Annotated in this window: 53 protein-coding genes and 1 tRNA gene (2 of these 54 only partly in view); 38 read left to right on the top strand and 16 right to left on the bottom strand. The window is 65.5% G+C overall.

Annotated elements, in window-relative coordinates; genetic code table 11:
- From LQ954_RS10505 to LQ954_RS10485, 5 genes are all read left to right on the top strand, one after another.
- Nucleotides 1-69: the 3' end of a COQ9 family protein gene (locus LQ954_RS10505; protein WP_443026615.1), read on the top strand. It extends 600 nt beyond the left edge of the window; 69 of the gene's 669 nt are visible here — the last part of the coding sequence; its start codon lies off the left edge, out of view; its stop codon occupies nt 67-69.
- A gap of 73 nt (nt 70-142) precedes the next feature.
- The gene (locus LQ954_RS10500; protein WP_227771647.1) at nt 143-397 is read left to right on the top strand and encodes a FeoA family protein; all 255 of its coding nucleotides are present in this window, start codon (nt 143-145) and stop codon (nt 395-397) included.
- A gap of 1 nt (nt 398) precedes the next feature.
- Nucleotides 399-2,255 carry a ferrous iron transporter B gene (gene feoB, locus LQ954_RS10495; protein ID WP_227771648.1) on the top strand — a complete coding sequence of 619 codons (1,857 nt, stop codon included), beginning with the start codon at nt 399-401 and terminating at the stop codon, nt 2,253-2,255.
- A gap of 9 nt (nt 2,256-2,264) precedes the next feature.
- On the top strand, nt 2,265-2,813 hold the full coding sequence (ssb, locus tag LQ954_RS10490; protein WP_231022998.1) for a single-stranded DNA-binding protein: 549 nt from the start codon (nt 2,265-2,267) through the stop codon (nt 2,811-2,813).
- A gap of 274 nt (nt 2,814-3,087) precedes the next feature.
- Nucleotides 3,088-4,578, top strand: a complete 1,491-nt coding sequence (locus LQ954_RS10485; protein ID WP_231023039.1) for a sensor histidine kinase — start codon at nt 3,088-3,090, stop codon at nt 4,576-4,578.
- Here LQ954_RS10485 and LQ954_RS10480 read toward each other — a convergent pair.
- From LQ954_RS10480 to metX, 3 genes are read right to left on the bottom strand one after another with little or no spacing between them, the layout of a single operon-like run.
- On the bottom strand, nt 4,556-4,951 hold the full coding sequence (locus tag LQ954_RS10480; protein ID WP_227771650.1) for a response regulator: 396 nt from the start codon (nt 4,949-4,951) through the stop codon (nt 4,556-4,558). The genes LQ954_RS10485 and LQ954_RS10480 overlap by 23 nt on opposite strands.
- 23 nt (nt 4,952-4,974) lie before the next feature.
- The gene (gene metW / locus LQ954_RS10475; RefSeq protein ID WP_231022997.1) at nt 4,975-5,574 is read right to left on the bottom strand and encodes a methionine biosynthesis protein MetW; all 600 of its coding nucleotides are present in this window, start codon (nt 5,572-5,574) and stop codon (nt 4,975-4,977) included.
- Nucleotides 5,571-6,689 carry a homoserine O-acetyltransferase MetX gene (gene metX, locus LQ954_RS10470; protein ID WP_227771652.1) on the bottom strand — a complete coding sequence of 373 codons (1,119 nt, stop codon included), beginning with the start codon at nt 6,687-6,689 and terminating at the stop codon, nt 5,571-5,573. The genes metW and metX overlap by 4 nt, the downstream gene beginning before the upstream one ends.
- Before the next feature lie 163 nt (nt 6,690-6,852).
- On the opposite strand from metX, the gene hisC reads away from it, so the two are divergent.
- Both hisC and LQ954_RS10460 read left to right on the top strand, forming a co-directional pair.
- Nucleotides 6,853-7,950 (top strand): histidinol-phosphate transaminase, encoded by a 1,098-nt coding sequence (hisC, locus tag LQ954_RS10465; RefSeq protein ID WP_231022996.1) that lies wholly within the window; start codon nt 6,853-6,855, stop codon nt 7,948-7,950.
- 56 nt (nt 7,951-8,006) lie between these two features.
- Entirely contained in the window at nt 8,007-8,915 is a 909-nt protein-coding gene (locus tag LQ954_RS10460; RefSeq protein ID WP_231022995.1) for a prephenate/arogenate dehydrogenase family protein, read from the top strand.
- A gap of 51 nt (nt 8,916-8,966) precedes the next feature.
- Here the strand turns inward: LQ954_RS10460 and LQ954_RS10455 are convergent, their stop codons facing one another.
- Genes LQ954_RS10455 through ftsE form a run of 4 tightly spaced genes read right to left on the bottom strand, consistent with a single transcriptional unit; the run spans nt 8,967 to nt 11,795 of the window.
- Nucleotides 8,967-9,665 (bottom strand): lysophospholipid acyltransferase family protein, encoded by a 699-nt coding sequence (locus LQ954_RS10455; protein WP_321576553.1) that lies wholly within the window; start codon nt 9,663-9,665, stop codon nt 8,967-8,969.
- Nucleotides 9,665-10,198 carry a YdcF family protein gene (locus tag LQ954_RS10450; RefSeq protein ID WP_227771655.1) on the bottom strand — a complete coding sequence of 178 codons (534 nt, stop codon included), beginning with the start codon at nt 10,196-10,198 and terminating at the stop codon, nt 9,665-9,667. Before LQ954_RS10450 ends, LQ954_RS10455 begins: the two co-directional genes overlap by 1 nt.
- The gene (locus LQ954_RS10445; protein ID WP_231022994.1) at nt 10,195-11,091 is read right to left on the bottom strand and encodes a cell division protein FtsX; all 897 of its coding nucleotides are present in this window, start codon (nt 11,089-11,091) and stop codon (nt 10,195-10,197) included. Before LQ954_RS10445 ends, LQ954_RS10450 begins: the two co-directional genes overlap by 4 nt.
- Nucleotides 11,088-11,795, bottom strand: a complete 708-nt coding sequence (ftsE, locus tag LQ954_RS10440) for a cell division ATP-binding protein FtsE (protein WP_227771657.1) — start codon at nt 11,793-11,795, stop codon at nt 11,088-11,090. The genes LQ954_RS10445 and ftsE overlap by 4 nt, the downstream gene beginning before the upstream one ends.
- Nucleotides 11,796-11,950: 155 nt before the next feature.
- On the opposite strand from ftsE, the gene LQ954_RS10435 reads away from it, so the two are divergent.
- From LQ954_RS10435 to trhO, 3 genes are all read left to right on the top strand, one after another.
- A complete protein-coding gene (locus LQ954_RS10435; protein WP_231022993.1) occupies nt 11,951-12,811 on the top strand; it encodes a zinc-ribbon domain-containing protein in 861 nt (286 codons plus the stop codon).
- A gap of 172 nt (nt 12,812-12,983) precedes the next feature.
- Nucleotides 12,984-13,070 (top strand) — tRNA-Leu (locus tag LQ954_RS10430).
- 65 nt (nt 13,071-13,135) lie between these two features.
- Nucleotides 13,136-14,089, top strand: coding sequence for an oxygen-dependent tRNA uridine(34) hydroxylase TrhO (trhO, locus tag LQ954_RS10425; RefSeq protein WP_231022992.1), 954 nt, complete (start codon nt 13,136-13,138; stop codon nt 14,087-14,089).
- 226 nt (nt 14,090-14,315) lie between these two features.
- On the opposite strand, the gene LQ954_RS10420 is transcribed toward trhO, so the two are convergent.
- A complete protein-coding gene (locus LQ954_RS10420) occupies nt 14,316-15,647 on the bottom strand; it encodes an MFS transporter (protein WP_227771660.1) in 1,332 nt (443 codons plus the stop codon).
- A 151-nt stretch (nt 15,648-15,798) separates the two neighbouring features.
- On the opposite strand from LQ954_RS10420, the gene cyoA reads away from it, so the two are divergent.
- Genes cyoA through LQ954_RS10380 form a run of 8 tightly spaced genes read left to right on the top strand, consistent with a single transcriptional unit; the run spans nt 15,799 to nt 24,188 of the window.
- Complete coding sequence (gene cyoA, locus LQ954_RS10415) at nt 15,799-16,971, top strand: ubiquinol oxidase subunit II (RefSeq protein WP_231022991.1); 1,173 nt, start codon at nt 15,799-15,801, stop codon at nt 16,969-16,971.
- 17 nt (nt 16,972-16,988) lie between these two features.
- Entirely contained in the window at nt 16,989-18,977 is a 1,989-nt protein-coding gene (gene cyoB / locus LQ954_RS10410; protein WP_231022990.1) for a cytochrome o ubiquinol oxidase subunit I, read from the top strand.
- Nucleotide 18,978: 1 nt separating this feature from the next.
- On the top strand, nt 18,979-19,638 hold the full coding sequence (gene cyoC / locus LQ954_RS10405; RefSeq protein ID WP_231022989.1) for a cytochrome o ubiquinol oxidase subunit III: 660 nt from the start codon (nt 18,979-18,981) through the stop codon (nt 19,636-19,638).
- Nucleotides 19,635-20,048 carry a cytochrome o ubiquinol oxidase subunit IV gene (gene cyoD / locus LQ954_RS10400; RefSeq protein WP_231022988.1) on the top strand — a complete coding sequence of 138 codons (414 nt, stop codon included), beginning with the start codon at nt 19,635-19,637 and terminating at the stop codon, nt 20,046-20,048. Before cyoC ends, cyoD begins: the two co-directional genes overlap by 4 nt.
- Nucleotides 20,048-20,770 (top strand): SURF1 family protein, encoded by a 723-nt coding sequence (locus tag LQ954_RS10395; RefSeq protein WP_231022987.1) that lies wholly within the window; start codon nt 20,048-20,050, stop codon nt 20,768-20,770. The genes cyoD and LQ954_RS10395 overlap by 1 nt, the downstream gene beginning before the upstream one ends.
- A complete protein-coding gene (locus tag LQ954_RS10390; RefSeq protein WP_227771666.1) occupies nt 20,770-22,074 on the top strand; it encodes an ATP-binding protein in 1,305 nt (434 codons plus the stop codon). Before LQ954_RS10395 ends, LQ954_RS10390 begins: the two co-directional genes overlap by 1 nt.
- A gap of 31 nt (nt 22,075-22,105) precedes the next feature.
- On the top strand, nt 22,106-22,642 hold the full coding sequence (locus LQ954_RS10385; RefSeq protein WP_227771667.1) for a response regulator transcription factor: 537 nt from the start codon (nt 22,106-22,108) through the stop codon (nt 22,640-22,642).
- A 55-nt stretch (nt 22,643-22,697) separates the two neighbouring features.
- Nucleotides 22,698-24,188: a diguanylate cyclase domain-containing protein gene (locus LQ954_RS10380; RefSeq protein ID WP_227771668.1), complete on the top strand. Its 1,491-nt coding sequence runs from the start codon at nt 22,698-22,700 to the stop codon at nt 24,186-24,188.
- Nucleotides 24,189-24,218: 30 nt separating this feature from the next.
- Here LQ954_RS10380 and LQ954_RS10375 read toward each other — a convergent pair whose 3' ends face one another.
- The gene (locus tag LQ954_RS10375) at nt 24,219-24,395 is read right to left on the bottom strand and encodes a hypothetical protein (protein WP_227771669.1); all 177 of its coding nucleotides are present in this window, start codon (nt 24,393-24,395) and stop codon (nt 24,219-24,221) included.
- A 132-nt stretch (nt 24,396-24,527) separates the two neighbouring features.
- Here LQ954_RS10375 and LQ954_RS10370 point away from each other — a divergent pair, with 132 nt between their 5' ends.
- Nucleotides 24,528-25,832 (top strand): cation:proton antiporter, encoded by a 1,305-nt coding sequence (locus tag LQ954_RS10370; protein WP_227771670.1) that lies wholly within the window; start codon nt 24,528-24,530, stop codon nt 25,830-25,832.
- A gap of 4 nt (nt 25,833-25,836) precedes the next feature.
- On the opposite strand, the gene LQ954_RS10365 is transcribed toward LQ954_RS10370, so the two are convergent.
- On the bottom strand, nt 25,837-26,241 hold the full coding sequence (locus LQ954_RS10365) for a DUF6165 family protein (RefSeq protein ID WP_227771671.1): 405 nt from the start codon (nt 26,239-26,241) through the stop codon (nt 25,837-25,839).
- The gene (locus LQ954_RS10360) at nt 26,198-27,142 is read right to left on the bottom strand and encodes a glycosyltransferase family 9 protein (RefSeq protein ID WP_231022986.1); all 945 of its coding nucleotides are present in this window, start codon (nt 27,140-27,142) and stop codon (nt 26,198-26,200) included. The genes LQ954_RS10365 and LQ954_RS10360 overlap by 44 nt, the downstream gene beginning before the upstream one ends.
- 196 nt (nt 27,143-27,338) lie before the next feature.
- On the opposite strand from LQ954_RS10360, the gene LQ954_RS10355 reads away from it, so the two are divergent.
- The 7 genes from LQ954_RS10355 (at nt 27,339) to uvrA (ending at nt 39,249) form a co-directional block, all read left to right on the top strand.
- The gene (locus tag LQ954_RS10355; protein ID WP_231022985.1) at nt 27,339-28,208 is read left to right on the top strand and encodes a TIGR04290 family methyltransferase; all 870 of its coding nucleotides are present in this window, start codon (nt 27,339-27,341) and stop codon (nt 28,206-28,208) included.
- A complete protein-coding gene (locus tag LQ954_RS10350) occupies nt 28,150-29,076 on the top strand; it encodes a glycosyl hydrolase (RefSeq protein WP_231022984.1) in 927 nt (308 codons plus the stop codon). The genes LQ954_RS10355 and LQ954_RS10350 overlap by 59 nt, the downstream gene beginning before the upstream one ends.
- A gap of 11 nt (nt 29,077-29,087) precedes the next feature.
- Entirely contained in the window at nt 29,088-30,062 is a 975-nt protein-coding gene (locus LQ954_RS10345; RefSeq protein WP_231022983.1) for a Gfo/Idh/MocA family protein, read from the top strand.
- A 5-nt stretch (nt 30,063-30,067) separates the two neighbouring features.
- The gene (locus LQ954_RS10340) at nt 30,068-31,129 is read left to right on the top strand and encodes a polysaccharide pyruvyl transferase family protein (RefSeq protein ID WP_231022982.1); all 1,062 of its coding nucleotides are present in this window, start codon (nt 30,068-30,070) and stop codon (nt 31,127-31,129) included.
- The gene (locus LQ954_RS10335; protein WP_231022981.1) at nt 31,116-32,621 is read left to right on the top strand and encodes a Coenzyme F420 hydrogenase/dehydrogenase, beta subunit C-terminal domain; all 1,506 of its coding nucleotides are present in this window, start codon (nt 31,116-31,118) and stop codon (nt 32,619-32,621) included. Before LQ954_RS10340 ends, LQ954_RS10335 begins: the two co-directional genes overlap by 14 nt.
- 248 nt (nt 32,622-32,869) lie before the next feature.
- On the top strand, nt 32,870-36,118 hold the full coding sequence (locus tag LQ954_RS10330; protein WP_231022980.1) for a TonB-dependent receptor domain-containing protein: 3,249 nt from the start codon (nt 32,870-32,872) through the stop codon (nt 36,116-36,118).
- Nucleotides 36,119-36,333: 215 nt separating this feature from the next.
- Complete coding sequence (gene uvrA / locus LQ954_RS10325) at nt 36,334-39,249, top strand: excinuclease ABC subunit UvrA (protein ID WP_231022979.1); 2,916 nt, start codon at nt 36,334-36,336, stop codon at nt 39,247-39,249.
- A gap of 20 nt (nt 39,250-39,269) precedes the next feature.
- Here the strand turns inward: uvrA and LQ954_RS10320 are convergent, their stop codons facing one another.
- Genes LQ954_RS10320 through LQ954_RS10310 form a run of 3 tightly spaced genes read right to left on the bottom strand, consistent with a single transcriptional unit; the run spans nt 39,270 to nt 41,282 of the window.
- Nucleotides 39,270-39,890 carry a GTP pyrophosphokinase gene (locus tag LQ954_RS10320; RefSeq protein ID WP_231022978.1) on the bottom strand — a complete coding sequence of 207 codons (621 nt, stop codon included), beginning with the start codon at nt 39,888-39,890 and terminating at the stop codon, nt 39,270-39,272.
- A complete protein-coding gene (locus tag LQ954_RS10315) occupies nt 39,887-40,903 on the bottom strand; it encodes a hypothetical protein (RefSeq protein ID WP_231022977.1) in 1,017 nt (338 codons plus the stop codon). The genes LQ954_RS10320 and LQ954_RS10315 overlap by 4 nt, the downstream gene beginning before the upstream one ends.
- Nucleotides 40,904-40,946: 43 nt before the next feature.
- The gene (locus LQ954_RS10310) at nt 40,947-41,282 is read right to left on the bottom strand and encodes a BrnA antitoxin family protein (protein ID WP_231022976.1); all 336 of its coding nucleotides are present in this window, start codon (nt 41,280-41,282) and stop codon (nt 40,947-40,949) included.
- Nucleotides 41,283-41,671: 389 nt separating this feature from the next.
- Between LQ954_RS10310 and LQ954_RS10305 the strand changes: the two genes are divergently transcribed.
- The 4 genes from LQ954_RS10305 (at nt 41,672) to LQ954_RS10290 (ending at nt 43,907) form a co-directional block, all read left to right on the top strand.
- Nucleotides 41,672-41,884 (top strand): hypothetical protein, encoded by a 213-nt coding sequence (locus LQ954_RS10305; protein WP_231022975.1) that lies wholly within the window; start codon nt 41,672-41,674, stop codon nt 41,882-41,884.
- 127 nt (nt 41,885-42,011) lie between these two features.
- Nucleotides 42,012-43,265: a hypothetical protein gene (locus LQ954_RS10300; protein WP_231022974.1), complete on the top strand. Its 1,254-nt coding sequence runs from the start codon at nt 42,012-42,014 to the stop codon at nt 43,263-43,265.
- Between the two features lie 127 nt (nt 43,266-43,392).
- The gene (locus LQ954_RS10295) at nt 43,393-43,605 is read left to right on the top strand and encodes a cold-shock protein (RefSeq protein WP_227771683.1); all 213 of its coding nucleotides are present in this window, start codon (nt 43,393-43,395) and stop codon (nt 43,603-43,605) included.
- A gap of 68 nt (nt 43,606-43,673) precedes the next feature.
- Nucleotides 43,674-43,907, top strand: coding sequence for a hypothetical protein (locus LQ954_RS10290; RefSeq protein ID WP_231022973.1), 234 nt, complete (start codon nt 43,674-43,676; stop codon nt 43,905-43,907).
- Here LQ954_RS10290 and LQ954_RS10285 read toward each other — a convergent pair.
- Entirely contained in the window at nt 43,904-44,356 is a 453-nt protein-coding gene (locus LQ954_RS10285; protein WP_231022972.1) for an Lrp/AsnC family transcriptional regulator, read from the bottom strand. The two genes, LQ954_RS10290 and LQ954_RS10285, sit on opposite strands and share 4 nt — an antisense overlap.
- Nucleotides 44,357-44,452: 96 nt before the next feature.
- Here LQ954_RS10285 and putA point away from each other — a divergent pair, with 96 nt between their 5' ends.
- The 6 genes from putA (at nt 44,453) to LQ954_RS10255 (ending at nt 53,311) form a co-directional block, all read left to right on the top strand.
- Nucleotides 44,453-48,055 (top strand): trifunctional transcriptional regulator/proline dehydrogenase/L-glutamate gamma-semialdehyde dehydrogenase, encoded by a 3,603-nt coding sequence (putA, locus tag LQ954_RS10280; RefSeq protein ID WP_231022971.1) that lies wholly within the window; start codon nt 44,453-44,455, stop codon nt 48,053-48,055.
- 155 nt (nt 48,056-48,210) lie between these two features.
- A complete protein-coding gene (gene rplK, locus LQ954_RS10275; RefSeq protein ID WP_046406429.1) occupies nt 48,211-48,642 on the top strand; it encodes a 50S ribosomal protein L11 in 432 nt (143 codons plus the stop codon).
- Nucleotides 48,643-48,646: 4 nt separating this feature from the next.
- The gene (rplA, locus tag LQ954_RS10270) at nt 48,647-49,339 is read left to right on the top strand and encodes a 50S ribosomal protein L1 (protein WP_046406428.1); all 693 of its coding nucleotides are present in this window, start codon (nt 48,647-48,649) and stop codon (nt 49,337-49,339) included.
- A gap of 123 nt (nt 49,340-49,462) precedes the next feature.
- Nucleotides 49,463-51,058 carry an alpha-amylase family glycosyl hydrolase gene (locus LQ954_RS10265; protein WP_231022970.1) on the top strand — a complete coding sequence of 532 codons (1,596 nt, stop codon included), beginning with the start codon at nt 49,463-49,465 and terminating at the stop codon, nt 51,056-51,058.
- Nucleotides 51,058-52,065 (top strand): glycosyltransferase family 4 protein, encoded by a 1,008-nt coding sequence (locus LQ954_RS10260; protein WP_231022969.1) that lies wholly within the window; start codon nt 51,058-51,060, stop codon nt 52,063-52,065. The genes LQ954_RS10265 and LQ954_RS10260 overlap by 1 nt, the downstream gene beginning before the upstream one ends.
- A 73-nt stretch (nt 52,066-52,138) precedes the next feature.
- Nucleotides 52,139-53,311 (top strand): alpha-hydroxy-acid oxidizing protein, encoded by a 1,173-nt coding sequence (locus LQ954_RS10255; protein ID WP_231022968.1) that lies wholly within the window; start codon nt 52,139-52,141, stop codon nt 53,309-53,311.
- 67 nt (nt 53,312-53,378) lie between these two features.
- On the opposite strand, the gene LQ954_RS10250 is transcribed toward LQ954_RS10255, so the two are convergent.
- Nucleotides 53,379-55,856, bottom strand: coding sequence for a PhoX family protein (locus LQ954_RS10250; RefSeq protein ID WP_231022967.1), 2,478 nt, complete (start codon nt 55,854-55,856; stop codon nt 53,379-53,381).
- 428 nt (nt 55,857-56,284) lie between these two features.
- Between LQ954_RS10250 and rplJ the strand changes: the two genes are divergently transcribed.
- On the top strand, nt 56,285-56,800 hold the full coding sequence (gene rplJ, locus LQ954_RS10245; RefSeq protein ID WP_227771692.1) for a 50S ribosomal protein L10: 516 nt from the start codon (nt 56,285-56,287) through the stop codon (nt 56,798-56,800).
- 48 nt (nt 56,801-56,848) lie between these two features.
- On the top strand, nt 56,849-56,862 hold the start of the coding sequence (rplL, locus tag LQ954_RS10240) for a 50S ribosomal protein L7/L12 (protein ID WP_227771693.1). It continues 364 nt past the right edge of the window; the window shows 14 of its 378 coding nt (coding positions 1-14); its start codon is at nt 56,849-56,851; the stop codon falls past the right edge of the window.

Raw genomic sequence — 56,862 nt, 5'->3', positions numbered from 1 at the left:
ACGCGGCGCGCCCAGCACCGGCCAAGCCTTACCCGCTTCGTGGGCCGCCTGCGCTATCCGGTGGTTTGATCGCGCTGCTCGCGCTCACGCATTTGAGCGCGTGTGAATTGATAACCATTCGCAATGCCGTTAAGGTGCTTGCGTGCTTGCTCCTGCTCCCCTCCCGCTCGAATCGCTCCCGCTGCGTCGCCGGGCGACGGTTTCCGCCATCGCGTGGGATCGGCTCGCCACGCCAGAGGCTCGCCGCCTGCGCGAGTTCGGCTTTGAGGAAGGGGTGTCGGTGGAGCTTCTGCACCGCGCCACTCTGTTCCGCGGGCCGGTCGCCTGCCGGATCGGGCGCATGACGGTGGCGCTGCGCCGCAATGTTGCGGCGGCGATCACGGTGACGACCGACTGACATGAGCATCCTCCCGCTGGTCGCGCTCGTCGGCAATCCGAATGCCGGCAAATCCGCTTTGTTCAACGCCTTGACCGGCGCCCGCCAGAAAGTGGGCAACTACCCCGGCGTCACGGTGGAACGCCATTCGGGCCGCTTGGCGCTAGACGATGGTCGCCCGGTTGAACTCGTCGACCTCCCCGGCACCTACAGCCTGGATCCCTCTTCTCCTGACGAGCAAGTCACGCGCGACGTTCTGTTCGGCCGTCAGGTGGGCGAGCGCCGGCCAGACGCGCTGGTGGTCGTCGTGGATGCCGCCAATCTCGATCTTCACCTTCGTTTCGCTCTCCAATTGATCGCGCTTGGCCTGCCGGTGGTGGTCGCGCTCAACATGGTCGACCTAGCCGAGCGGGACGGCCTAACCCTGTCTGCGGAGGCCCTTTCTCAAAAGCTCGGCGTGCCGGTGGTGCCAACCGTCGCGGTGCGCAAGCGCGGGCTCGACGTGCTGCGCGCTGCCCTTACCACCGCGGTTGAGGGAAGCGGGCAACAGGCGGAGATTCCTGCTGCGGGCGACGCGGAGCCGATGAGTCAGCTTCAGCGCCGGGCGCGGGAAATCGCCCGTGCAGCGATTGTTTCCGAAACGCCAACCCGGCGCTGGAACAACGCGCTCGACACGATCGCCTTGCACCCTGTAGTCGGGCCGATCGTGCTGGTGGCGCTTATGTTCGTCATGTTCCAGGCCGTGTTCAGCTGGTCCGAAGCGCCGATCGGCTGGATCGAGGGCGGCTTTGTGGCGCTGGACGAAGCCATCCGCGGCATCATGCCGGACGGCCTGCTGCGCTCCATGATAACGGACGGATTGATCGCCGGCGTTGGCGCCGTGCTGGTCTTCCTGCCTCAGATCCTCATCCTGTTCACCTTTATCCTGGTGCTCGAGGCATCGGGATATATGGTGCGCGCGGCCTTTCTGATGGATCGCATGATGGCGGGCGTCGGCCTGTCGGGGCGGGCCTTCATCCCGCTATTGTCCAGCTTTGCCTGCGCCGTTCCGGGGATCATGGCCACCCGCACGATCAGCGATGAAAAGGACCGGCTGACCACGATCCTGATCGCGCCACTGATGACATGCTCGGCGCGCCTGCCGGTATACACCATCATCATCGGCGCGTTCATCCCGGACCGCAACGTGCTTCCCGGCGTCGGCTTGCAGGGGCTGGTGCTGCTCGGCCTTTATCTGGCGGGGATCGCCGGCGCCTTCATCGCCGCGCTGGTGCTGCGTCGCACGGTCACGAAGGGCGATTCATCGGGCTTCATGATGGAAATGCCGCGCTACCAGATGCCGCGCCTCAGCGACATCGCGATCGGCCTGTGGAGCCGTGCCTGGCTGTTCGTGAAGCGGGCGGGCACCATTATCGCGCTCACCACCATCGTGCTTTGGGCGTTGCTCAGCTTCCCGCGCGCGCCGGAGGGACAAAGCCAGGTCGATCATTCCATCGCCGGTCGCATCGCCAGCGGGATCGAGGTTGTCGTTCGGCCGATCGGCTTCAACCACGACATCGCGCTTGCACTGCTCCCCGCGATGGCCGCGCGCGAAGTGGCGGTTTCGGCGATCGGTACGGTCTATGCGGTGGACGATGCGGAGGATGCCGCGGGCGAGCGGACGATTATCGAAAACCTGCAGCACCGCTGGTCACTGCCCACGGCGCTCGCCTTCCTGATGTGGTTCGTTTTCGCGCCGCAATGCATTTCCACGATCGCCGTCGCCAGACGCGAGACCAACGGGTGGAAGTGGCCGCTCTTCATGGTTGGCTATCTGTTCGGCGCCGCTTACATCATGGCCGGAATCACATACTGGCTCGCGGTTGCCGCGGGCCTCTGAGGGGCCCCAATGGCAGGCAGCGTTAACAAGGTTATTCTCGTCGGCAATCTCGGGCGCGATCCCGAATCACGCTCGTTCCAGAACGGCGGCAAGGTCGTGAACCTGCGCATCGCGACCAGCGAAACGTGGAAGGATCGCAACTCCGGCGAGCGCAAGGAAAAGACCGAATGGCATTCGGTCGCCATCTTCAACGAAGGCCTGGCAAACGTCGCTGAGCGCTTCCTGCGCAAGGGCTCCAAGGTCTACATCGAAGGGCAGCTGCAGACCCGCAAATGGCAGGATCAGAACGGCCAGGACCGGTATTCGACCGAGGTTGTCCTGCAAGGCTTCAACAGCGTCCTGACCATGCTTGATGGGCCCGGCGGCGGTGCTGGTGGTGGTGGCGGCGGCGGTCGCGACTTCGGTGGGCGCGACGATTTCGGCGGCGGTGATGATTTCGGTGGCGGCTTTGGCGGCGGTGGTGGCGGCAGCCGCGGCGGCGGCGTCAACAAGGGCGGCGGCTTCGGCCAGTCGCGCGGTGGCTTCGCGGACGATCTTGACGACGACGTCCCGTTCTAGGATCGAAATCACCGGGTCGGCGGTTGATGCCGGGTTCCTCTTGGGGAACAATCGCGCCGCACGATAGGGCAAGGGCCGGACTGCTGGACGAGGACGCCGCACCTTCCTTGACGAAGGGGGCGCCCGTCCATCGCCCCGCGCCCCCGGACGCGACTCAATTTACCCTCACCGGTCGTCCGGCCGGTGATGGATCAACCCGACGGGAAACGTGACTCCTTCTTCCGCGCCCCTCTCCAACCACTCCCTCTTCAACGAGGGCGCTCGTGAACGAGTGATGGCGCTGTACGATCTCGCCGGCGCTAGAGACGAGGGGCTGCTCGACGATCTCGTCACATTCGCCGCGGAACTTTGCGCCACGCCAACGGCGGTGGTCAGCGTGGTGGAGACCGAGGCGCAGGTCTTCCTGTCGCGCACTGGCACCGATCTGGAAGGAACACCGCGTTCCCAGTCCTTCTGCGCGCATGCAATGCAGGGCGCGCGCACAATGGAGGTGCCGGACGCGACCCAAGACGCGCGCTTCGCGGATAACCCGCTTGTCACCGGCACGCCGCACATTCGCTTCTACGCCGGCGCGCCCCTCACCACGCGCGAGGGCATCTCGCTGGGGGCGATCTGCGTTCTGGATGCGGCGCCTCGCGACGGCCTGACGCCCTTTCAGACGCGTGGCCTCGAAATCCTCGCGACAACGGCAATGGCACGTCTTGAGACGCGCCGCGCTGCGCGTGAGCAGCGAGAGCAACGCAAGTCGGCGGCGCGGGCACGGGCGGCGCTGGCGGATAGCGAAATGCGCTTTCGCACCTTGGCAGACACCATGCCTCAGATGGTCTGGTCGACGCTGCCTGACGGCTTTCACGATTATTACAATGCACGCTGGTATGAGTTCACTGGCGTTCCCTCCGGCACCACCGACGGCGCTGGCTGGAACAACATGTTCCATCCCGAGGATCAGGAAAGGGCCTGGCAGGTCTGGCGGCAGAGTCTGTCGACTGGCGAGCCATACCAGATCGAATATCGCCTTCGCCATTTCGACGGCACTTACCGCTGGGTGCTTGGCCGCGCCTTGCCGATCCGTGATGATGCGGGGCAGATCACGCGCTGGTTCGGCACCTGCACAGACATTCACGAGCAGAAGCTGGCGCTCGAAGAGCGCGAGATCATCAGCCAGGAACTGTCACACCGTATCAAGAACATCTTTGCAGTGATCGGGGGCTTGATCCAGGTCGCGGCGCGGGCGCACCCGTCGCTTGCGCCGCTCGCCTCCGATCTTCGGCAACGCATTGCCGCGCTTGGCCGGGCGCATGATTTCGTTCGCCCGCACAGCCCGAGATCCCGCCCCTCTGTGCATCAGGATAGCCTGCGTGGCCTGCTAGACGAGCTGCTGGCGCCCTACCAGTCACGGCCCGGGGAGCGGGTGACGATCACCGGCGCGGACGTGCACGTCGACGACCGAGCCGCCACTCCATTGGCGCTGTTGTTCCATGAGCTCGCCACCAACGCGAGCAAATATGGTGCACTGTCGAACCCCGAGGGCCAGGTCATCATCGATATCGATACGCGGGGCACACAATCGCATATTCGCTGGCAGGAGCGCGGCGGCCCGCGCGTTGATGCCGAAGCAAAACCGGAAGGGTTTGGTAGTCAGCTGATCGAGTTGAGCGCCGTTCGGCAGCTTGGCGGCACGATCAGCCGCAATTGGCCGGTCGAAGGGCTGGAATTGTTGCTGGAGGTTCCGACGGCTTCGTTCAGCCGTGCGCACCGATCCTGATGACATCTTCGTCCGGGGCCACATCCTGATCGCCACTGGCTAGCGCAGCCGCCGCCAGGATTGCCCGATCGCTGAACGGTTTGCGAACATACCCCAGCGCGTCGGACGGAATGCCGATCTGCGACGGATTGGCGGTGACAAAGACGACCTTCACGCCATAATCGCGCGCGATCCGCTCCGCGATCTTGGGCCCCGTCGCCCCATCACGAAGATTGATGTCCACGAAGGCGAATGAGCACCCTGGCGCCGCGGCGATGGCTTGGTCGCTGTCGGCGGCAATGCCCGCCACTTCATACCCGGCGTCAACAAGGATCCGTTCGAGATCCAGCGCAACGAAGATCTCGTCTTCAATGATCAGGGCTGTCTTGGTCATGATATGTTGCCGTGCAACACTGATTACGGCCTATCGGTTCCACGAAGCAGAAAAATTGCATGTTCCGCGAGAAAATTGGCCGCGGCCGATCTGGTCTGCTTGTCGCCCGAAAGGAACCAGGCCCCCTCCACCGCAATGCCGCGCTCGCGCAGATGCGCGCGGAAATCGTCCACGGTCAGGTGGTGAATGTTGGGCGTGTCATACCAGCGTTCGGGCAACAGCCGGGTTACCGGCATCCGTCCACCCCACAACAGTGACAAACGCACGCGCCAGTGCGCGAAATTGGGAAAGCTGACGAAAGCGCGCTGCCCGATCCTCAGCAACTGGCCGAGCACCGCGTCGGGCGCGCGACAGGTCTGCAAGGTCTGGCTGAGGATCGCGTAATCGAAGCTGGCATCGGGATAGCCGGCGAGATCGGTGTCGGCATCGCCCTGGATCACGCTGAGCCCGCGGCCGACCGCCGCGGCAACGTTGCGGGGGTCCAGTTCCAGTCCACGCGCGTCCGCCTGCTTGGAATCGCGCAGGGCCGCCATCAGCGCGCCGTCGCCGCAGCCCACGTCAAGCACGCGGCTGCCCGCCGCGACATGATCGGCAATGATCGTGAGGTCCGCGCGCAGGGTCATGATGCGGTTCCCATGAAGCCGGCGACGACTCGGTTCATCTCCGGCGAATCGAGCAGGAAGGCGTCGTGGCCATAGGGGCTGGACAGCTCCACGAAGCTCACCGGGGCGCCCGCAGCATTGAGCGCCTGCACGATGCTGCGCGACTCGCGGGTGGGGTAAAGCCAATCAGTGTCGAAGCTGATCAGCGCGAAGCGGGCGCGAGTCTCGCGGAAGGCATTGGCGAGCAGGCCGCCATGCTCCTCTGCCAGATCGAAATAGTCCATCGCGCGGGTGATATAGAGATAGGAATTGGCGTCGAAGCGATCGACAAAGGCGATGCCTTGGTATCGCAGATAGCTTTCGACCTGGAAATCGGCGTCGAAGCCGAAGCTCTTGGCCTCACGCGCCTGCAGCCGGCGGCCGAACTTTTCGGTCAGGCCGGCTTCGGAAAGATAGGTGATGTGCGCCGCCATCCGCGCAACTGCCAGGCCCGCCGCTGGCACGTCATGCCCGTAATAATCCCCGCCGCGCCAGTTGGGGTCCGCCATGACGGCTTGCCGCCCCACCTCGTGGAAAGCGATGTTCTGGGCCGAATGGCGGGCGGCCGATGCGATGACGACGACCGCCTCCACCCGCTCCGGGAAGGTCGCGGGCCAGCTCAGCGCTTGCATCCCGCCCATCGATCCGCCGATCACCGCCTTCAGCCGTTCGATGCCGAGATAATCGAGTAACAGCGCCTGCGCGCGCACCATGTCGCGAATGGTGATCACGGGAAAGCCCATGCCAAAAGGCTTGCCGGTCACGGGATTCACGGTCGCGGGGCCGGATGATCCCATGCAGCTGCCGATCACGTTGGCGCAGACCACGAAGAACCGATCGGTGTCCACAGGTCGCCCCGGTCCCACCATCTGCGTCCACCAACCCTGCTTTCCGGTTCTCGGGTTGGCGCCCGCGACATGCTGATCCATGGTCAGCGCGTGGCAGATCAGAACGGCATTGCTGCGATCGGGCGCAAGCGTACCATAGGTTTCATAGGCGATCTCGACCGGCGCAAGCCGCCCCCCGCCGTCTAGCGGCAGCGGGCCTGGCAGGATAACGTGGCGCTGGAGACCGAAACGCTGGTCGTCGGCGGACATGGGTGTGCGCTAGCATCGTGTTGCCGATGGGGGAAGCGGTGCATCTGCGCCGCGCTGCGCCTTCCCGCCCGCTCGCGGCGCCCAACTTGGCGCCGCTTTGACCCCGCGCGGCCAAATCCGCGCCGTTGCCAACCCTTGTCGCCCCCCGCTATGCGCCCGCTCCATGACTGGACCCGTTCCCAAACCATGGATCATGGACATCGCCCCTTATGTGCCTGGGCGGTCGACGACTGACGACGGGCGAAAGGTCGCCAAGCTTTCGTCTAACGAGAATCCGCTCGGCACCAGCCCCAAGGCGCGCGCGGCATTCGCCGCTGCCGCGAACAACCTCGAACGCTATCCGGACGCCAGCGCGAATGAGCTGCGCGACGCGCTTGCCGCCAAGCACGGGCTCGATCCCACCCGGATCATCTATGGCAATGGCTCGGACGAGGTGCTGCATCTCGCCGCCGGCGCCTTTGCCGGGCCGGGCGACGAAGCGATTTTCGTGAAATATGGCTTCGCAGTGTATCCGATCGCCATTCGCCGTGTCGGTGCGACCCCGGTGATCGCGCCGGACGCGGACTATGCAACGGATGTCGACGCCATTCTTGCCGCCGTGACGGATCGCACGCGCGTTGTATTCGTCGCCAATCCAAACAACCCCACCGGCACCTATGCGCCCCGTGCTGAGATCGAGCGGCTGCACGCCGGGCTTCGCGACGACATCCTGCTGGTGCTCGATCACGCCTACGCCGAATATATCGACGGCGGCGACGACGATGGTGGAATGGCCTTGGCGGCTTCTGCTTCCAACGTGCTCGTCACCCGCACATTTTCCAAGATGTACGGCCTTGCGGCGGAGCGGATCGGCTGGGGCTATGGGGCGCCCGCGATCATCGAGGCGATGCACCGGATCCGCCTGCCCTTTTCGATCACCATTGCCGGCACCGCTGCCGCAGTGGCGGCGCTGGGCGATACCGATTTCGTCGCCAACACGGCCGCACACAATGCCAAGTGGCGGGCGTGGTTCTCGGATGAGATCGCCAAGCTGGGCAACGCTGGCCTGCGGGCCATTCCCAGCCAGGCCAATTTCGTCCTGGTCGTGTTCGAAGGCGATCTGACGGCAGAGGCAGCGTACAAGGGCCTGATGGACGCGGGCTATATCGTCCGGTGGCTGCCGGGCCAGGGTCTGCCGCACGGGCTGCGCATCACCATCGGCACCGAAGATGAAACCAAGGGCGTCATTGCCGCCCTTCGCCAGATGACGGGCGCGGCGTGATCGGCCGTCGCGCTTCCCGAAGCGCGACGGCACACAGGCACTAGGCACAAATCGACATGCTTCCTTTCGCCCGCGTCACCATCGTCGGCCTTGGCCTGATCGGCTCCTCCGTTGCGCGTGCGGTGCGGCAGCACATGCCGACCGTTCGCTTGACGGGCCATGATGCAGACGCCGACGTGCGCGCTCGTGCGGACCGGCTGGGGATCGTCGACGATGTGACCGACACAGTCGGCGCTGCCGTGACCGATGCGGAACTGGTGATCCTGTGCGTTCCGGTCGGTGCGATGGGGGCCGTCGCGATCGAGATGGCCGCTGACCTGCCCGCCGATGCGATCGTCAGCGATGTCGGCAGCTGCAAGGCCGAGGTCGTCAGGGCGCTGACATCGGCTCTGCCGGGCAGGACCATCGTTCCGGCACACCCCGTTGCAGGCACTGAGCAGAGCGGGCCGGAGGCCGGGTTCGCCAGCCTGTTCCATCGCCGCTGGTGCATCGTCACCCCCGTCGCGGACGGTGACCCCGTCGCAACGGAGCGGGTTGCCGAATTCTGGCGACGGCTGGGCAGCATGGTGGAAATCATGGCGCCCGATCATCACGATCGCGTGCTGGCCGTGACCAGCCACCTGCCGCACCTCATTGCCTATACCATCGTCGGCACGGCGAACGACCTCGCTGAGGTCACCCAGTCCGAAGTGATCAAGTTTTCCGCCGGCGGCTTTCGCGATTTCACGCGTATTGCGGCTTCAGATCCGACGATGTGGCGCGACGTGTTCCTCGCCAACAAGGAAGCCGTGCTGGAAATGCTTCAGCGCTTCAGCGAAGACCTTTCGCACCTTCAGCGGGCGATCCGCTGGGATGATGGCGACACGTTGTTTGATCTGTTTTCCCGTACCCGCACGATCCGTCGCTCGATCGTCGATCAGGGGCAGGACGATGCGGCGGCGGACTTCGGCCGCAAGCACGACTGATCGCCTTTCCGTCTGCGGCTCTCTCTACGACCGCATCGCCATACCGGACGATCAGCGCGCGCGTTCCAGCTCCAGCGCGTTGATCGCTTCCCAAACCCGCTGCTCGACTTCGCGACGCGGCAGCCCCGGCGGGATGGGTTCGCCGATCCGCATCGTGACCACGCCAGGCCGCTTGGCCCCCTTCCGGGGCAGGAAACGCCCGCTGTCCAGCGCGATTGGCACCACAGGCAGGTTCAGCGCCTTGTACAGCCCGGCAAAGCCTGATCGCAGTGGCGGCGTTTCCCCGGGCGCAACGCGCGTTCCCTCGGGATAAACGATCACCGAACGCCCCCTTGCACGTAGCGCGGCGCCTTCGGCCATCAACTGGCGCAAGGCCTTGGCAGACGCTTCGCGATCAACCGCCATGGATCCGTACTTGCGCGTCGCCCAGCCCCACACCGGGATCTGCGCCAGCTCACGCTTGAGCACCATTGCCGGCCCGCCCAGGATCAGCTGCAGCTCAGTGGTTTCGTACATCGCCTGGTGCTTGGCCACGAACAGGAACTGCCCCTCGGGCACCGTTCCTTCCACTCGGGTCGTGATGCCAAGGATGTGGCGCGCGGCCCAGCGCTGGAAACGCGCCCAGCGATGCGCGTGATGGATAACCGTCCGCTCACCAAAGAGCGCGGCCGGTGCAACGCCCAATACGATGGGCACCGATCCGGTGTAGAAGACGATCTGGTAGATGATCGATCGCAGCCAGTTCAACATCAGCCAATTCCCGCCCACAACGCGATCCGGCGCAGGATCAGCTTGTTATACTCGTTCACCAGCCGTCCTAGACGCTGCTCCGCTGGAACGCCGTCGCGATAAATGCGGACGTCGCTGTCCAGAGTCGCGCCCAGTTCCATGCGCGCGCGGGCCATGTGCCAGTCGGATGTCACCAGGCGCACGGATTTGTACCCATGCTCGCGCATCCAGCGCGCGGTCTCTTCGGCGTTGGAGCGGGTATCCACCGCCTCGCGCCCCAAATCGACGCAGCAAGCGATCGCCGCTTCATGGCCGTTTGCCGCTGCCAGATCCGCCTTGCGCAATCCGGTGGCGACGCCCGTAACCAGCATCCGCTTCGCTCGCTTGCCCTCGATCAGCGCCAGCCCGCGCGGGATCCGGCCGGGCCCGCCGGTGGGCACCACGATGGCGTCGGTGGTCAGCTGCGGATCAGCAGGCTGGGCCAGCGTCAGCATGAAAGCGGCAAAGCCCAGGCTCCAGGCAACGGCCACCAGTCCGATCAGCCGCGCGATCACAGCACGGATTCCAGCGCGCGGGTGATGGTGAAGCGTGCTGCCAGCGCCGCGAGCAGCACGAAAGCGATCGGCAGCATCCCCAACATCGCCCAGCCCGATGGTCCAAGGCTCGCCTGCCCCAGCAACTCCGATCCAAGCTCCGTCGCCTGCGCACTGACCAGCAACAGCATCGCGATAGCCGCAAGGCTGCCGATCGCGGCCCCGACGCCGGCGTCGCGGGCGATCCTCCGCTGGAACAGGCGCGCGACCTGCACATCGGTTGAACCAAGCATGTGCATCACTTCGATGGTGTGCCGATGGGCATCCAAGCCTGCTCGCGCCGCGAGCACGACAACCGCAGCCGTGGCGGTGGCCAGAAGGACCACCAGCACCAGCGCGATCAGCACCACCAGATCGAGGAAGTCGGCAACAGGGGCCATCCACGCTTCCTGTGCGTCAACGCGGGCTGCGGGTGCAACCCGGTTCAGCGCGGCGCGAACCCGCGACAATGCGGCCGGTCCCTCCGTCGCCAGCTCAAGATCGATCATGGCCGGCACGGGCAGGTCGGCATCGGCGCTGTCGTCGCCCAGCCATGGCCGCAGCAACGCTGCCAGCTCGTCGCGATCCACCGGCTCGGCGCTGCGAACCTCCGGGAGCCCGCGCATCGCTGCCAGCGCTCGCGCCGCCTCCGCTTCCTGGCGTTTGGGATCGCTCGCCACCACTTGCACCGTTGCGCGGCCAACCAGCTGGTTTTCCAGCGCATCGGCCGCATTGCGGGTCGCCAGCCCCAGCGCCGCGCCCAGCACGGTCAGGAACAGCATGATCGCGATGATCCACACCATCGCCCGCACCCCGCGCGCTTCGTCCAGCACGCGGCGCGTACGCTCTGCCCGGGTCATCACGACGCGGTTCATGCCGGCTCCCGAGCCGGCGGGTGCCGCAGGGTACCGGTCGGATCCTGCAGGCGCCCCTTCACCAGCCGCATCATCTGCGCACCGGACACGCGCTGCATCAAATGGATGTCGTGGGTCGCCACTACGACCGTTGTCCCAAGCCGATTCAGCGAATCGAACAGCAGCAGCAATCGCTCGGCCATTTCGGGGTCGACGTTGCCGGTCGGCTCGTCCGCCACCAGCATCTCCGGGCGTGCAATCACCGCGCGGGCGATTGCCACGCGCTGCTGCTCGCCACCCGACAGCGTCTCCGGCCGCGCATCGGCCTGGTCGGCAAGCCCAACCCATGCCAGCATTTCGCTCACCGGCTCCGCGATCTCCGCCTCCGGCATCCCGGCAATGCGCAGCGGCAGTGCGACATTGTCTGCCGCTGACAGGTGCGGGACCAGCCGGAAGTCCTGAAAGACCACGCCAATGCGCCGGCGAAATCCCGGCAGGCGGCCGCGCGGCATGGTGACGGCATCTTCGCCGAACAGCCGGATGATCCCGCGACTAGGGCGCTGCGCGAGGTACAGCAGGCGCAGCAGCGACGTCTTCCCCGCCCCGCTCGCGCCCGTCAGGAAATAGAAGGATCCCGGCGCCAGCGCGAAGCTGATGTCGGACAGCGTTTCCGGCCCGTTGCCGTAGCGCAGCCCCACATTTTCGAACTGCACGATATTCGCCATTGCGGCGCCGTTCGTCCTTTACCCGCTGATGCCCCGCACGCGCCATCGCACGATGCACCTTGATGCTTCAACCTTCCCTTGCATGCAGCGCAAGGGCCGTGTTTAGATTCGCGATGGCTTCAGCCCTTCCGTTCACCCGCCGGTAGCGCCCCGCGATGATCCTGCAATGTCCCGAATGCCGCACCCGATATCTGGTGCCCGATACCGCGATCAGCGCGGAAGGGCGGACGGTTCGTTGCGCCCAGTGCCGGCACAGCTGGCATCAGGAGCCCGACGCCCGAGCGGTGGAGGCGATCACCGCCGCCGCATCGGAGATGGCGCCGCCCGCCGGGTACGCGTCTGACCAGCCGCCCCCGGCGGCGGCAGCCGAACACGCAGCCGCATCAGCGGCGGTGGAGCGCGCGGTGTCCGCTACTTCCGACGCGGCGCGCCCTGCCGAAGCGGAGACGCCTCCGGTTGCGTCGTTCGTCAGCGCTGCGGCCCCCGGCACGGCAGGCGCGAGCGTCAACCCATTTCCCTGGCCGACCACGCCCGCCGCAGCGGTTTCCGCGGAGAGCGCCGCCCCCGCGCCTCGCAAGCGCGCCCGCGTCAATCCCGCGCGCCGCTGGACCATCGCGGCGGTGCTGGCGGCATTGCTGATGCTGGTCGCCGTCGGCGCGATCCTGTGGACCAGCGCTCCCGGCCTTGCGACGCAGCTCGGCCTGTCGTTCGGGCCGCAGGAATCACCGCTTCGCCTGATCGACAATCCGATCGAGCGGCGGGAGATCAGCAACGGCAGCGAATTGTTTGCGGTCAGCGGCAAGGTGCTGAACCCGTCGAACGAGCGCCAGCGGGTACCCGATATCCGCGCAGACCTGCGTGACGCGCAGAACCGGATCGTCTTCACCTGGACGATCATTCCGCAGCAGCGCACGCTGGCGCCCAAGAGCGCGATCGACTTCAATTCGGCCAAGCTGGATGTACCCGCCAGTTCCAAGAAGCTGGAATTGAGCTTCGTCGGGGAAGACGGCAACTAAGGGGCGCCCGGCCGAATGAGCGTCTGGCGGCCGGGGTGGACAAAAGCGGGCGCCAACATGCGAAATCGCAATCTTTTCGCGCAGAACCACCAAAGCCCCATTGCCAGCCCCTGGAACCCTTGCTAGGGGCGCGCTCCTGCCAGCCGCCGGCCCAGCCCGGCGGACATCACGTGCGGTCGTGGCGGAATTGGTAGACGCGCAACGTTGAGGTCGTTGTGTCCGAAAGGACGTGGAAGTTCGAGTCTTCTCGACCGCACCATTGATGAACGGCGGGGGCTACCAACGCTCTTCGGAGCGCCCCTCCCGTTCTCCTGCCGGCAACCTATGACCCAGCCTTTCCGCACCGCGGCCCTTTATCAGTTCACTCGCTTCGACGATCCCGTCGCCTTGCGCGCTCCGATCGAGGCAGTTTGCCGAGCCAATGGCATTGCCGGCACGCTGCTGCTGGCGAGCGAGGGGCTGAACGGCACGATCGCCGGCCCTGCCGACGGGCTGGAAGTGGTCATCGCCCACCTTCGCACATTGCCGGGCTGCGAGGGGCTCGTCGTCAAATATGCCTGGGCGCCGGAGATGCCTTTTCACCGGATGAAGGTCCGGCTGAAGAAAGAGATTGTCTCCATGGGCCAGCCCGGACTGGATCCGGCGCGCGACGCTGGCACCTATGTGGCTCCGGAGGACTGGAACGCCCTCATCGAGCGGCCCGACACGATCGTGATCGACACGCGCAACGATTATGAGGTTGCGATTGGCACCTTTCCCGGCGCCATCGATCCGCGCACGCGTACCTTCCGTGACTTTCCCGAGTGGTTTCGCGCCAATCGCGAGCAGCTGATCGCTGACGGAACCAAGGTCGCGATGTTCTGCACCGGCGGAATTCGCTGCGAAAAGGCAACGGCCTTTCTGAAGGCTGAGGGCGTTGACGAGGTCTACCACCTCGAAGGCGGCATCCTTAACTATCTGGAGAAAGTACCCGCCGACGAGAGCCGCTGGGCCGGCGAATGCTTCGTGTTTGACGAACGCGTCGCGGTGACGCCTGATCTGGCGCCGGGCAGCCATGTTCTGTGCCGCGCCTGCCGTCGCCCGGTCGGCCCGCAGGACCGCCAATCCGATCTCTATGTGGAGGGCGTCAGCTGCCCCGCCTGCCACGCCGAGCATGACGACGAGCAGCGCCGCCGCTTTGCGGAGCGCCACCGTCAGGAAACGCTCGCCCGCGCGCGCGGCGTCCGCCACATCGGCGCGCGCATGATCGACGAGCAGGACGACCCGGCGGCCGACTGATCCACGCGCTAGCCCGAGCCGCTGGCGCGGCGAAAGCAAGCGTTCTCAACGGGCTAAGACCGTGCCAGCCTGGATGCGTGTCGGGCAGCTTCGTGGACCGGCTACCAGCCGCACAGCATAAAGAAGAAATCGCGCCGATCAGGCGCGGTCCCAATGCTGCGGCACAAGCCTGTCGCCGCTCACGCGCCGCACACGGCGCCTGAGCGGCGGGTAGCGACCCCGCGCCTCAGGCGGCGCGGCGGCCGAACTCCTTGTTGATCGCCAGCGCCGCCAGCGTGCAGACCGCGCCGGACAAGAGGTACAGGCCGACCGACCACAGGCCGAAACGGCTGGCGAGGAACAGAGCGACCAACGGGGCGAAGCCGGCACCGATCACCCAGGCGGCATTGGCGACGATCGCTGCGCCGGTGTAGCGGCTCTCCGGCGGGAAGTTGCTGTTCACCGCACCCGAGGACTGGCCGAACGCGAGGCCCAGCAGCGCAAAGCCCCCCAGCATGTAAATCGCTTCGCCGACCTCACCAGCGCCGAGCAGCCGAGGCGCAAAGCCGCTGTACACCGCGATCAGCGCTGCCGAGACACCCAGAACGGCGCGCCGGCCGACGCGGTCCGCGATCACGCCGGAGGCGAGGATCGCCAACAGGCCGATCACTGCGCCCAGCGCCTCGATGCCCAGGAACCGCACCGGCTCCTCCCCGGCGTACAGGATCACCCAGGACAGCGGGAACACCGTGACGAGGTGGAACAACGCGAAGCTGGCAAGCGGAGCAAGCGCGCCCAGCACGATCGTACGCCGTTCGCGGAACATGGTGGCGAAGGCGGGCGATGGCTGAAGCTCCCGGCTTTCGAACAGGCGCTCGAACTCCGGGGTGGCAACGAGTCGCAGCCGCGCGAACAGGGCCACCACGTTGATCGCCAGCACCACGAAGAACGGATAGCGCCAACCCCAGCTCAGGAAGTCCGCCGGCGTCAGGATCGCGAGGAAATAGGCAAACAGGCACGATGCCACCAGCAAGCCCAGCGGCGCGCCAAGCTGCGGAATCATCGCGTACCAGCCGCGCTTTTCCTCCGGTGCGTTCAGCGACAAAAGCGACGGCAGGCCGTCCCATGCGCCACCCAGTGCCACGCCCTGGCCGATGCGGAACAGCGCCAGCAGCAGCGCCGAGAGCGTTCCCACCTGGGCGTAGCTGGGCAACAGCGCCAGCGCCATGGTCGATCCGCCCAGCAGGAACAGCGCCATGGTCAGCTTGGTGCCACGCCCGTGAACGCGGTCGATCCACATGAACAGCAAGGTGCCGAACGGCCGGGCCAGGAAGGCGAGCGCGAAGATCGCGAACGAATACAGCGTCCCCGTCACGGCATCGACGTAAGGGAACACCAGCTTCGGAAACACGAGGACCGACGCGATCGCATAGACGAAGAAGTCGAAGAACTCGCTGGTGCGGCCGATGATCACGCCGATCGCGATCTCACCGGGGGCGATTTCCTTGTGGCGCGCATTCACCAGCCGTGCGTCACGCTCCAGGGGCGTCGAGTCCGCCGCAGTGGTTGATGCAGTCATTCGTCATGCTCCCGCGGCAATCCGCCGTGCAATAATGGTTGGCCCGCGTCGGGGTTCATCAATACACGCCTGTGCCGGAGGCACGCTAGTGACGGGATTGGACAAATTGTCCAATGTAGCGCCCCGCGGACTCGGCCTAGGAGCGCATCATATGCCCGACCATCCCGCCCCGCTGGCACGGCTTGCCCGTGCGGCTTTGATTCCGCTCCTGCTGTTCGTTGCCGGTTGCCAGGGCGCCGTGCTCGATCCGGCAGGCGATATCGCACTTCAGCAGCGCAACCTGATCTACGCGTCGGTGGCGCTGATGCTGCTCATCATCGTTCCGGTGATGATCCTGACGGTCGTCTTTGCCTGGCGGTATCGCGCGGGTAACAAGGATGCGACCTACGATCCGCACTTCGATCACTCGACGTCGCTGGAACTCGTCATCTGGTCCGCGCCGCTGCTGATCATCATCGCGCTTGGCGCGCTGACCTGGTCGAGCACGCACCTGCTCGATCCGTTCCGCCCGCTGAATCGCATTTCCGCGACGAAGCCGGTCGATCCGAAGCAGAAGCCGCTGCTGGTCCAGGTGGTGTCGCTCGATTGGAAGTGGCTGTTCATCTATCCCGAACTCGGCATCGCCACGGTGAACGAGCTGGCGCTCCCGGTCGATCGGCAGGTCCGCTTCGACATGACGTCCAGCAACATGATGAACACCTTTTACGCGCCGACGCTGGCGGGCATGATCTACACCATGCCTGGGATGCGCAGCACGCTGCACGCCGTGCTCAACCGTCCTGGCGATTTCGAAGGCATGTCCGCCAATTACAGCGGCGCCGGCTTCTCCTACATGCGCTTCCGTCTGCGCGGGCTGGACGATGCCGGCTTCGCGCGCTGGGTGGGCGAGGTGAAGGGCCGCGGCGCGACTCTGGATACCGCCAACTATCTGAAGCTGGAAAAGCCCAGCGAGAAGGTGCCGGTCATGCACTTCGCCAGTGTCGATCCGAGCCTCTTCCAGCGCGCATATGAGCGCTGCGTCACCCCGGGCACGCCGTGCATGAGCGAGATCATGGCCCGCGACCATGCGGCGGGTGGTGGCGGCAAGCCGCATCCGATGAAGGCCGGCGAAGGCATGCCGTCCGGCCGCCAGTCGCTGCCGCGCGAAAAGCCGGAGGGCGGGCTGATGAAGGACACGGACGAGATCACGCCCGTGCCGCACAACTCCAAGCCGCGCCAGCCCGGTACGCCAGGCACGACCGACCCTGACTCGCCGCGTAACCGCGACCTCACCTTCCTCTCCCTGCCATCCGCGACGGGTCATGCCCGCGCGGCGCGCGGCTGAGCCGCCGGAGCCCCTCGATGTTCAACGAATCCGTCCTGAAGACGATATGCGGTCGTCTCAGTCTAGAATCCTTCCCGATCCATGAGCCAATTCTGCTCGTGACCTTCGGTGTCGTCGTCCTGCTTGGCCTCGGCATCGTCGGTGCGGTGACCAAGTACAAGCTGTGGGGCTATCTGTGGACCGAGTGGTTCACCAGCGTGGACCACAAGAAGATCGGGATCATGTACATGATCCTGGGCATCATCATGCTGCTGCGCGGCTTTGCCGACGCCATCATGATGCGCCTGCAGCAAGCCATGTCGTTCGGCGCGAACGAAGGCTATCTGAACGCGCATCATTATGATCAGATCTTCACCGCCCACGGTACGATCATGATCTTTTTCGTCGCGATCCCGCTGGTGGTGGGCATCATCAACTATGTGATGCCGTTGCAGATCGGCGCCCGCGACGTCGCCTTTCCGTTCCTCAACAACTTCAGCTTCTGGCTGACGGCGGCGGGCGCAGCGCTCGTCATGGTGTCGCTGTTCGTCGGTGAGTTCAGCCGCGGCGGCTGGCTGAATTACGTGCCGGTCGCCAACCTCCAGAACAGCCCGGATACCGGGCCGGATTATTATCTCTGGGCGCTTCAGATCGCCGGCATCGGTACCACCCTCTCGGGCATCAACATGGTGGTCACGATCATCAAGATGCGTGCGCCCGGCATGACGATGATGAAGCTTCCGGTGTTCTGCTGGACGGCGCTGTGCAGCAACGTGCTGGTTATCGCCATCTTCCCGGTCCTCACCGCCGCCTTCGCGATGCTGATGCTGGATCGCTACGTCGGCACCAACTTCTTCACCAATGATCTCGGCGGCAACCCGATGATGTATTGGAACTTGGTGTGGATCTGGGGCCACCCAGAGGTATACGTCCTCATCCTGCCGATCTTCGGCATCTATTCGGAAGTCACCTCGACCTTCACGGGCAAGCGGCTCTTCGGCTATTCGTCGATGGTCTATGCCACGGTCGTCATCACGATCCTGAGCTACCTGGTGTGGCTGCACCACTTCTTCACCATGGGCTCGGGCGCCAGCGTCAACAGCTTCTTCGGCATCGCGACGATGGTCATCTCCATCCCGACGGGTGCGAAGATCTTCAACTGGCTGTTCACCATGTACCGTGGCCAGATCCGGTTCGAGCTGCCGATGCAGTGGGTCGTCGCGTTCATGCTCACCTTCGTGGTGGGCGGTATGACCGGCGTGATGCTCGCGATCCCGCCGGCCGACTTCGTGCTGCACAACTCGCTGTTCCTGGTCGCGCACTTCCATAACGTGATCATCGGCGGCGTCGTGTTCGGCCTGTTTGCCGGCATTGATTACTGGTGGCCCAAGGCCTTTGGGTTCAAGCTCGATCCGTTCTGGGGCAAGATCCACTTCTGGGGCTGGGTCATCGGCTATTGGGTCGCCTGGACGCCGATGTACGTCGCTGGCCTGATGGGCGTCACCCGTCGCCTGCGCCACCTCGACGACGCGACCTTGCAGCCGTTGTTCGTCATCGCCGCGATCGGCGTTGCGATCATCGCGATCGGTATTGCTGCCTTCGTCATCCAGATCGCGGTCAGCATCATCAACCGTGACAAGCTTCGCGTCGGTGACGATCCGTGGAACGGCCGTACCCTGGAATGGGCGACCAGCTCGCCCCCGCCGGCGTACAACTTCGCCTTCACGCCCGTCGTGCACGATCTCGATGCGTGGCACGACATGAAGGAGCGTGGCCACCAGCGCCCGAAGAGCGGCTTCATGCCGATCCACATGCCGCGCAACACCGGTGCAGGCGTGATCCTGTCCGCGCTCGCCACCGTGCTCGGCTTCGCCATGGTCTGGTACATGTGGTGGCTGGCGGCGGTGAGCTTTGTCGCCATGATCGGCTACGGCATCGCGCACACCTTCAACTACAACCGCGATTATCACATCCCGGCCGAGGAAGTGGCCGAGAACGAACGCAAGCACGCGCTGGCGGGAGCCTGACATGACGACCCATTCCCCCACCGTGGAGGAAGCGAACCGGACGGCCGGGGCGGATGCCGCCCCGCCCATCTTCTACCAGACGGAGGCTGATCATCACGATCACAGCTCCGGCGGTACGATGCTGGGCTTCTGGATCTACCTGATGAGCGACGCGCTCATCTTCGCCACGCTGTTCGCCACGTACGGCGTGCTCAGCACCAGCTATGCTGGCGGCCCTGCCCCGGCACAGATTTTCGATCTGTCGCTGGTCGCGCTGAACACGGCGATGCTGCTGATCTCCTCGATCACCTGCGGCATGGCGATGATCGCGATGGAGCAAGGCAACGTCCGTGGCACTCAGTTGTGGCTTGCCATCACCGGCCTGTTCGGCGCCGCGTTCATCGGCATCGAACTCTACGAGTTTGCCGAGCTGATCCATGAAGGCGCCACGCCCATGCGCAGCGCCTTCCTGTCCGGCTTCTTCACCTTGGTCGGCACGCACGGCCTCCATGTGTTCAGCGGCCTGATCTGGATCGTGGTGATGCTGGTCCAGCTGGGTCAGCGCGGTCTGATCATGGAAAACCGCCGCCGCCTGATGTGCCTCAGCATGTTCTGGCACTTGCTCGACGTCGTCTGGATCGGCGTCTTCACCTTCGTTTACCTGCTCGGAGTCCTGCGATGAGCGCCTCCCACCCCCGCGCCAATACGCACGATCACGGCCATCACGGTCACGACCACCACGGCCATGACGCGCCGCCGGCTGATGGCGGCCACGGCCACGGCTCGCGACGCGGCTATGTTATTGGCTTTCTGCTGTCGGCGGTGCTGACGGCAGTGCCGTTCTGGCTGGTGATGACGGGCGCGCTGGCCAGCGTGCAGGCGACCGCCATTATCGTCGTCGCCCTCGCCTTCGTGCAGATCATCGTCCACACCTTCTTCTTCCTGCATCTCAATCCGCGTGCGGAGGGCGGCTGGACGTTGCTCGCCTTCATCTTCACCGTGATCATCATCGCGATCGTGATTGCGGGTTCGCTGTGGATCATGTTCCACCTGAACAGCAACATGATGCCGATGGACGGCATGGGCATGTGATGCGGCGTTATGCGTTCGTCGGCGTCTGCCTGACGCTGGCGGCGCTGTTCACGGCACTTGGGTTCTGGCAGGTCGAGCGCCGTGCCTGGAAGCTCGATCTGATTGAAAAGGTGGAGACGCGGGTTCACGCCGCCCCGTCTCCCCTGCCCCCGCCGTCCCAATGGGGCGGTGATCTGGCGTACCGGCGGGTGCGTATCACCGGCCGCTTTCTTCACGATCGCGAGACTCTGGTTCAGGCTGTCACCGTGCACGGCGCGGGCTGGTGGGTGTTGACCCCCATGCGCCTGTCGGATCCGGAACCGGCCTTCCGGCGCGCGACAGGCCACCCGCTGATCCTGGTCAACCGGGGCTTCGTACCCAATGAGCGCCGCGATCCCGCCAGCCGAAGCGCTGCCCAGCTCGCCGGGCGGGTCACCATCACCGGACTGCTGCGCACGTCGGAGCCGGGCGGCGCCTTTCTGCGCAGCAACGATCCGGCCGCGGATCGCTGGTTCTCCCGCGACGTTGCCGCCATCGCCCGGGCGCGCGACCTTGGCCCGATCGTGCCGTTCTTCATCGATGCCGACAGCACGGCTAACCCGGGTGGTTTCCCGATCGGCGGGCTGACCGTGATCGCGTTCCGCAACAATCACCTGTCCTACGCCATTACATGGTTCGCGCTGGCACTGCTCAGCGTTGGAGGCAGCGTGATGGTGATGCGCTCGGGCCGCAAAAGGCGATGATGGATTCGCCCCTTCTCGCGCTCACGCGTCGATCCGTGGCGCAGGCCGGTTCATCGCGCGATTCCACCGCCGCCGAAAACATGCGCCAGCTGCTTCAGCTGCGCTGGATGGCGGTCGCTGGCCAGTTGATCACGATCCTGGTGGTTCACTTTCTTCTCGGGGTGAAGCTGCCGCTGTTCCCCATGCTGGTGGTGATCGCGCTTCAGGTCTTCGCAAACGTCGTAAGCTTCGTGCTGCTCAGCCGGGATCGCGTCACCAACGTCGAATTGATGCTCGGCCTCCTGTTCGACGTCGGCTCCCTCACGGCGCAATTGTCGCTTAGCGGCGGTGCCACCAACCCGTTCGTGTCGCTGTACCTGATCCAGGTGGTGCTTGGCGCGATCCTGCTGGAAACCTGGTCGGTCTGGGTGCTGGTCGTCCTCACCACCGTTTGTTACGCCGGGCTCGCCGCCGACAGCCGTCCGCTTGATTTTCCCCCCAGTATCGAGCCGCTCATTGGCGATCTCAACGCGCTCGGCGCATGGCTCAGCTTCGTGCTCAGCGGCACGCTGCTGGCGATGTTCGTCACCCGGATCAGCCGCAACCTGCGCGCGCGCGACGCCTTTCTGGCCGATCTGCGGCAGCGCGCGGCGGAAGAGGATGGGATCGTGCGCATCGGCCTGTTTGCCAGTGGCGCGGCGCATGAACTCGGCACGCCGCTCGCCTCCTTGGCGGTGATCCTCAGCGATTGGCGGCGCTTGCCCAAAATCGCACAGGATCCCGAACTCGCCGGTGAGTTGGCGGAGATGCAGGCGGAGGTGGAGCGCTGCAAGGCGATCGTCACGGACATTCTCCATTCCGCCGGCGAGCCACGCGGCGAGGCGATGCAAAGCGTCGCTGCTCGCGCCTTTCTTCATGACATCGTGGAGGAGTGGCGCACTACGCTTGCCAGTGGCCCTCTCGACGTCGACCTGAACGGTTTGGGCGATGCGGCGGTTGTTGCCGGCCCCTCGCTGCGCCAGGCCGTGTGGAACCTCCTCGACAACGCCACCGAGGCGTCGCCCGGCAGCGCGGCATTGGTCGCCACCTGCGATGCCGACGAACTCACCATCTCGGTGATCGATCGGGGGCGCGGGTTCACCGAAAGCCAGCTCGCGTCGGTCGGCAAGCTCTATCATTCGGGCAAGGGCGCTGGCCACGGTGTCGGCCTGTTCCTTGCCAGCAACGTCGCCCGCCGCCTGGGCGGGCGGCTGGAGGCGATGAACCGTCCTGGCGGGGGTGCCGATGTGCGGCTGGTCCTCCCCCTGGCGAAATCAAGGCGCTAGGGTTCACCGCAACAGCCTGCCGGAGACAGCGATGAGCACCGAACGCCGGATCCTGATCGTCGAGGACGACGAAACGTTCGCGCGCACGCTTCAGCGGTCGTTTGAACGACGCGGCTATAGGGTCTGGCTGGCGCATGGTCCCGCTGAGATGGAGGCGGTGCTGGAAGAGGCCCGGCCGGGCTTCGCGGTCGTCGATCTGAAGCTCGGCAACGCGTCGGGCCTCGCTTGTGTCGAAAGGCTGCATGGCTTCGATCCCGCCATGCTGATTGTGGTGCTGACCGGCTTCGCCAGCATCGCCACGGCGGTGGAGGCGATCAAGCTTGGCGCCTGTCACTACCTGGCCAAGCCTTCCAATACCGATGACATCGAGGCCGCGTTCAGCAAGGCGGCGGAGGGGAATGCCGATGTGCCGATCGAAGGGCGCAGCACCTCCATCAAAACGCTCGAATGGGAACGGATCAACGAAACGCTGGCCGAAACCGGATTCAACATCTCGGAAACTGCCCGCCGTCTCGGCATGCACCGCCGCACCCTTGCGCGGAAGCTGGAAAAAAAGCCGCTGCGTTGAGGCACGACGGACCGTGTTAACCTGGATCTAATGCATGGCCGGTTAAGTAGCGGCCATGTTCCCGGTTTACGAAGAGGAACGCCTCGCGGCGCTGCGTTCGCTGGAGGTGCTGGATACGCCGTCGGAGCCCGAGTTTGAGGCGATCGTCCAGGCGGCTCGTCACATCTTCGACTCCCGCATGGCCTTTGTGTCGCTGGTCGATGCGGACCGCCAGTGGTTCAAGGCACGCTGCGGCCTGGATGAACCTGAAACACCGCGCGAATTCTCGATCTGCCAATATGTCGTCGCGACCGACGACATGCTCGTCATTCCCGACATGCTCGCGGATCCGCGCTTCGTGTCGAGCGTGGTGGTCACCGGCCCCCCGCACATCCGCTCCTACGCCGGTGTCCCGCTGCGCCAGGGCACGTCGCCTGATGCGCGCAAGCTGCCCATCGGCACTCTGTGCGTCGCGGATGATCGCCTGCTGACGTTCACCCCCGAAAAGCTTGCGCTGCTGCAGGGTCTTGCCGGCGTCATCGAAAGCACTCTGGAAGCACGCCGTGAACGGATCGAGAGCCTGAAGCTCGCCCTGTCGCGGCAACAGGCGCTGATCGAGAGCGAACGTGCCCACCGCTTGCTGCAACAGGCGGAACGCATGGCGCGTGTCGGCTCCTGGCGTCTCGACCTCGCGAACAACGATACGCACTGGTCGGCCCAGACCTATGCGATCCATCAACTGCCGCCCGTCGGCAGGCCGGAGCTGGAGAAGGCACTGCTCCATTATCCGCCGGCCGACCGGGCGCGGGTGCAGGAGGCGCTGGCTGCCTGCGCCGTGAATGGTCAGCCCTGGGATCTGGAGGTCGACCTCATCAATGCCAAGGGCATGCTTCGTCGCATCCGGCTGATGGGCGAAGCCGAAGTTCGCGACCGTCGCGTGGTGGCGATCATCGGCGTGATGCAGGACATCACCGAACGCTACAAGGTGGAGCGAAGGCTGCGGGAATTCGCGCTCACTGACGAGTTGACCGGCCTCGCCAGCCGCCGCGCCTTCAACGGAACGCTGGACGAGGCACTCGTCACTACCCCTGCCTGTGGCTCCGCCCTTGCCGTCGCCATCATCGATCTCGACCGCTTCAAGGAAGTGAACGATCGTCTCGGCCATCCCACTGGCGACGAGGTGCTTCGCGCCATGGCCGCCAAGCTCAGCGCTGCCGATTATCTCGGTGACTATCTGGCCGCTCGCCTTGGCGGCGACGAATTCGTGGTGATGCTCCGCGGCAGCCACGCGGCCGAACGGCTGGCGGAGGGGATCGAGCAGTTGCTCACCGACCTTCGCCACACTGTCTATGGCGAAGGCGCCGATCCCCACGCCGGGATCACAGTGTCGGCAACAATCGGTGCCTGCGTCCGCGATGCGGCTCATGCTGATCGGCCCTCGCTGATGAAGGCCGCGGACGAAGCGCTTTACGTGGCAAAGCGGACACGGCGGGGCACCGGCGCGATTGCCGGATGTGACGGCATTCTCGTCGCCCATGGCGCTGCACCGGTGGAAGGGGCGGCGTAACCGCCCGTTCGCTGCGGTTGACGGCCGCGGTCACCCCGGCTGTCGCGGCGTCCACTTCCCTTTGGTCCGGCTCGTCAGGTGAAACTGGCCGCAGCGATCGCAGCGATAGATGCGCAGCGTGATGGCCGCCTTCTGCGCGGCGGCAAGCGCGTTCGCTTCCTCGGCAAAGCGCAGCTTGCGGCGGCAGGAACTCAGTTTCGTCCGCAAAGCCCGCCCTTCCCTGACTTGGCGCTCACGACAGGAGTGCACGCCCGCCGTCCATGACCGAAGCGGGTCCATCTCGCCCCCCGGGCACGCCGTCGCACCGCAACAATCCGGTGTTGAGGCGTTACACCGCGGATGCCCTCATTCTCCACCCCCGATCCGTACATCCTGTGGCTGACCGGGGCGGGGGTGCTGATCGCTCTTGTCGCATGGTTGCCGATGGCGCTGCGCAAGCTGCCGCTGTCTTTGCCGATCATCTGCATCGGCATCGGTGCGGCGATATTCTCGCTCCCCGCCGTGCGATGGCAACCGATGCCGTTCGATTATCCGGACGTGACGGAGCGGCTGACCGAGTTCGTCGTGATCATCGCGCTGATGGGGGCGGGCCTGAAGTTGGACCGGATCTTCCGTTGGCGCCACTGGGGCGTGACATGGCGGCTGCTCGCGATCACCATGCCTTTGGGGATCGCCGCAATCACCCTGCTGGGTGCCTGGTGGCTTGGCCTTGGCTGGATCGCGGCACTGCTGCTGGGTGCCTGCCTGGCGCCGACCGATCCGGTGCTTGCCGCCGATGTCCAGGTCGGTCCGCCCAAATCGAATGACGAAGACGAGGTCCGTTTCGGCCTGACGTCAGAGGCCGGGCTTAACGACGGGTTCGCCTTTCCATTCGTGCACCTCGCCATCGTACTCGGCACCCTTGCCGCCACTGGCCAGCCCTGGGCGAAGACCTGGGTTCTGGAAAATGTGGTGTGGGAGGTCGCTGTGGGCGTGGGTGCCGGCTGGCTGATCGGCAAGGCCTTTGGCTGGCTCACCTTTCACGTCCCCGCCGAAACCAAGCTGGCGGCCACCGGCGATGGCCTGATCGCGGTGGCCGCCACCTTCGTGTCCTATGGTTTGACGGAGGTGGTTCACGCCTACGGCTTCCTGTCGGTGTTCGTCACCGCGCTGGCGTTGCGCCGGTCGCATCGCGATCATGAATTCAACCATCAGATGCACGCCCTCACCGAACAGGTGGAGCGAATCGCCATGATGGTGCTGCTGATCCTGTTCGGCGGCGCGCTCGTGGATGGCTTGCTGGCGGCGCTGCGCTGGACCGATATCGTGGCGGCGGCGTTGATGATCCTGATCGTTCGTCCGGTCACCGGGCTGATCGGCCTCGCTGGCTTCCGGGCGGATCGGTCGGAAAAGCTCACCATCGCCTTTTTCGGGATTCGCGGCGTCGGCTCCTTTTACTATCTCGCTTATGCCCTCAACCGGATGGAACTGGCCGAGGCGGATCGCTTATGGGCGATCGTCGGCATCACCGTGCTGTTCTCGATCCTGCTTCACGGGCTGACGGTCACCCCGGCCATGCGCCTGCTGGATCGCCAGCACGGACGCGATCCCGATCGAACGGCCGCGCCGCCCCCGGGGCTGCAAGGCCCAGCGGCGGAATCGTGAACCGCTAGGCAGCTACGCGGCTGGCGTAGCTCTTTTCTTCGATCAGATCGGATTCCAGCTTCAGGTTGATCTCGCGCTTGATCGCTGCCCGCTCATCATTGCGCTGATAGACGGCGCGGGCGAGCCGGATGAAATCAGCGCCGAACTCGCGCGCCGCCTCCTGCTCCCGAATGGCGTCCTCGATCTCCCACAGTGCTTCGTTCACCGCCTTCAGCGCGCGGACCAGCGGGGCGATGCCGCTCCGGTTCAGCACCTGCGCACCGATGGAGCGCAACAGGCGATATTCGCGCAGCACATTCTCCCGCGCTTCGGCGCGCGTGATCCGCTCGCGCTTGATCTCCAGGATGGTGATCTTGTCGAGCAATTCACCCCAGGACACGGGAACTGACGGTGCTGCGATACTCGCCATGGGCCGACCTTTCGTGGTTGGTGACAATGGTGTTCGGGTTGGTCAGGTCGCGAACGACGCGGGCGATCACGCCTGCCCAGTCGCCCGGCGTTTCCTGCACATAAAGGCGCATGTCCGGGTACCACGGCGTGTTCGTCGCCGCCGGGTTCCACCGCCAGTCCGGCTCCGCCTTCAGCAGCAGCCAGGTGGGGCGGCCGAGCGCGCCGGCCAGATGTGCGATCATCGTGTCCACCGTGATGACCAGATCGCAGGCGGCCACCAGCGCTGCCGTCGCATCCATGGCAAAGGGGCAGCCCGCCGGATTCAGTACCGGCAGTGTCGTTGGTTCGGCAACCAGCGTGATACAGCGCTTGGCCGCAGCGATTGGCGCGAACAGCACCGGATCGAGGGAGCGCGCCGGATCCCAGTCACCGCCCTGATGACACAGGCCGATCGTACCTGCGGGCAATGCGGCCGGGCTCGCGCGCAGATAGGGAAAGTCGCTCGCGTCTGGCTTTGCCCGCAGCGCAAAGGGCAGCTCTGTGATTTCAAGGTCGCAATCTGCCGGCGGAAGCGGATGGGCATGGTCGAACGGCGCAAGGGTCAACGGAGCGTCGAGGCTGGCGAGCAACGGGTGCAGCCGTTCGGGTGCCTCCACCGTTACTCGTGCGGCACGGGCGGCCAGCGCGGGCAGAAACCGCGCGAACTGGATCGTGTCACCCAGCCCGTGATAGCACCGCACCAGCACGTCCCGCCCATCGAAGGGGCGACCATCCCATACCCAGCGCAAGTGATAGGGCAGCTTTGGATCGTCACGCGTCGCGGGATCACGCGTCGCCAGATCGCGCGCGGAAAGTGCCCACGCGCGGGAGTAATCCTCCGCCCGCATCGCTGAAACCCAATTCAGTGCGCCCTCCTCCATCAACAAAGCTGAATGTCGCGAAGGCGTCGCAGGTTCCCTCCCCTGCCCTGCGGCCACGAGAAAGCCGCAGGTGAAACGGGTCAGGGAACAGCTTTGAAGTACGTTCGTTAGGCGTAACGAGGTTCCCCCTGCCATCGCGTGCTGGGGGCCATCATCTTGGGCGCCGCATGTCGCGGGCCGTCATCCAGGGGGCGCGATGCCGGTAGCCGCACGTTCGAATGACCAAACGCGGGATCGCGAGCTAAGTAGTAGCATCGCCGCGCTCGCTCCGTGGTTTCACAACATCGACCTGAACGGCGTGCAGACCGCGCCCGATCATTTCCTTGGCAATTATCCCGGCGACAAGTTCGCCCGCTTTGCGCCGATCTTTCCCGCGGACCTCACCGGCAAGAGCGTGCTCGACATCGGCTGCAACGCCGGCTTCTACTCGGTCGAGGCGCTGCGCCGCGGCGCCGAGCGGGTCGTGGGGATCGACAGCGACGATCGCTATCTCGCCCAGGCTCGGCTCGCCACGGACGCGCTCGGCTTCACCGGCGTCGAGTTCCGCAAGCTATCGGTCTACGACGTCGCCGCGCTTGGCGAGAGGTTCGACCTCGTGATCTTCATGGGTGTCCTCTATCACCTGCGCCACCCCTTGCTCGCGCTGGACCTGATCCGTGAGCATGTGGCGGGCGACGCCATGCTGTTTCAAACGCTTCAGCAGGGCTCGCAGGATGTAGCCGACGCGCCCGAGGATCACCCGTTCTTCGAACCCGGCACCTATCGGCAGCCGGCCTATTTCGATGCGCCCGGCTATCCCAAGATGCATTTCATTGAACGCAAGTTCGCCGGCGACTGGACGAACTGGTGGGCGCCCAACGCTGCCGCCAGCCAGGCGATGCTTCGCGCCGCCGGCTTCACCGTCGAGGCTCAGGCCGACGGCGACGTCTATTTCTGCCGGGTCGCACCGGTTCCGTTCGGCCAATATGGTCCAACGGCAGTCTATCCAGCCAAGGGGGAACAAGTTCGTGATCGAAGCGGCGATGATCTGGAACGAGCCGAACAACAAATCGCATTGGGATCCTGAGATCGACCCGGATTGGTCCTCCTACGCCGATCACGTCATTCGCGCGGGGAATTCGATCGCGGCGATCAATCCGTCGGTCACACGCGTGCTGGGCGGCATGTCCCCGATCGACCCGCAATGGGTGAACCGGATGCGGGCGCATGGCGCACTCGACGCGGTGGACGTGGTTGCCGTGCATGGCTTCCCGCTCGACTGGAATTTGTGGTCGATCCACGACTGGCCCAAGAAGATCGCGGAGATCGAGGCGGTGGTCCGCGACAAGCCGGTCTGGGTGACGGAAGTGGGCGTCGGCTCGTTCGGCGCGGAGGAAGTGCAAGTATTCGGCGTCGAGAAGACGGCGGAGCTGCTCGTCGGCCGCGTGCCGAACATCTATTGGTATTCGCTGTTCGATCTGCCGCAGTCCTGGGGCGCCACCACCCGCCACCGCGAGGCGGAAGGATCGAGCTATTACCGTCACTTCTACATGGGCCTGATCCGCGAAGACGGAACGGCGAAGCCGGCGCTTGATGTCTATGCGCGCCACGCCGCCGACATGGGGCTGATGCAATGGTTCCATTTCGAGGATCCGCGGCTTGACGAGGCAGTCGGCTGGCTGAAGCGGCTCGGCACGCGCAAGCTGCGCACCGGCCTCAGCTGGGCCGATCGGTTCCGCCCGGGCGCGCTCGACTGGTTCGATCGCCAGATGGAGGCGCTGGCCGATTTCGAGGTCACCGTCACCTTCTGCTTCACGCCCGAGCATCTCGGCGTACAGCCGCATCACACCAGCCCGGCGCGCGATCCGCAGATGTTTGCCGATTTCTGCGCCGAGATGATCGATCGCTATGCGCCCGCCCAGGCCGCACCGCTCAAGCTCGTCGCCTCGGCCTGAAAGACACACGCATGAAGCCCCGTCTCGGGTTCCTGGGAACCGGCTGGATCGGCCGGCATCGCATGGCTGCCATGGTCGCAACGGGGGCGGTAGAAGCCGTCGCCGTCTGCGATCCCTCGCCGGAATGTATCGCGGAGGCGGCTAATGTCGCCCCGACGATCCGCATCGTCGACTCGCTCGACGCAATGCTCGCGCTCGACATCGATGGCGTGGTGATCGCGACGCCCAGCGCGCTGCACGCCGATCAGTCGATCCAGGCGCTTCAGGCGGGCAAGGCGGTCTTCTGCCAAAAGCCGCTCGGCCGCACCGCGGCAGAGGTGGATGCGGTGATCGCTGCCGCGCGAGAGGCGGATCGGCTGCTCGGCGTCGATCTGTCCTATCGCCACACTGCCGGTATGGAAGCGATCGCCAGCCTGATCGGCGAAGGCGCGCTGGGTGACATCTTTGCGATCGATCTCACCTTTCACAACGCCTACGGCCCGGACAAGCCGTGGTTCTACGATCCGGTACAGTCAGGCGGCGGCTGCGTGGTCGACCTCGGCGTCCACCTTGTCGACCTCGCGCTTTGGGCGCTCGGCTTTCCCAAGGCGACCGACGCGCACGCCGCGCTCTTTGCGGGCGGTCAGCCACTCCACCCCGGCTCTGTCGAGGATTATGCCAGCGCCAGCTTCAACGCCGGCGGCACCAACGTCCGGCTCACTTGCTCCTGGCGCCTTCACGCCGGGCAGGATGCGGTGATCGCGGCCGATTTCTACGGCACCAACGGCGGCGCCGCCTTCCGCAACGTCGGCGGCAGCTTCTACGATTTCACTGCCGACCACTTCACCGGTACCGCGGCCCACCGCTTGACGGACGGTGCCGACGATTGGGGTGGCCGTGCCGCCGCCGCTTGGGCGACGCAGCTTGCGCAAAGCCCGCGCTTCGATCCCGCCGCCGATCATTTCGCCCGCTCGGCAGAGGTGCTTGACCTCATCTACGGTCGCTGATCGGCATGGCAGCACGAAAGATTGGCGTCCTCACCTTCCATCGTTCAATCAACTACGGCTCTTATTGGCAGGCGCGCTGCCTGGTGGAGGGGCTCCGCGCCCGGGGTGTGGATGCCGAGCTGCTCGATCACCGCTCGCGCCGCGTGGAATGGCGCGAAGCGCGCAACGCGTTCCAGCCCACGCTTCCCGTCCGCACCGATCCGCGCCACTTCGCCGCGCTCGGCCGCAAGACCCGCGCGCTGATCGCCGCCGTCGACGCGCTCCCGCTGTCCCCGCCCTTCCCGCTCGAGGATCCGACGCGCGCGCCGCGATACGACACGGTTGTGGTCGGCAGCGACGAGGTGTGGAACTTCCGCCATCCATGGTATTCCGGCGCATCGATCTTCTTCGGCGAAGGGCTGAACACCGATCGCCTCGTCTCCTACGCGGCAAGTGTCGGTAATCACGACGCGGCAGACGGCATCGACAACCATTGGCTCGATCGCCTCCGCCGCTTCCATGCGATCTCCGTGCGCGATGAGAACAGTCGCGCATTGCTCACCGGCCTGGCGCGGGAGATCCCGCTCGTCCTTGATCCCTGCCTGCAATTCCCGAACGTGATTCCCGACGCAGCCACACCCGCCGGCAAGCGTTACGCCGTGGTGTACGGCCACAGCTTCCCGGATTGGTTTACCGCTCAGCTTCGCCGCTGGGCGGACCGCACCGACACCCGCCTCGTCACGATCGGCTATCCCAGCCAAATCGCGGACGAGGCCAGGATTGATGCCACTGCGGCCGATTTCTCCTCATTGATCGCCGGTGCGTGCGCGGTCGCGACCAATTTCTTCCACGGCTGCGTCTTTGCGATCCGCCACAATCGCCCGTTCGTCTGCGCCGCCTCGCCCTATCGCCGCAACAAGGTGCAGGACCTCACCCGTATCCTGGGGCTGCAGGATCACCTCGTCGCCGAGGGCCTCAGCGACACCGCCTTCGCCGATCGCCTCGCGGCCCTGCCGGCCGACCTCGCCGACCGCCTCGCGACCGCCCGCGCCGCCTCCACCCGCTTCCTCGACCATGCCCTCGCTTAAGGCCCTCACTCCCGCCGACATCGTGGAATCGGGGCTGTGCATCGGCTGCGGGGGTTGCGCGACAAAGGGCATGGCCTGGGATCGCTATGGTCAGCGCAAGCCAAGCGCCGCGACACTCTCGAATTATCGAACCGGTACGATCGACCCTGCCCCGGCAACCATCGATCCGCAAATGCACGGATCGCACGTCGGGCGGCACAGCGGAGACCAGGCCCGGCCAGCGCTGTCCGAAGGGGCCATTCCCTCGGCGACGATAACCAGCCCACCCGCCCCGAGCGGCGCTGCCTTCGCCGCCACCTGCCCCTTCTCCCCCGCGGCGCGCAACGAGGACCAACTCGCCGCAGCCCGCTTCCCGAAAGCCTCTCACCACGATCCCCGCCTCGGCCGCTACGAGGCCAATTACGTCGGCCACGCCGAGCAAGCCCCTTTTCGCGAGCGCGGCAGTTCCGGCGGCATGGTCAGCTGGGTCGCCGCAGACCTGCTTGCATCCGGTCAGATCGACGGCGTCGCGCACGTCATCCCCTCGACTGGCGAGCGCCTGTTCCACTACCGCATCTCGCGCACCCCCGATCAGATCCTGGAAGGCGCCCGGTCGCGCTATTATCCCGTCGATCTCGCGGAGGTGCTGGCCGAGATCCGCGCCACGCCTGGCCGCTATGCTATCGTCGGCGTGCCCTGCTTCATCAAGGCGGTCAGCCTGCTGCGCGAACAGGATCCGATCCTGAACGAACGCATCACCCACCTGCTCGGCCTGTTCTGCGGTCATATGAAAAGCGCCGCCTTCGTCGACAGCTTCGCCTGGCAGCTCGATGTGAACCGCAAGGATGTGCGCGCGGTGGAATATCGCCGCAAAAATCCCGATCGCCCCGCCAATTGGTACACCGCGCACCTGACCCTCGACGACGGCACCGCGCGCTGGCAGGACTGGTTTCACCTTGCCGATGGTGACTGGGGGGCCGGCTTCTTCCAGAACTCCGCCTGCGACGCATGCGACGATGTCGTCGCGGAATGCGCCGACGTGTCGTTCGGGGATGCGTGGGTGGAGCCTTACTCCTCCGACGGCCGCGGCACCAACGTGGTGATCGTTCGCTCGCCGGACATTGCCGGCCGCATTTCCTCGGCGATCGCGGACGGCCGCCTCGACCTGAAGGCTGTCGATGCGGACTTCATCGCGAATACCCAGGCCGCCGGCTTTCGCCAGCGTCGTGAGGGGCTGGCCTATCGCCTCACCTGGCAAAAGCGCCGCGTAACGCCCGTCAAGCGCGTTGCCCCGCGGGCAACCGGCCATCCGCCGCGCCGCCGCGCCATCTATCGCCTGCGCGCCGGCATTGCCCGCTGGAGCCACCGAATGGCCTTTGCGGCCAAACGACTGAACCGCCCCGCGCTCTACACCCGCTGGGCCAAGGCAAGCCTCTACGTCTACCAGGCGATCGCCTACAAACGCGGTCGCCTGGGTCGCCTGCTCGCGCGCCTCGACGGCGTGGAAGGCTGAGCACAAAGAGAAAGCGGCCGCCGAAGCGACCATTTACGTGGCACGCACCCTGGGCCGCAGGCGCCCGCGTGGTCCGTTCCCGGTTGATCACGCAATTGCCCGGTCAACGCCGCAGACATCACCAATCCGCATGCGATGTGACAGTTATGTCACGAAAGTTTCAAAAGTCACTTTCTGCTGCACCGCACGGTTGCGATCAAGCACCAGAACGGGTCTGCGGGTCGGCCCACGTTCAGGGTAATGAAAAGGTGTTTGTCAATGCGTACTTTCCACTGGTTTCGGCCACTGCGCTGGCGACCGCCGCCGTCGTGGTGCCAGGGGTTGCGCTGGCGCAGAGCGAGCCGCAGTCCGGCGAACCGTCGACTGTTGGTGCCGCTACCGGCGAGCAGGAAGCTGATCCGTCCAACGAAACGATTGTGGTCACCGGTACGCGTATCCGTCGTCCCAACGACGATGCGCCGACGCCGATCACGACGTTCGATTCACAGCAGATTTTCTCCACCGGTCGCGTCGCGGTCGGTGACGCTTTGAACCAGCTTCCGCAGTTCCGTTCGTCGCTGGGTTCGCAGAACTCCACCTCGGGCCTCGGTGTTCGCGGTGTGAACTTCCTCGACCTGCGCTCGCTGGGCCGTGCCCGCACGCTGGTGCTCGTCAATGGCCGCCGCCATGTGTCGGCCGACATCATCAACAACGGCAACGCCGTCGACATCAACGCGATGCCGACCGACCTGATCGAGAATATCGAAGTCGTCACCGGTGGTGCGTCGTCGGCAGTTTACGGGTCGGATGCGATCGCGGGCGTGGTCAACTTCAAGCTGAAGCGTGACTATGACGGTATCGCGCTTCGCGGTCAGACCGGCATCAGCGACTATGGCGATGCGGGTAACCAGTATCTTTCGCTCGTCGCCGGCAAGAACTTCGCCGACGGCCGCGGCAACATCGCGTTCAACGCCGAATTCGCCCATCAGAGCGACTATTACGCGTCTGGCCGTCCGAACCTGCGCCAGAACGACGCCTTCATCGTCGTCGACACCGACAGCGGTGTTGCATTTGACGATGTGCCGGATCGTAGGTTCTTCCGCGACCTGCGCAGCGCCACGATTTCGCTGGGTGGCCAGCTCGGCTTCCGTCAGGGCGCCAACCCGGGGTGCGGCGTTGACGCAGTCGGCGCGGCCTTCACCTGCGGCTATCTGTTCGATCGCAACGGCAACCTGACGCCGCAGACCGGCGACCGGGTCGGCCTGGGCCCGAACGGCAACTACATCGGCGGCAATGGCACGACGAGCCGCGAAAGCCGCCTCACCGCCCTCTCGCCCGACGTGAAGCGTTACGTCTTCAACGCGCTCGGCCACTTCGAAGTGTCGGAGGGCTTCGTCCCCTTCTTCGAGGCCAAGTACGTTCGCACCGAAGCAAGCGGCTCGCAGAGCGGTCCGTTCTTCTCGCAGGGCCAGACGCTCTCCGATGGCGTGGCGATCGCTGGGTTCACCGACCGCTCCTACTCGAACGCTGGTTCGGGTTCCGTCAACCGTGAAGGCATCCGCCTCGACAACCCGTATCTCAACGCGGCAGCCCGCGCGACGATTGCGGGCCAGCTTCGCAACTCGATCATTTCGGGCGTGAACCCGAACACGGGCGCCGCATTCAGCGGTGCGTCTGCCGCCGCCAACCAGGCAGCAGCGCTGGCCCAGGTCGACGCTGGCACCTATCGTTTCAGCCTGCGTCGCAACTGGCTGGACCTCGGTATCCGCGACGAGCAGATCAAGCGTGATACCTTCCGCTTCGTCGGTGGTGTCCGCGGCGACTTCAACGACGACTGGAACTACGAAGTTTCGGTGAACTACGGTGAGCACCGCGAAAACAATCTGATCGTCGGCAACGTGAACACCCAGCGCTACCTGCTGGCGCTGGACACGACGCGCAACGCCGCTGGTCAGATCGTCTGCCGCGCGCAGGTCGACGGCGCCTATGCCGGCAGCGACCTGGGTGGCAATCCGGCACAGCTCGCGGCCGATATCGCTGCCTGCGTACCGCTCAACCCGTTCGGCGAGGGCTCGGTCAGCGAGGCTGCGCGCAACTACATCCTGTCGCCGACCGAAGCTTCGGGCAAGGCAACGCAGCTCGTCGTCAACGGCTTCGTCGCGGGTGATTCCAGCCAACTGTTCGAACTGCCCGGTGGCCCGGTCGGTTTCTCGGTCGGTGGCGAATATCGCCGCGAAACGCTGAGCTATGACCTCGATCCGCTGACCCAGGCGGGCTACAACTTCTACAACGCAATCCCCAGCTTCCGCGCACCGGCGTTCGAAGTGAAGGAAGCGTTCGGCGAATTGTCGATCCCCCTGCTGAAGGACGTGTTCCTGATCAAGGAACTGACGATCTCGGGTGCGGCCCGCGTTGCGGACTACTCCGGTTCGGTCGGCACCGTCGTGGCGTGGAACGGCAACGCGACCTGGCGTCCGGTCGACGACCTGCTGCTGCGTGGCGGTTACTCGCGTTCGGTGCGTTCGCCGTATCTGGGTGAGCTGTACTCGCCGCTTGGTCAGAATTACGCCCCCAACCCGACGAACGACCCTTGCTCGGCCCGCAACATCAACACGGGTTCGGCGACGCGCGCGGCGAATTGTGCGGCGGCTGGCCGTCCGGCGGACTATGACTTCGTCTACACCTCGTCGCTGGAAATCCAGAGCGGTGGCAACCGTCAGCTTGAGGCGGAAACGTCCAACTCGCTGACGCTGGGCGGTGTGTTCACGCCGCGCTTCGTGCGGGGTCTGTCGCTGTCGGTCGACTATTATGACATCACGGTCAACAACGTGATCACGTCGCCGTCGGTCCAGCAGGCCTTGAACGCGTGCTACGACGCACCGAACCTCAACAACCAGTTCTGCGATCAGTTCACCCGCGCGGGTGCCAACGGTGGCCCGAACGGTGAAGAGGCGTTCCGGATCATCGAGGGATCGTTCCAGGATCTTCCGCAGAACTATGCCCGCTTCAAGACGCGCGGCATCGACACGCAGCTGGCCTATAACCGTGACTTCGGCTTCATGCGGGCGAACTTCAAGGCGGTCTGGACTCACCTGATCCAGCTCGACCAGTTCACCGATCCGTCGCGTCCGGACTTCAAGAACGTGCTGACCGGTGAGCTCAGCTACCCGAAGGATCAGGTGATCGCGTTCACCGATCTTCGCTTCGGTCAGTTCACGCTGGGCCACACGATCCGCTGGATCGACGGCATGTATCTGAACACGTTCGAAGACTATAACGGCGTGAACGGTCAGCCGCCGCAGAACCCGGACTATGCGACGATCCGCAAGTATCCGTCGGTCGTGTACAACGACATCCGGTTCGGCATCGACGTGGAAGACGATTTCACGCTCGACTTCGGCGTCAACAACGTAGGCGACGTCAAGCCGCCGTACGGTCTGACCGGCATCACCACCGGCTCGGGCATCTACGACAACCGCGGCCGCTTCTTCTATGCGGGCTTCCGCGCACGCTTCTGATCCAGTGATCAGATTGCAACTTCTGGGGGGTCGGCCACGCCGGCCCCCTTTTTTCATGTCAGCCCGCCGCTCATCGCTCAGCCTGAAGGTCGTTCAGAGCCAGGCGCGCGACGCCAGCACAACGCTCAATTCCGTCCCCCGGCTGGCATGCCCCGCCCCCGCTTCCTACATCTCCGGTCTATCCTCCCGACCGGAACGGAAGTAGAACTAAACGCATGCTGACTCACATCTCCGTCCGCGGCGCGCGCGAGCACAATCTCAAGGACGTAAGCGTCGATATCCCCCGGGATACGCTGACGGTGATCACCGGCCTCTCCGGCTCGGGAAAGTCGAGCCTCGCGTTCGACACCATCTATGCCGAGGGGCAGCGCCGCTACGTCGAGTCGCTGTCCGCCTACGCCCGCCAGTTCCTCGAACTGATGCAGAAGCCGGACGTCGATCATATCGAGGGGCTCTCGCCCGCCATCTCGATCGAGCAGAAGACCACAAGCCGCAACCCGCGCTCGACGGTCGCGACGGTGACGGAGATCTACGATTACATGCGCCTCCTCTGGGCGCGTGTCGGCATCCCCTATTCGCCCGTCACCGGGGAGCCGATCGCGGCGCAGACCGTCAGCCAGATGGTCGACCGGGTCATGGCGCTGCCCGAAGGCACGCGGCTCTACCTCCTCGCCCCCGTCGTGCGCGGCCGCAAGGGTGAGTATCGCAAGGAAATGGCCGAGTGGCAGAAGGCCGGCTTCACCCGCGTACGGATCGACGGCGAGATCCACGAGATCGAGGACGCGCCCGCGCTCGACAAGAAGTACAAGCATGACATCGAGGTCGTGGTCGATCGCCTCGCGGTGAACGCGGACATCGCGACGCGCCTCGCCGACAGTTTCGAAACCGCGCTGAAGCTCGCCGACGGCCTCGCGTACGTCGATCTCGCCGACGGCGTCGTCCTGGGGCGCGAGGATGAGGCCGCGTCCGGCGGCGCGATGAAGAACGCCGGCATCCCCGCCAACCGCATCGTCTTCTCCGAAAAGTTCGCCTGCCCGGTCAGCGGCTTCACCATCGCCGAGATCGAGCCGCGCCTCTTCTCCTTCAACGCCCCCCAGGGCGCCTGCCCGGCGTGCGACGGCCTCGGCGAGAAGCTCATCTTCGACGAGGATCTCGTCGTCCCCAACCACGCGCTCACCATCAAGAAGGGCGCCGTCGTCCCCTGGGCGAAGTCCAACCCGCCCTCACCCTATTACATGCAAGTGCTCGGCTCCCTCGCCCGCGCCTATGATTTCAGCCTCGACACCCCCTGGGCTGACCTTCCGGAGGAGGTGCGGAACATCATCCTCCACGGCACCAAGGGCAAGGCGGTCACCCTCACCTTCATCGACGGCAAGAAGAGCTACGACGTCAGCAAGCCGTTCGAGGGGGTCATCGGCAACCTTAACCGCCGCATGCTCCAGACCGAGAGCGCGTGGATGAAGGAGGAGCTCGGCAAGTACCAGTCGTCCCAGCCGTGCGAGGTCTGCCACGGCGCCCGCCTGAAGCCCGAGGCGCTGGCGGTAAAGGTCGCGATGCAGGACATCAGTCACGCGACCCACCTCTCGGTGGTCGACGCGCTCGCCTTCTTCACCGACCTGCCCAATCACCTCAACGACCAGCAGCGCGCCATCGCGGAGCGCATCCTCAAGGAAATCGTCGAGCGGCTGGGCTTCCTCAACAACGTCGGCCTCGACTATCTCAACCTCGATCGCACCTCCGGCACCCTGTCGGGCGGCGAGAGCCAGCGCATCCGCCTCGCCAGCCAGATCGGCAGCGGCCTCTCCGGCGTCCTCTACGTCCTCGACGAGCCCTCGATCGGCCTGCATCAGCGCGACAACGACATGCTGCTCGCCACGCTCCGCCGCCTGCGCGATCTCGGCAACACCGTGCTCGTCGTCGAGCATGACGAGGATGCGATCCGCACCGCCGATTATGTGATCGACATGGGCCCCGGCGCCGGCGTCCACGGCGGCCAGATCGTCGCCCAGGGCACGCTCAAGCAGCTCCTCAAGTCCAAGGGCAGCGTCACCGCCGATTACCTCAACGGCACCCGCGAGGTCCCCGTCCCGGCCAAGCGCCGCAAGGGCTCGGGCAAGAAGCTGACGGTGCACAACGCCACCGCTAACAACCTGACCGGCGTCACCGCCTCGATCCCGCTCGGCACCTTCACCTGCATCACCGGCGTCTCCGGCTCGGGCAAGTCCAGCTTCACCATCGACACGCTCTACGCCGCCGCCGCGCGCCAGCTGAACGGCGCCCGCATCCTCGCCGGCAAGCACGACAAGGTCACCGGGCTGCAGCATCTCGACAAGGTGATCGACATCGATCAGTCACCGATCGGCCGCACCCCGCGCTCGAACCCGGCCACCTACACCGGCGCCTTCACCCAGATCCGCGACTGGTTCGCCGGCCTGCCGGAGGCGCAGGCGCGCGGCTACAAGCCCGGCCGCTTCTCGTTCAACGTCAAGGGCGGCCGGTGCGAGGCGTGCCAGGGCGATGGCGTGCTCAAGATCGAGATGCACTTCCTCCCCGACGTCTACGTCACCTGCGACGTGTGCCACGGCGCGCGCTACAATCGCGAGACGCTGGAGGTGAAGTTCAAGGGCCACTCGATCGCCGACGTGCTCGACATGACGGTCGAGGACGCGGCGGAGTTCTTCAAGGCCGTGCCCCCGATCCGCGACAAGATGGCGATGCTGGTCGAGGTTGGCCTCGGCTACATCAAGGTCGGCCAGCAGGCGACGACGCTGTCCGGAGGCGAGGCGCAGCGCGTGAAGCTCGCCAAGGAACTCTCCCGCCGCGCCACCGGCAACACGCTCTATATCCTCGACGAGCCGACCACGGGCCTGCATTTCGAGGACGTGCGCAAGCTCCTCGAAGTGCTCCACGCCCTCGTCGAACAGGGCAACACCGTGGTGGTGATCGAGCACAACCTGGACGTCATCAAGACCGCCGACTGGGTGCTGGACCTGGGGCCCGAAGGCGGCGTCAAGGGCGGCGAGATCGTCGCCGAAGGCACGCCGGAAGTGGTGGCGGCGGAACCGCGGTCATTTACGGGCAAGTATCTGGCGCCCTTGCTGGGGAAGCGGGAGGCCGAAGCGGCGGAGTGAGGACCGGAAGTTCAGCAGACCTACGGATCATTGTCGTGATAGACGAGAGACTTAGACAATTCGGCGAAGATCGCATCAGCACCCCACGCCTGAGCGGCTGTGAATGCAACCTTTCTTTGCTCATCCGAATGCAAGTCACGTAATGATTTGTATCCGAGATCATGATGCGCTTCGGACCAAGCATGTTGGAACAGTGTTTTTATTTGAAGCTCAAAAAATTCCGGAATGTCGTCTTCGTACTCATCAGGAACCACGTCGCTGGGCATCTTGAGGATGAAGTGGAGACCAAAATAGCCGAACTCCGATTCGGATGAGGGGGCCTTCTGCTGAACTTCTATAAATTTAAAGTACTTCGATATTTCGTTTTGAACCTCAACCGTATCGGGTAAGTAGAATACTGTAATCCTAGCCCCAATTTGATCCTGTATTTCGTATTGCGGGTTCGCGTACTTAACCCCACCTTCGACGCTTTCCTTTTGGGCCTTAGCTAAAAATCGCTCTGGGCTTTTTGCACGTGCCGTGATCCGGTCAACCCGAGGCCTTGGCAGCAGAAGATCACTTAAATGACGCTCCAGACGTTCCGAGACATCTACAAGCATCGGGAACCGCCTATTGTAGTCTTCTAGAATATCAGCTGTCATTTCCGAGCCAATCTCTGGTCGCTGACCCTGCCTTCCGTTATATACCTGACCACACCGTCAGATACATCCTCAGTCTCGAATACACTTTCAAACTCTTCGTTCGGTGCTGTCAGTATAGCGCCGTTGCTCATCTCGACCGTTCTGTAAGGCGCAACCGTCTTAAATTCCTTTGCATCGAAGGTAAACATCTTGCCCGATAAGCTTGGCTTTGTAAGTTGGCTTTTTATCGTTTCGCGCGTCGCTTTACTGAAACCAAAATGAGCACAGAATTCGTCGATCGTCGTAGCCTTGCCCTCGAAGGCCGCCGGAGCCAGAGAACTCGCATGTGCTATTTCCGTCTTAACCGACAAATTAGGACTTTTTTTCAGCGCTTGCTTTAGCGCGGTCGCAAGCCTTCTTGTTCCGGCTGCCGACGTTTCCGAAAAGTCAGCGTCAAGAAAATCTTTTAACCAATACTCCGAAATGTGTTCGCCAGACTGCCCCGCCTGACGATCAGTAGCAACACCCTTCCAGAAGGCGCTTGATGGAACCTTATGCTCTAGTCTAATTGCCTTGTACGATGACAGTCTCTTGATGAAGACCTGCTCTAAAAACTCTACGTCTAGACCCTCATTTCCGACTTCAGCTAACACCGCTTGGTCGGTGGGAAATCTTGATACGACCAAGCGTTTACTTAACCCGCTCGCGCCAGCGAGTAGAAACAGAAGCCCGACACCACTACGATTGTCTGTAACCGCCTGCAGACGCTCAGCAATTCTCCGGCCGTTCTCATTTGTAGGATCGGCTTCAAAGGCGATGAATAGATCTCGACAAGCATTTACCTGCGCACCGTCCGGCGCCGGGTTGAATGTAATCTCAAAATCACGGGACGAACCTTCCCCCGAGAAGATACCATCCAGCATCTCGAACAGCTTTCCGGCACCGATAGCGATATCTTTCCCAGATATCACCCCTCCCCCGGCTACTCCCTTTCCTGGCGGAATCAGAAACGCAAAAGCATGTGAGATTGGCATCCGGCCCCCTTACTTGAAGGTTGGACCGAGTTTGAGTGTAGAATCAACGTGAAAGTGCGCGCCGAAGTGCGGGGTCCGTTGGTTCACAATCCACTGCCTTCCGCAGCGCCTCGTCCATCCGCGCCTGCCACCCCGGCCCGCCCTCGCGAAACTTCTCGATCACGTCGGGATCGAGCCGCAGCGTCACCTGACGCTTCGCCGTGCCGCGCAGCGGCGGGCGGCCGCGCACCACGCCGTTCGGGCCGAGATAGCCCGTCGTGGGGCGCACGACCTTTCCGGCGACCGAGAACTCGGCCGTCTCGAACATTTGCTCTGTCCATTCCGGCGCGTCGTCGGGATCAACCCGATCGCTGCCGGTATCTGGCTTGCTCGCGCTCATTGGCCTTCCCCTGCCCCGGCGGGGGAGCGAGGTCCGTCCAGAGCTGTGTGACGACCGGACGCCAACGGTCAATGAGACAGCGCCACTTCGGCACAACCCCTCTTCGTCATCCCCGCGAAGGCGGGGATCCATAACCTCCGAACCCCCGCGATCGTGAGCGCTGGCGTTTATGGATTCCCGCCTTCTCGGGAATGACGGGTCACGGAGGGAACGGGAACAGCCCCGCCGCGGCAAAGCCGCGTCGTCAGTCGGCGCTTGGGCGCCGCTGGCCGGGCGCGCGCCGGTGAGCTCGTGCGTAGCTTTGCTACGCCCTCGCGGCGCGCGCTGTCCTACAACCCCCGTTTCGGTATAACTCCCCCGTCCAGCGATCACCCGCGAGGACGAAATCGATGCCGCATCCGCTCCCCGTTCCCATCTTCACCGATGGCCCGATCACCGATGGTCACACCGGGGCGGTGCGCCACTGGCAGTCGCTGATCGACAGCGGGCTGATCGGCAAGCGCACCCACACCCCACCCGATGTCGCCGCGAACCGCGACGCGACCGACCGGCTCTTTCGCGAGATCGCGCGCGATCGGCTGCGGCTCCAGCGAGGCTGGTAGCGCGACGCGGCCCACTTCGACGCCCGACCCTGCCGCCCGGCCCGATCGAGGCAATCCGCCGCGGCAATCCGTCGATGCCCCTGCCGCCACGCCGCCGGGGAACCAGAACGAAATCAGCGAGGCCTGCATGATCCCCCGCCAGTCCCTCTTCGATCCCAACCCGTCCGGACCAGCGGCCAGCCATCCGCCGGCCACTTTCCTCCCCACGCCCGAGGATTACGCGCCCGAAGACGCTGTCACCCTCGTCTCGCGCCGCGCCGACGGCTGGTCCGCCGCCAACCAGCGCCGCTTCCTCGAAGCCATTGCGGAGGGGCATGGCGTTGAGGCCGCCTGCCGCTGCGTCGGCCTTTCCACCGCCTCGGCCTACGCCTTTCGCCGCACCGCGAAGGGCGCCGCCTTCGCGCTCGGCTGGCGCGCCGCCTCGCTCGTCGCGCGCGAAGCGATCGCCGAAACCCTGCTCGTCCGTGCGCTGGAGGGGCAGGTCGATACCTATGTCCGCGCCGACGGGACGGAAGTGACGCGCCACCGCCATGACAATCGCCTTGCCATGTCGCTGCTCGCCCGGCTCGATCGCCAGGTGGAGGCCGCGCCCGATGCGGATGTGAAGGCCGCCCGGCTCGTCGCACAGGAGTTCGACGCTTATCTCGATCTTGTCACGCGCGATGAGGGCCGAGCGCGCGCCGGCCTGTTTCTCGCGCGGCGCTGCGGTACGCTGACTGGCGGCGGGCTGGGCGACGATGATGCCGCCGCTCGGGCCGATCTTGCCCCGATCTTTGCGCTCGCCGCTGCCGATCGCCTCGCACGCACCGGCGTCGTCACGGCGGGCGAGGTGCCGGTGGACGATCTCGATCCGGCGCAGCGCGCGGGCTGGACGGCGGAGCAATGGGCGCGCGCCGAGGCCGCCGGCCTGCTCCGCCTCGCCGTGCCGGCGCCGCCCGCGACGGCAGAGGACGACGCCACCGATCCGCACGCCGCCGCAGACACCATGAACGCGCCCGTCGCGCAGGGCGCGCCAGCGTCTCAACTTTCTCAACATTGGCAGGCAGCCGGCCTTTCCGGCGACGCGATGTTCGCCGATCCCGCCGATCCTGATGCCGCGCCGCTCGTCTGGTGGGATCCACTCGGCGGCGAATGGCTTACCCGCTTTCCTCCGCCGGACGACTTTGACGGCGAGGAGGAGGGCGAGGCGGGGAGCGAGGATTACGCCCGCAGCCTGACGGCACTTGAGGCTTATGCGGTCGGCCCTGCGCCGCCCGGCTTTGCGGATCGTTCGCCGCATGATCTTTGGGCGCGCCGCGACCAGTTTTTCGCCAGCATCATGCTCCGCCAACGCGATAATCGGGCGCGCGATTCGCTATTTGGGGTCAGCGCCCCTACATAGGGCAAGCTTCAGTCGCAAATCGACGGTCTTTGGCGCTTTGCGGCACCTTCTTCCTTCTTTCCCTGCTGCCGCGGCACCGGGGCGTACCGGTCGTCGGCCCCCGTCCGAAACAAGAAGGAAAATACACATGGCTAATCTTGGCACCGTCAAGTTCTTCAACGCTGACAAGGGCTTTGGCTTTATTGCTCCCGACAATGGCGGCGCGGATGCGTTCGTCCATATCTCGGCCGTGGAACGCGCCGGCTTTGTTACGCTGAATCAGAACCAGCGCGTCAGCTACGAGCTGGAGAATGATCGCCGCGGTCGTACCAGCGCGGTCTCGCTCGAAGCCGCGGAATAGCCCTCCCGTTGCACGTGGGCCGGCAATGGTGCCGGCCCGCGGATCCTCGAACCAAGGAGCTTCCCCCGATGGCCGATGATGCAACCATGTACCGGGCCCGCGCCGCGACCGAGATGGCCAATGCCCAGGGCGCGACGCTCGCCAATGTGCGCGATCGCTGCGAACGCGCCGCGCGTGCGTGGGAAACCATGGCCGAGCGCGCCGAGCGGGTCGCCGTCCAGCGTCACGAGCGCGAGGCCGCAACCGCGGCGCAGCGCGATGCCGCTGCTGCCGCCACCGCCCCGCTCACCGCGGCCGGCTAGAACCCTCCTTCCCTGATCGTCTCCATCACCACGAAGGTGGAGGTGCTGGCGACATGCGGCAGCGTTGAGATCCGCTCCCCCAGCACGTCGCGATACTGGCGGATGTCGCGGGTGCGGATCTTCAGCAGATAGTCGAAGCTGCTGGCGATCATGTGGCATTCCTCCACTTCCGGAATGGCCAGCACGCCGCGGCGGAATTCCGCCAGCGCCGCCTCGCGCGTGTCGGACAATTTCACCTCGGTGAAGGCGACATGGCCAAGGCCCAGTTTCTCCGGGTCCACCACGGCCTTGAACCCGCGGATATAGCCGCGGTCGGTCAGCCGCCTCAGCCGCGTCTGGCACGGTGTCTTGGACAGGCCCACCCGCTTGGCCAGTTCGGTCACGGAAAGGCGCCCGTCCTTTTCCAGCACCGCGATGATTTTCCGGTCAAACGCGTCGATCTCGTCCATCTGGCCTGTCCTACACCGGGTTTGCCGGCTAAATAGCCTGACGGGGGCGCGATCAAAAGTCGGATGGCCTGTGGCGGAATCGCTATATTTGCGGCCATGGAACCGCTGTTCGCCGATTTCGCCCCGCCGATCCGCCCCGCGACGCCGCTTCGCGCCGCGATCACCGCCGCCACCCGCCGCCCGGAGCCGGAGGCGCTCGCCCCCCTGCTCGACGAGGCGACGCTACCCGATGCGGTGAAGGCGCAAGCGCTGGCGACAGCGACGAAGCTGATCACGGCGCTGCGGGCCAAGCACAAGGGCACCGGTGTCGAGGGCCTCGTCCAGGAATATGCCCTGTCCAGCCAGGAAGGCGTCGCCTTGATGTGCCTCGCCGAAGCCCTCCTCCGCATCCCCGACGACGAAACCCGCGACGCGCTGATCCGCGACAAGATCGCCGGCGGTGACTGGCGCAGCCACATCGGCGACGGCCGCTCCCTCTTCGTCAACGCCGCCACCTGGGGCCTGGTGGTGACGGGCAAGCTGACGAACAGCGTCAACGACCGCGGATTGGCCGCCGCCCTCACCCGCCTCATTGCCCGGGCCGGCGAACCCGTCATCCGCCGCGGTGTCGACATGGCGATGCGGATGATGGGCGAACAGTTCGTCACCGGCGAGACCATCGAAGAGGCGCTGAAACGCGCCCGCCCGCTCGAGGCCCGCGGGTTCGGCTACAGCTACGACATGCTGGGCGAGGCGGCGACCACCGCCGCCGATGCCAACCGCTATTATCGCGACTATGAGACCGCGGTGCACGCGATCGGCAAGGCCTCCGCTGGCCGCGGCATCTACGCCGGCCCGGGAATCTCGATCAAGCTGTCCGCCCTCCACCCCCGCTACGCCCGCGCCCAGGCCGACCGGGTCATGGGCGAGCTGCTGCCCCGGGTCCGCGCCCTCGCGCTGATCGCCCGCGGCTATGACATCGGCTTCAACATCGACGCGGAGGAGGCCGACCGCCTCGAACTCTCGCTCGACCTTCTCGAAAGCCTCGCACTCGATCCCGCGCTCGCCGGGTGGCACGGCCTCGGCTTCGTCATCCAGGCCTATGGCAAGCGCTGCCCCTTCGTCATCGACTGGATCGTCGACCTCGCCCGCCGCGCCAACCGCCGCATCATGGTCCGTCTGGTCAAGGGCGCCTATTGGGATGCCGAGATCAAGCGCGCGCAGGTCGACGGCCAGTCGGACTTCCCCGTCTACACGCGCAAGATCCACACCGACGTCTCGTACCTCGCCTGCGCCCGCCGCCTGCTGGCGAACCGCGACGCGGTGTTCCCGCAGTTCGCCACCCACAATGCGCAGACGCTGGCGACCGTCCACGCCATGGCCGGCCCCGACTTCACCATCGGCGATTACGAATTCCAGTGCCTCCACGGCATGGGCGAGCCGCTGTATGACGAGGTGGTCGGCGCGGATAAGCTCAACCGCCCCTGCCGCATCTACGCCCCGGTCGGCACGCACGAGACATTGCTCGCCTATCTCGTCCGCCGCCTGTTGGAGAACGGCGCCAACAGCTCGTTCGTGAACCGCATCGCCGATCCCGAGGTTTCGATCGCCGACCTCGTCGCCGATCCCGTCGCGATCGTTCGCGCGACCGACACGCCGGGGCAGAAGCACGCCGCGATCGCCCTTCCGGCTGATCTCTACCCCCGCCGCCGCAACTCCGACGGGCTCGACCTCGCGGACGAGCGCACGCTCGCTTCGCTGGGCGAGACGATGCAGGCCGGTGCGCACGGCAACTGGCGCGCCGCCCCCGCCGATGGTCAGGGCACGCCCCGCCCCGTCCTGAACCCCGCCGACCACCGCGACACCGTGGGCACCGTCGTCGAGGCAAGCCCCGCGCAGGCCGCCGCCGCCGCGCGCACCGCCGCTGCCGCCGCCCCCGCATGGGCCGCCGTCGCCCCGGCCGACCGTGCCGCCATCCTCGATCGCGCCGCCGACACGATGCAGGCGCGCATGGCCGAGCTGATCGGGCTGACCGTGCGCGAGGCGGGCAAGTCGGTCCTTAACGCGATCGGCGAGGTTCGCGAGGCGATCGACTTCCTGCGCTATTACGCCGACCAGGCGCGCCGCAGCTTCGGCCCCGCGCACCGGCCGCTCGGCACCGTCACCTGCATCAGCCCGTGGAACTTCCCGCTGGCGATCTTCACCGGGCAGGTCTCCGCCGCGCTCGTCGCCGGCAACACCGTGCTGGCCAAGCCCGCCGAGGAAACCCCGCTGATCGCCGCACAGGCGGTCGCCATCCTCCACGCGGCCGGCATCCCCGCCGACGCGCTTCAGCTCGTCCCCGGCGACGGCGCGATCGGCGCTGCGCTGGTCGCGGCGCCGGAGACCGCCGCGGTGATGTTCACCGGCTCCACCGAAGTCGCCCGGCTGATCCAGTGCGAACTCGCCACCCGCGTCTCGGCCGATGGCGCGCCAATCCCGCTCATCGCTGAGACCGGCGGCCAGAATGCGATGATCGTCGACAGCTCCGCACTCGCCGAACAGGTGGTGGCGGACGTTATCGCCTCCGCCTTCGACAGCGCCGGCCAGCGCTGCTCGGCGCTGCGCATCCTGTGCCTGCAGGAGGAGGTCGCCGACCGCATCCTCACCATGTTGCGCGGCGCGCTGCAGGAGCTGCGCATCGGCCGTACCGACCGGCTGGCGGTCGACATCGGTCCGGTCATCACCGCCGAGGCGCAAGACAACATCACCCGCCACATCGCCGCGATGCGCGACCGCGGGCACAAGGTCGATTCGCTCCCGCTTGGCGAGGCGACCACGCACGGCACCTTCGTCGCGCCGACAATCATCGAGCTCCCTGACATTGCCGAGCTGGAGCGCGAGGTGTTCGGCCCGGTGCTCCACGTCATCCGCTACAAGCGCAGCGGGCTCGACGCGCTGATCGATCGCATCAACGCGACCGGCTATGGCCTGACCTTCGGGCTCCACACGCGCCTCGACGAGACGATCGCCCATGTCACCGCGCGGGTGAAGGCGGGCAATCTCTACATCAACCGCAACGTCATCGGCGCGATCGTCGGCGTGCAGCCCTTCGGCGGCCGCGGCCTCTCGGGCACCGGGCCAAAGGCGGGCGGGCCGCTCTACCTCGGCCGGCTGGTGCGCGGCGCAGTTGAGGCGCCCGCCGGCACCTCGACCGCCACGGATGCGGCCACCCGCGACCTCGCACTCTGGCTCGAACAGCACGGCGACACCGCAGGCGCCGCGCACGCCCGCGACATCGCCGCCACCTCCCCGCTCGGCCTCGAGGCGGAGCTCGACGGCGCGGTGGGTGAGCGCAACCTTTATGCCCTCCACCCGCGCGGCCGCATCCTGCTGCTGCCGGAAACCAGCGCCGGGCTGATGGCGCAGCTCGCCGCCGCGCTCGCCACCGGTAACGATCTGGTGGTGGACTCGGCGCTCCGCACCGATCTGCCTGCGCCGATCGCGGCGCGCGTCCGCTGGACCAGCGACTGGGCGAACGATGGTCCCTATGCCGGCGCGCTGATCGAGGGCGACGCGGCGCGTGTGCAGGGCCTGCAGCAGCGACTCGCCGCGCTCGACGGCCCGATCGTGCTGACGCAGGCGAATGACTATCGCCTCGAATGGCTGGTCGAGGAGGTTTCCACCTCGATCAACACCACCGCGGCGGGCGGCAATGCCAGCCTCATGGCGATGACCTGACCGGCCACGCAGGCGGCGCAGCGCGGGTCGTGCACGGGACTGGATTTTCCCGCGCGACCCCGCTATGCGCGCGCTCTTCCAGGTAAATCGCTGGAACGCTTGCGGGAGGGTGCGGCAACGCGCCCGCGACCACCGCTAAACTTAAAGAGAGTGACATGGCGAAGAAAATCACAGGCTATATCAAGCTGCAGGTGCCTGCCGGCGCTGCAAACCCGTCGCCGCCGATCGGCCCGGCGCTGGGTCAGCGCGGCGTGAACATCATGGAATTCTGCAAGGCGTTCAACGCGCAGACCGCTGACATGGAAAAGGGTTCGCCCCTCCCCACCGTCATCACCGTCTACGCCGACCGCTCGTTCAGCTTCGAGACGAAGACGCCGCCGGCGACCTTCCTCATCAAGAAGGCGCTGAACCTGAAGTCGGGCTCGAAGGAGCCGGGCAAGACCAGCGCGGGAACCATCAAGCGCTCGCAGCTCGCCGAGATCGCACAGGCCAAGATGAAGGACCTGAACGCGAACGACATCGACGCAGCAACGAAGATCATCGAAGGCTCCGCTCGCGCGATGGGCCTCCAGGTTGTGGAGGGTTAATCCCATGGCGAAGCTCACGAAGAAGCAGAAGGCGATCACGATCGACCGCGAGAAGCTGCACGGCGTCGACGAGGCGATCAGCCTCGCCAAGTCGGGTGCGACCTCCAAGTTCGACGAGACGATCGAAGTCGCGCTGAACCTCGGCGTCGATCCGCGTCACGCTGACCAGATGGTCCGCGGCGTCGTCACGCTGCCCAAGGGCACCGGCAAGACCGTTCGCGTCGGCGTATTCGCCCGCGGCGCAAAGGCTGAAGAGGCACTGGCTGCCGGCGCCGACGTGGTCGGTGCGGAAGACCTGATGGAAACCATCCAGGGCGGCAAGATCGACTTCGATCGCTGCATCGCGACCCCGGACATGATGGGCATCGTCGGCCGTCTCGGTAAGGTCCTGGGTCCCAAGGGCCTGATGCCGAACCCGAAGCTCGGCACCGTGACGATGAACGTCGCCGAGGCGGTGAAGGCTGCCAAGGGCGGCCAGGTCGAATATCGCGTCGAGAAGGCCGGTATCATCCACTCGGGCATCGGCAAGGCAAGCTTCCCGGCCGAGGACCTGCGCGCGAACTTCGACGCGCTGGTCGACGCGGTGGTCAAGGCCAAGCCGGCCGGCGCCAAGGGCAAGTACGTCCGCAAGGTCGCGATCTCCAGCACCATGGGTGCGGGCATCAAGATCGACGTGGCGGAAGTCGCTTCGGCCTGATCCGACGTTTCAGTTAGCGTAACGAAGAAGGCCGTGGGACAACCTCCGGCCTTTTTTGTTGCGCGCTGCCGCCGGCGGCATGGCCCGCGTGAACCCATCCGTTGCCGAGGCGTTACGAACCGCATGAGCGAGGGCACCATCGCTGCGCCCTGGTGGAAGCGCGGCGTCATCTATCAGGTCTATCCACGCTCCTTCGCGGACAGCGATGGCGACGGCATCGGCGATCTCGCCGGCATCGAGGCGCATCTCGATCATATCGCCTCGCTCGGCGTCGACGCGATCTGGCTCTCGCCGATCTTCCCCTCGCCGATGGCCGACTTCGGCTATGACGTCGCCGATTACACCGGCGTAGAGCCGATGTTCGGCGATCTCGCCGCCTTTGATCGCCTGCTCGCCGCGGTCCATGCGCGCGGGCTGAAGCTGCTGCTCGATTTCGTCCCCAATCATTCCTCGACGCAGCACCCCTGGTTCGTCGAAAGCCGCGCCAGCCGTGATAATCCGAAACGTGACTGGTATTTCTGGCGCGATCCCGCGCCGGACGGCGGCCCGCCCAACAACTGGATCAGCGACATGGGCGGCCCAGCGTGGGAGCTCAATCCCGCAACCGGCCAATATTATCTCCACACCTTCCTGAAGGAGCAGGCCGACCTCAACTGGCGCAATCCTGAGGTAGTGGCGGCGATGACCGACGTGCTGCGCTTCTGGCTCGACCGCGGTGTCGACGGCTTCCGCATCGACGTGTTGTGGCACATCGTGAAGGCGCAAGGCCTGCCGGACAATCCGCCCAACCCCGACTGGCGCGAGGGGATGGCGGAGAAGCTGCGCCTCATTCAGCTGAACTCGACCGACCAGCCCGAGGCTTATGCCTTCGCCCGCCAGTTCCGGGAGCTTGCCGACAGCTATGGCGAGACCTTGCTGGTGGGGGAGATCTTCCTGCCGCTCGATCGCCTGATGCGCTGGTACGGCCCGGCGGATCAGCCCTACGTCCAATTGCCCTTCAATTTCGAGCTGATCGAGAATCCCTGGGATCGCGATACGCTGGCCGCGCTGATCGCCAGCTATGATGCCGCCATTCCCGAACACGGCTGGCCCAATTGGGTGATCGGCAGCCACGACGCGCCGCGCATCGCCGCGCGCATCGGGGAGCGCCAAGCCCGTGTCGCCGCCATGCTGCTGCTCACGCTGCGCGGCACCCCGACACTCTATCAGGGCGACGAAATCGGCATCGGAAAGGTCGACATCCCGCCTGACCGGATTCGCGACCCGCAGGACCTGCGCCAGCCCGGCATGGGGCTCGGCCGCGATCGCTCGCGCACGCCGATGGCCTGGGACGCCTCGCCCAACGCCGGCTTTTCCACCGCCGAGCCGTGGCTGCCGCTCCACCCCGATTGGCGCACCCGCAATGTCGCGGCGCAGGAGGCGGACCCGGCCTCGATGCTCTGGCTCTACCGCCGCCTCCTCGCCGCGCGCCGCACCAGCGCTGCGCTGTCACTCGGCAGCATGACGCTGCACGCCGCACCGACCGACGTGCTCGCCTATGAGCGCCGCCACGGCGACGAAAGGCTGCTGGTCGTCCTCAATCTCGGCAGCGCACCGCGCGATGTTGCGCTGCCTGATGCCACCCGCCCCGGCCGGATCATCGTTACCACCGGCACGCGGGCAACCTTCGACGGCATTGTCGATGCCGATGAAGCCTATGTCGTGGAGCTACTCGCCTGATGCGCATTGCCATGTTGTCGTCGATCTCCTGGCCGACGCCGCCGACCGGCTATGGCCCGTGGGAATTGGTGACGAGCCTTTTGACCGAGGCGCTGGTCGCGCGCGGCGTCGACGTCACGCTTTTCGCCACGCAGAATTCGCGCACCGCCGGCAAGCTGGAGGGCGTCGCCCCGCGCGGCTATTCGGAGCCACCGCATCTCGACGCCAAGGTGTGGGAGGCGATGCACATCGCGCATTGCATCGAGCGCGCGGGCGATTTCGACCTCATCCACAACCAGGCCGATTTCATGCCGCTCGCCTGGTCGCGGCTGATCGACACGCCGATGCTGACGACGATCCACGGCTTTTCCTCCGAACGGATCGTGCCGGTGTACCAGCGCTATGACGATCACGTTCACTACGTCTCGATCAGCGACGCCGATCGCCACCCCTCATTGCGCTATGCCGCGACGATCCATCACGGAATCCCCCTGGGCGATTTTCCCTTTGACGAAACTGGTGGCCAGGACCTGCTCTTTTTCGGCCGAATACATCCGGATAAAGGCCCCCACGCTGCCATTGCCGCGGCAAAGGCGGCCGGCAGGCGGCTGGTCATGGCGGGCCTCGTGCAGGACCACGGCTATCACGAACGCGACGTCGCGCCGCACATCGACAACGACCGCGTCATCTTCCGCGGCGTCGTCGGCGGCGAAGAACGCACCCGCGCCCTGGGCCAGGCCAGCGCCCTCCTCCACCTCATTGGCTTCGACGAACCCTTCGGCCTGTCGGTGGTGGAGGCGATGGCCTGCGGCACCCCCGTCATCGCCTACAATCGCGGCTCGATGCCCGAACTGATCGAACACGGCGTCACCGGTTTCCTCGTCGACACGCTGGACGAGGCGGTCGCGGCAATCGAGCGCGTGGGGGAGATCGACCGCGCCACCTGCCGCGCCCGCGTTGCCGAACGGTTCAGCGTCGAGCGCATGGCGGACGATTACATCGGGCTATATCAACAGCTTATCGGCTGACCGCTTTTCTGGTCGCAAGGCGTGACAACGCCTCTCCAGCCCGCGACAATGCGCGCAAAGGAGAGCGTACCCCATGCCGCATTACGGCGACTTGCAGACCCAGATCTATGGCGCCGGCCTGTCCGGCATCGTCCCCACCTATCCGGTCGATTTCCCGACGCTGGAAAAGCGCGCGCAAGCCGCGCTGCCGCCGCATGTGCTGACCTATGTCCAGGGCGGCTGCGGCGACGAATATACCCAGGACGAGAACGCCCGCGCCTTCCGCCACTGGGGCATGGTGCCACGCATGATGGTCGACGCGACGCACCGCGACCTGTCGATCGATCTGTTCGGGCTCAAGCTGCCCTCGCCTTTGTTCATGGCCCCGATCGGCGTCACCGGCATGATGACGCAGGACCAGCATGGCGACGTGGCCGCGGCGCAGGCCTCGGCGATGACCGGCGTCCCGCTGACCGCCTCCACCCTCTCGAATGATCCGCTGGAGGACGTGAAGGCCGCCTGCGCGGAAACCCCGGCGTTCTTCCAGCTCTACACGCCGCGCGACAAGGAACTGGCCGAAAGCCTCGTCTCCCGCGCAGAAAGCGCCGGATACAAGGCCATCGTCGTCACGCTCGACACCTGGGTGACCGGCTGGCGACCCCGCGATCTCAACCCGTCCAACTTCCCGCAGCTGCGCGGCCATGTGCTGCAGAATTACTTCGTCGACCCGCGCTTTCGCCAGATGCTGGGCGGCAAAGCGCCGGAGGAGGATCTGCGCACCGCGATCGGCACCTGGGGCGCGACGTTCGGCAAGGTGCTGACGTGGGACGACATGGCCTGGTTGAAATCGATCACCAAGCTGCCGATCGTGCTGAAGGGGATTTGCCACCCCGACGACGCGCGCCGTGCGATCGATACCGGCGCGGATGGCATCTACGTTTCCAACCACGGCGGACGGCAGGCGAACGGCGGGATCGCGGCGATCGACATGCTGCCGGCGGTGGCCGAGGCGGTCGCAGGGCGCGTGCCGGTGCTGTTCGATTCGGGCATCCGATCGGGCACCGACGTGGTGAAGGCAATCGCGCTCGGCGCTGACGCCGTGGGCCTCGGCCGGCCCTATTCCTATGGCCTGGCGCTGGGCGGCGCGGCGGGCTGCGCGCACGTGCTGAAGTGCATCCTCGCCGAGGCCGACCTGCTGATGGCGGTCAATGGCTGGCCGACGCTGAAGGCGGTGCGCGAGGCTGGCGCGATCCGGACGGATCGCTGATCGCGCCGGAATAAGGGCCGGAATGCGGGGGCGCCATCCTCATCCACTAGGATGACGCCCCACCTTTTCAGATCCCGACCAAGCCACCATCCTGGCGCGTGATCACGATCGTCGCGGACCGCGGACGCGTTCCCGGGCTGGCGCTACCGCCCTGGGAGGCCGGCCAGTTGGACGTGATGTTGTCCGGGCCGCCATTCTCGCCGGGGTGCTGGATGTTGACGAACAGCGCCTTTCCGTCAGGCGTCGACGTGATGCCGGTGATCTCGCATTCCTTCGGCCCGACCAAGAACCGCTTCAGCGTCGCGCCCGGCGCCTTGCCGACGCGCGTCGTCGCCGTGCTGGTCCCAGCCGGCGTCGCATTGTTCACCGTCTTCGTGCCCCCGTCACCCACGCGCCCCGGGATGGCGGCGAGCATTTGGTTGTTGGTCACATCGGTGAAGGCGCCATCATCGGTCTGCAGCCACATCACCGGGCTCGCCCCCTGCCCTGCGACGTTGGTCGGCAGGCTGAACCACAGGCCGTCGGGCGAGGAGAAATCGTTGCTGTCGTCCAGCCCCGACAGGTTGATATTGTCCTTGTTGAGGTCGCTGCCCGATCCGAAGGCATAGACGTCCCAGGTGAAGGCCACGGCCTCCGTCGTGTCGCCATTCTCGCGCAGGCGGATGACATGGCCGTTGACGTTGCCCGCGCTGTTGCTGCGGCCATCGGTGCGCGGATCGACATAGGCGCGCGGATTGGCGGCATCGGTGCGCGCCGGGCTGCGCGACGAATTGTTGGTGAGCGTGCAATACATCTCGCCATTCGCTGGATTCACCGCGGTCCATTCCGGCCGGTCCATCGGCGTCGCGCCCAACAGGTCGGCGGCGATACGGGCGTTGATCAACACGTCGGCCTGATCCGCGAACGGATAGGTCGCATTGCCACTGGTCAGCGGGCCCGATCCGAACGTCAGGGCCAGCCACTGGCCACTGCCGTCCGCATTGAACTTCGCGACATAGAGCGTGCCGGCATCCAGATACTTGTCGCCCACCGCCAGCCGGTCAGCGGCATTGGCGTCACTGGCCGACCAGGGCGTGCTCGACACGAACTTGTAGATATATTCGTTCTGCGCGTCGTCGCCCATGTAGAAGGCGGGCCTGACGCCGGCGACCATCCGGCTCGGCTCCACGCCTTCGTGGTTCATGCGGCCGAGCGCGGTTCGCTTACGCGGCGTCGACTGCGGATTGTACGGGTCGATCTCGACGATCCAGCCGTACTGGAACGGCTCGTGGCGGAAATCGGCGGTGCCGTCTGCAACCGCGTCGGCCACGGCGGTGGCGTTCCATTTGCGAAAGACCGTGCTGGACGGATCCGATGGTGTCACGGTCGTCCAGCCGTAATTGCCCGCCCGACCCTCGCTGATACCGTAGCGCGACAGGCTGGCATTCTCCTTCGCCTGGCCAGCCGCAATGCGCACCGCGGCATCGCCGCGATCGCGCCGGAAATAACCGGCCCAGTTTTCTTCTGCGGTCGCGTAGGTGCCCCAGGGCATGGTGCCGTTGGCGCAATTGTTGATCGTGCCGCGTCCTTGCGTCCCCTCCTTGGAATACAGCGTGCGCAGCAGCGCATGGCCGCGCGCCGGACCGTTGAACGCCATCGGCGTGTTCGGGGTGATCCGCCGGTTGAGCGCGGACGCCTGCACGTAGCTCCAGGCAGAAGCCCCTCGAGTCACCTCGATCACCGAAACGCCATGCGCCTCGATCTCCTTGATCGCTTCCGCTTCCGGCCGCACACCGCCCGTGGTCGTCTGGCCCCGCGCGTGCAAATAGCTCTCGGTGATGTTTTCGTGATTGAGCACCAGCAGCCCGCGCGTGCTGCCCGCCGGATCCCGGCTGGTGCCGGTTGCGGCGAGACCGAAGAAGCTCATTCCGTCATGATGATCGCCCGCGCGCGCCGCGAAGTTCGTGTCCGTCCCGTCATTGGCATAGGCAGGCGTGCTGGCGTTGATCGGATCGCCCAGCCGGTACAGCACCGTTACGGTATAGCCGGCCGGCACGGTCACCAGGTCGTTGCGGTTCTTGGCAACGGCGGCGAAGTCCAAGGTCGCCGGTGAAACGGTAACGGTGGTGTCCGCGGTGGCGCTGTCGCCAGCCGCCCCCACGCCGGTAAAGCGAAACACTAGCGGCGTGGCAGTGCTCACCGCCGGAGCGATAAAGGTCGCGGTCGTGCCACTCGTGCCGCTCAGCGTTACGGAAGGCCCGCTCACCTGCACCCAGCCGATCGACTGGGCGCCCGTGTTTGCCGTGCCTTGCAGCGTCACCGTCTTGCCGGCGGTGGTAGCGACGGCGCTGCCCGCACTCACCTTCACCGGCTCGCTCGTGATCGTCTCGTCGTCGCAGCCAGCCAGCAGAACGCCGCCGAACACTGCCGTGGTCATCGCGCTCAGCCCGCCGCGCAGCGTCTGCCGCCGCGAATAGCGCTGCGCAATCAGGTCGTTGAGGTGACCGTTCGCGCTTCGGTTCGTGTCGATGTCACCGTCATCGTAAAGAAAGGTCGAATCGGTCATGGGTCCCCCCGGGGCTGCTTGTCTGGACAGGCTGTGCCGGGCGCGGATGACGGCGCCGTGGCGAGACGATGTCGTTCCGGTTGCGATTTGATGTGGGTTCAAAGACACTTGACCCACAGCGCCATTCCGCTATGGGGCTGCGCTTGCCGTACCCCTCGGGCGTGCGGCGCCGTCCGAGACAGCGGGTGGGCCACAGGGCCCTTAATGCCCCGCCGAGACGGGGACAGGATTTCACCGCGAGCGTCCTGGCGCTCCGGTCTGCCGCGTGGCTCATTGGGCCCGCGACTGCTTCCCATTCCCCTTCACTCGGGTCCTGTCAAAGTATCACTTTGACGGGGTGCCCTTGGACAACCCGTTCGCACGGTTTCGTGCGGACGGATCGTAACCGGCCGCAGCCTTCGGGATGCGGTCATAGTGTGGAGAATGGCATGGATCGTGCTCAAAAGGCCGCAGCCGTCGCCGAACTCAAGCAGACCTTCTCCGAGGTCGGCGTGGTGGTCGTCACCCGCAACCTCGGCCTCACCGTCGCACAGTCGACGCAGCTGAGGACGAAGATGCGCGAGGCCGGTGCCGTCTACAAGGTCTCGAAGAACAAGCTTGCCAAGATCGCGCTCGATGGCACCGACTATGATTCGCTGGGCGACATGCTCACCGGTCCGGTCGGTCTCGCGACCTCGGTCGATCCCGTCGCGGCTGCCAAGGTAGCCGTGGATTTCGCCAAGACGACCGACAAGTTCGAGATCGTCGGCGGCGGCATGGGTGCGACCAAGCTCGACGTGGCAGGCGTTCAGGCGCTTGCGACGATGCCGTCGCTCGACGAGCTCCGGGCGAAGATCGTCGGTCTCATCGTGGCCCCGGCCACCAAGATCGCGACCATCACCCAGGCGCCCGCCGCGCAGATCGCGCGCGTGCTTGCAGCTTACTCGGAAAAGGAAGCCGCCTGATCCGTCAGGCAGCATCGTTTCATTCGATCGTTTCAAAGGAAGTATATCATGGCAGACCTGAA

It is taken from the genome of Sphingomonas sp. IC-11, assembly GCF_021043365.1.
Lineage (GTDB): Bacteria > Pseudomonadota > Alphaproteobacteria > Sphingomonadales > Sphingomonadaceae > Sphingomonas.
The sequence above is the reverse complement of the archived record's forward strand: the minus strand, read 5'-3'. Positions and strand labels throughout refer to the sequence as shown.

Coding starts and splice junctions, on each gene's coding strand:
- LQ954_RS10345 (WP_231022983.1), top strand. CDS start 29,088: ATGAAGCCCCGTCTCGGGTTCCTGGGAACCGGCTGGATCGGCCGGCAT.
- feoB (WP_227771648.1), top strand. CDS start 399: ATGAGCATCCTCCCGCTGGTCGCGCTCGTCGGCAATCCGAATGCCGGC.
- LQ954_RS10390 (WP_227771666.1), top strand. CDS start 20,770: ATGGATTCGCCCCTTCTCGCGCTCACGCGTCGATCCGTGGCGCAGGCC.
- LQ954_RS10265 (WP_231022970.1), top strand. CDS start 49,463: ATGAGCGAGGGCACCATCGCTGCGCCCTGGTGGAAGCGCGGCGTCATC.
- LQ954_RS10395 (WP_231022987.1), top strand. CDS start 20,048: ATGCGGCGTTATGCGTTCGTCGGCGTCTGCCTGACGCTGGCGGCGCTG.
- cyoD (WP_231022988.1), top strand. CDS start 19,635: ATGAGCGCCTCCCACCCCCGCGCCAATACGCACGATCACGGCCATCAC.
- LQ954_RS10255 (WP_231022968.1), top strand. CDS start 52,139: ATGCCGCATTACGGCGACTTGCAGACCCAGATCTATGGCGCCGGCCTG.
- LQ954_RS10250 (WP_231022967.1), bottom strand. CDS start 55,856: ATGACCGATTCGACCTTTCTTTACGATGACGGTGACATCGACACGAAC.
- LQ954_RS10310 (WP_231022976.1), bottom strand. CDS start 41,282: ATGAGCGCGAGCAAGCCAGATACCGGCAGCGATCGGGTTGATCCCGAC.
- cyoA (WP_231022991.1), top strand. CDS start 15,799: ATGCCCGACCATCCCGCCCCGCTGGCACGGCTTGCCCGTGCGGCTTTG.
- LQ954_RS10370 (WP_227771670.1), top strand. CDS start 24,528: ATGCCCTCATTCTCCACCCCCGATCCGTACATCCTGTGGCTGACCGGG.
- metX (WP_227771652.1), bottom strand. CDS start 6,689: ATGTCCGCCGACGACCAGCGTTTCGGTCTCCAGCGCCACGTTATCCTG.
- LQ954_RS10320 (WP_231022978.1), bottom strand. CDS start 39,890: ATGACAGCTGATATTCTAGAAGACTACAATAGGCGGTTCCCGATGCTT.
- LQ954_RS10385 (WP_227771667.1), top strand. CDS start 22,106: ATGAGCACCGAACGCCGGATCCTGATCGTCGAGGACGACGAAACGTTC.
- LQ954_RS10355 (WP_231022985.1), top strand. CDS start 27,339: ATGCCGGTAGCCGCACGTTCGAATGACCAAACGCGGGATCGCGAGCTA.
- LQ954_RS10460 (WP_231022995.1), top strand. CDS start 8,007: ATGCTTCCTTTCGCCCGCGTCACCATCGTCGGCCTTGGCCTGATCGGC.
- hisC (WP_231022996.1), top strand. CDS start 6,853: ATGACTGGACCCGTTCCCAAACCATGGATCATGGACATCGCCCCTTAT.
- rplK (WP_046406429.1), top strand. CDS start 48,211: ATGGCGAAGAAAATCACAGGCTATATCAAGCTGCAGGTGCCTGCCGGC.
- rplJ (WP_227771692.1), top strand. CDS start 56,285: ATGGATCGTGCTCAAAAGGCCGCAGCCGTCGCCGAACTCAAGCAGACC.
- trhO (WP_231022992.1), top strand. CDS start 13,136: ATGACCCAGCCTTTCCGCACCGCGGCCCTTTATCAGTTCACTCGCTTC.
- cyoC (WP_231022989.1), top strand. CDS start 18,979: ATGACGACCCATTCCCCCACCGTGGAGGAAGCGAACCGGACGGCCGGG.
- LQ954_RS10380 (WP_227771668.1), top strand. CDS start 22,698: ATGTTCCCGGTTTACGAAGAGGAACGCCTCGCGGCGCTGCGTTCGCTG.
- LQ954_RS10365 (WP_227771671.1), bottom strand. CDS start 26,241: ATGGCGAGTATCGCAGCACCGTCAGTTCCCGTGTCCTGGGGTGAATTG.
- uvrA (WP_231022979.1), top strand. CDS start 36,334: ATGCTGACTCACATCTCCGTCCGCGGCGCGCGCGAGCACAATCTCAAG.
- LQ954_RS10290 (WP_231022973.1), top strand. CDS start 43,674: ATGGCCGATGATGCAACCATGTACCGGGCCCGCGCCGCGACCGAGATG.
- LQ954_RS10295 (WP_227771683.1), top strand. CDS start 43,393: ATGGCTAATCTTGGCACCGTCAAGTTCTTCAACGCTGACAAGGGCTTT.
- LQ954_RS10480 (WP_227771650.1), bottom strand. CDS start 4,951: ATGACCAAGACAGCCCTGATCATTGAAGACGAGATCTTCGTTGCGCTG.
- LQ954_RS10445 (WP_231022994.1), bottom strand. CDS start 11,091: ATGAACCGCGTCGTGATGACCCGGGCAGAGCGTACGCGCCGCGTGCTG.
- LQ954_RS10335 (WP_231022981.1), top strand. CDS start 31,116: ATGCCCTCGCTTAAGGCCCTCACTCCCGCCGACATCGTGGAATCGGGG.
- ssb (WP_231022998.1), top strand. CDS start 2,265: ATGGCAGGCAGCGTTAACAAGGTTATTCTCGTCGGCAATCTCGGGCGC.
- metW (WP_231022997.1), bottom strand. CDS start 5,574: ATGACCCTGCGCGCGGACCTCACGATCATTGCCGATCATGTCGCGGCG.
- LQ954_RS10485 (WP_231023039.1), top strand. CDS start 3,088: ATGGCGCTGTACGATCTCGCCGGCGCTAGAGACGAGGGGCTGCTCGAC.
- LQ954_RS10420 (WP_227771660.1), bottom strand. CDS start 15,647: ATGACTGCATCAACCACTGCGGCGGACTCGACGCCCCTGGAGCGTGAC.
- LQ954_RS10455 (WP_321576553.1), bottom strand. CDS start 9,665: ATGTTGAACTGGCTGCGATCGATCATCTACCAGATCGTCTTCTACACC.
- putA (WP_231022971.1), top strand. CDS start 44,453: ATGGAACCGCTGTTCGCCGATTTCGCCCCGCCGATCCGCCCCGCGACG.
- ftsE (WP_227771657.1), bottom strand. CDS start 11,795: ATGGCGAATATCGTGCAGTTCGAAAATGTGGGGCTGCGCTACGGCAAC.
- cyoB (WP_231022990.1), top strand. CDS start 16,989: ATGTTCAACGAATCCGTCCTGAAGACGATATGCGGTCGTCTCAGTCTA.
- LQ954_RS10300 (WP_231022974.1), top strand. CDS start 42,012: ATGATCCCCCGCCAGTCCCTCTTCGATCCCAACCCGTCCGGACCAGCG.
- LQ954_RS10435 (WP_231022993.1), top strand. CDS start 11,951: ATGATCCTGCAATGTCCCGAATGCCGCACCCGATATCTGGTGCCCGAT.
- LQ954_RS10305 (WP_231022975.1), top strand. CDS start 41,672: ATGCCGCATCCGCTCCCCGTTCCCATCTTCACCGATGGCCCGATCACC.
- rplA (WP_046406428.1), top strand. CDS start 48,647: ATGGCGAAGCTCACGAAGAAGCAGAAGGCGATCACGATCGACCGCGAG.
- LQ954_RS10340 (WP_231022982.1), top strand. CDS start 30,068: ATGGCAGCACGAAAGATTGGCGTCCTCACCTTCCATCGTTCAATCAAC.
- LQ954_RS10360 (WP_231022986.1), bottom strand. CDS start 27,142: ATGGAGGAGGGCGCACTGAATTGGGTTTCAGCGATGCGGGCGGAGGAT.
- LQ954_RS10315 (WP_231022977.1), bottom strand. CDS start 40,903: ATGCCAATCTCACATGCTTTTGCGTTTCTGATTCCGCCAGGAAAGGGA.
- LQ954_RS10260 (WP_231022969.1), top strand. CDS start 51,058: ATGCGCATTGCCATGTTGTCGTCGATCTCCTGGCCGACGCCGCCGACC.
- LQ954_RS10285 (WP_231022972.1), bottom strand. CDS start 44,356: ATGGACGAGATCGACGCGTTTGACCGGAAAATCATCGCGGTGCTGGAA.